A 55,521-nucleotide genomic window follows, 5' to 3' on the forward strand; every position below is an offset into this window, starting at 1 on the left:
GTGGGGCTGCCGCGCAACCCCGAGACCGGGCTCTACCACGACTCGGACCTGGGCATGGACGTGGACTACGACCCGGTCACCGGCCTGGCCACCAACCCGGTGACCGGTGAGACCTACGACCCCAAGGGTTCCTGGTAGAGAATCGCTTCAGGTAGTCAATACCTTCAGGTGGTTTGTGCACTCCTCTGCCGCGCTCAATAGTTCGGCAAGTACTGCATCAGGTAGCGTCTCTTCCCCGAGCGCGGAGTCCTGAACGAGTTTTTGCAGGTGCTCCCGTTGCTCGGGGGCCAGGGCACGCCCGGTTTCCTGGGCCAGTAGCTCGCGGGCGACGTGAGCGTCCCGGGTCGTGGCCGCTTTACCGATCAAGGCCTCGGTGACCTTCTCCTGCTTGGTGAAGCCAGCGGACAGGGCAATGACGCATGTCCCAGCCTGGACCCGGAAGTTCTCAGGACCACCCGAAGAGGCCATGTAGCAGTCCGCCATCATCGACACGGCCTGTTCGGTATTTCGGTGTGCTCGGGACAGGCAGAGCACCCTCAGCACAGAGGCGACCATGTTCTCCCATGGCTCTTGGGCTTCGGTCTGTTCGATCACGGCCAGAGCCTGATCGTGTTCTCCTGCGGCGCTGTGCGCGAGGACCGCGATCTGCCGACCGTCGAGCAGGCGGGACCCGACACCGTTGTGGCGGCGAACGTGGTCGAAGGCCTCTGGCCACCGTCCCGCCGAGGCCAGGGCGCGGGTGCCATCGCTGAGCAGCACCGTCCACAGCCAGCGGACGATCTCCTGGTGCTCGTCCTGTCCGCGGGTCAGCCCAGCGAAGTCCACCTCCAGATTCTCGGCCGTGATGGCAGCGGAAGTCCGCGCCGCTTCGAAGAGCGTCGTGAACAGACTGTGGGCTCGGTCGGCTGATCCGGCGCGGGTGTGGAGACGTCCGAGGTTGATCAGGGGCTGCAAGGCGAGCTTGGCGGTAGGGACGTCGAAGCTCTGCGAGTTGGAGAAGAAGACGCGGGCTTGGCGTAGACACAGGTCCCGTGCGAGGTCGGGCATGCCGCAGTCGCTCGCCATCAAGGCGGCCAGGTTCAATGCGGCGGCCGCGGTGTCCGCCGATCCCGAGCGGGCGCGGATCTGCTCCAGGCGCTTACTCACCGGGGGGCAGACTGGTTTGGTGCGTGGTACCAGAGGGAGGAACCGGGCGACCCGGTCAAAAGGCTGGGGGTCATGCTTTGCGTCCTTTCGTGCGGGTCGCCCGATGACCGAGAGTCAGGCAGCCGCGTGGTTCACCAGCTGATGGTGAAGCTGGTGTCGGGTTTGACCACACGCACGCCGGCCGGAAGTTCCTCGGGTGAGGTGGTGGTGGGGTGTGCGGTGACGGTCGGGTGTGCGGGCATGGTCTGGGCCCACCGCTGTAGCAACGCGGTGAGGTGTGCGGCCACGGCGCTGGCGTCGGGGCCGTGTGCGACGACACCGATTTCCTCGGTCTTCGTGGTGGTGTTGTCGAGTTCTCGCAGTACCAGGTAGGCCAGTCTGCCCCTGCCGTCGTGCAGGCAGGCGCCCGCCCACCGTGGTGTCGGGTCGATGCCGTTCTCCCGCGCTCGTGGGGTGACGGACAGGCGGCCGAAGTGGGTGTCGTGGGTGGCCAACCACAGGTCCAGGTGGGCGACCTGTCTTGTTCCGGTTGTGGTGGAGGCTCTCAATCCTGGGAAGGATGAGAGACATGCCAGCACCGAGGAAGTACCCGCCTGAGCTGCGCGAACGAGCGATCCGGATGACAGTGGAGGCTCGCAGGGACGCGGCCACACGCGACGGGGCCATCGCCCGTACCGCCGACCAGCTCGGCGTCAACCGCGAAACGCTGCGCAACTGGGTCGCCCAGGCCGAGGTCGACGCTGGCCACCGGCCCGGCACCACCACCGACCAGGCCCAGCGCCTGGCCGAGCTCGAGCGCGAGAACCGCGAACTCAAGCGGGCCAACGCGATCTTAAAGTCCGCGTCGGCTTTCTTCGCGTCAGTACCACAATGAGGACCACCCCGGCGGGGTTGGCTCGTTTTTTCGCTGCCCCGCACTGCGGTGGCCTGTCCGCGATGTGCCGCCCCGCCGGGCCTGCTTCGGGGTTCGCGGGCGTGGCCTGATAGGAGCCTGCCTGCTCGACCTGCCCGACTGAGGCGTGCCCGCCCGCGAGTCCCGTCGCTGTCGCTAGGAATCGACAGGTGGGAGGCTGACAATGGCGGTGGTCGGGATCGACGCGCACAAGGACTGGCACACACTCGTCGCGGTCGACGACGTCGGTAAGAGGCTGGCCGAGCTGACCGTCCAAGCCCGAGCCAAGGGACACCAGGAGATCCTGGCCTGGCTCGCCCAGTTCGAAGACGTCCAGGTCGCAGTCGAGGACTGTCGGCACCTGACGCGCCGACTCGAAGCAGACCTGCTGGACGCCGGGCACAAGGTCGTGCGGGTCCATACCCGTTTGATGGCCGGCATGCGCCGAGGCGGCCGTCGGCCGGGCAAGTCCGACCCGATCGATGCCGAGGCCGTGGCTCGGGTCGCCCTGCGCGAGGATGGTCTTCCCACCGCCGAGCTCCCTGGCCCGATGCGGGAGGTGAAACTGCTGTCCGATCACCGCCGCTCCCTGGTCGCCCGCCGCACCGCGCTGCAGGCCAAGGTCCGCTGGTTCCTCCACGAGATTGACCCCGACCTGCATGTCCCCTCCCGAGGTCTGCGCCGCTACCACCTCCTCGAAGAGCTGCTCGGGTTCCTCGAGCAGCGCCAGGGCGTGATCGTCGAGATCGCCCGGGATCTGCTCCAGGACATCACCTCGCTCACCCAGCGGATCAACGACATCGAACGGCGTCTGGGAAAGCTCGTGCGGGCTTCTCATTCGACCCTCGTGGAGGTGCCCGGGCTGGGTGTGCTCGGGGCCGCGACGATCATTGGTGAGACCGCCAGTGTTCGCCGGTTCACGGGCAAGGACGCCTACGCACGGTTCAACGGGACCGCTCCGATCCCAGTCTGGTCGGGCAACAAGGTGCGCGTGCGGCTCTCGCGCGGAGGCAATCGCAGGATCAACACCGCCCTGCACATGGCAGCGGTTACCCAGGTCCGCCTGGGCAAAGAAGGCTCTGCCTACTACGACAAGCTCATAGCCCGAGGGAAGACGAAGACTGAAGCGCTGCGGCTGCTGCGACGGCGGTTGTCCGACCGGGTGTTCTCCGCGATGCGCGCTGACGAACACCGTGGTACCAAGGCCGCAACAGCCAGGCCGGGCTCCGAAGCTGCTGTAGCGGGACCGACCGTCACTGAGCTTCGATCAGCAGCCTAATGGGGCCGGGTTGACATAGGAGCATCGCGGAGCTCGACCGCCCACACACCAGGTAGTGGCCTACATCGACCTGTACCGCCAGGAGTTCGGGGTCGAGCCGATCTGCCACGTGCTGCAGGTCGCCGCGGCCACCTACTACGCGGCCAAGACCCGGGCCCCGTCACTGCGCTCACGCACCGATGAGGCCACCACCGCCAAGATCCGGCAGGTGCACGCCGACAACTACGCCGTGTACGGGGTGCGCAAAGTCCACGCCGAACTGAACCGGCAGGGCCACCGGGTGGCCCGCTGCACCGTCCACCGGCTCATGCGCCGGGCCGGTTTGCGGGGCATCACCCGAGCCAAGAACCCGCGCACCACCGTCCCGGGTACGGCCCCGGGACCGGACATGCGCCCGGACCTGGTGGAACGCTCCTTCACCGCGGACGCTCCGAACCGGTTGTGGGTCGCCGACATCACCTATATCCGCACCTTCGCCGGATGGGTCTACGCGGCGTTCGTGATCGATGTGTTCTCCCGCCGCGTGGTGGGTTGGCAGGTGTCACGGTCGTTGCGCACCGACCTGGCCCTGGACGCGTTGGAGATGGCGGTGTGGAACCGGGCCCACGTCGGGCGGCGCATCGACGGCCTGGTCCACCACTCCGACCGGGGCGTGCAGTACCTCGCGGTGCGCTACACCCAGCGCCTGGCCGAGGCGGGGGCGGTGGCCTCGGTCGGCACTACCGGCGATTCTTACGACAACGCCTTGGCCGAGGCGTTCCACTCTTTGTTCAAGGCTGAGTTGGTCCGCAACCGGGGCCCGTGGAAGAACCTGGACGAGGTGGAGATCGCGGTGGCTGAGTACGTGGACTGGTTCAACCACCGCCGTCTGCACGGGGAGATCGGCCTGGTCCCGCCGGCGGAGTTCGAAGACGACTTCTACCAGCGGGGTTCTGCTTCAACACAGGGTGAAGCGTTGGTTCCGAGCCTCCAATAAAACCGGAACAAGACAGTGGCACCGGCCGTGCTGACCTTGCTCCAAGACGCCGGCTGGTTCGTCGATACCGCCCCGGGCCTGGCCCGCCGGGTCCAGGTCACCCTGGACGGCGGGCAGGTCCCCTCCATCGTCGCCGCGATGCCCCAGATGCTGCCGTGGATGCGCGCCTTCGACCAGCTTGTCTTCTCGTGCGATCCCACACCTGCGGAGGGGGACGCCAACGCGGCCGCGGGGCTTGCCCCCGGTATCGCCGATCACCTGTGGCAGGGCCCTGGCCACCACCGCGCGACGATCCACGGAACCCTTGTCGAGTGGTCCTTGGACGCTTTGGGATGGCTGGCCGCGTTCCTGGCCGAGGCCGGCGCGCAGCACGGTGTCCGAACACCGCTGATGCTCACCATCCGCGTCCAGTGATGGCTCGCCACTTGCCGGGTAGCCCCGTGGAGAAGTTGTTGGAGGACCTGGTGCGCAACCTCGGAGCACCGGCACGACGCTGCCCCACCGCAGTCGAGCACCAGCACAAAACCGGACCCGCACCCACCAGGGTGCAGGGCCGTCGTGGCGTATTGAGGTCTTGCCCGCGTCAGGCGTTGGCGGCCGCGGCGTTTAAGGACGGTGTGGACACGGCACCCCGCCGAGGGCGCACAGCGGGCCAAGGGGTAGCGGAGGTCTTTCGGCGCTCTCCGAGCCCGCTCTGGCCGCACTGGTAAGAGCAGTTACCGGAGGTCAGAACCGGGTGGACCGGCACGAACCACGTGGCGCGGGTGGACCACTCCACATGGCCGGATTGGTCCACCTCCTGACCTGCGAAAATAACAGGCCATTGCCCCTTTCCGGCTTACTTGGTTCGCCCCCCGTCTGGTCGTCGGCGGCCAGCTACTGTTCGAGGCGGATGTCGGCCTCGCGCTCGACGAAAGTCCATTCCTCGGTCGCTCGGAGCATGGCGACCAGTTCGTCGAACTCAGCCTCGTCGGCGGGAGCGAACTCGAACCACGTCAGGAAATCGAACGGCTCGCCGAGGTCCCGGCTGTGGTGGAGTCGGCGTGCCACGGCCGGCAGGTACTTCAGGCCGATGGCGATGTGGTGGGAGTGTTCCTCAACGATCTCCCGCCGCTCGTCTTGCGACAGCGCCCACCACGCCTGCGATTTCCTGATGGGGATGAGGGCGGCACGGGTGGCCTCGCGCCGCCCGAGGCGCGGCGAACGAGCCGCCAGCTCGTCGTGCTCCCGCCTCTGGACGTACCTCTCGTGACTGACCACGCCTTGCAGCGCCCAGCTCACTCCCTCAGGAGCGGCCCGCTCCCCTTCGAGGACTGCGACACGCTCGACCGTCGGAAGAGGCGCCCCCTGGACCACGGAAATACCGCGCACGCGCCAAGCGCCCTCGTGGCCTCCTGCGAACACGACCGGAAGAATTGACATGCTCCCAACAGTAAGGGGCGACCGGCCACCGACCTCCAAGCAGCAGCGGCGGGCAATGGTGGAAGCCCCTGCCCGCAGCACCTCGGCCGAACTCAGCCGGGGACGGCCGATCTGCACCCCGACGAGCGCGGCCCACCGGGCCAGCTCCGCGCACTGGGCCGTGTCCAGGTCCAACGTCATCCGCGTTCGGTCCCCGCTCATGATCAGGATGTGCCCGGGCACGGAAACCCATGGTCAGGGCCTCGCCGGAGGCGCGCCCTCGCCCTCGTCGTGGTCCTGCTCGCTTTGGTGGCGGTCGGCCGCCGACTGGGCACGGGCATCGAATCCGGAGCGGGCCGAGGAGTTGTCGGGCTTCCTGGCCGCGGCGTCCTTGTCCATCTCGGTGTGCCTGCCCGTGGCCTCTACCTACCCCGCAGACACCCCCGATGACCTGGCCATTGCCGCTTTCCGGCGTACTTGGTTCACCCCCCCATCCTGGAGCAATCCTCCTCACCCTCCGAAACTGCGGTGGGCCGCAGTTTCGAGCGCGGCGGCCGCCGACTGCGGTCCTGCGCACGTGCGCGGACGACTGCGCAACACCGCAGCTCTTCGGCGCGGTCGTCGTGGCCACCGTCCGACTGGCCGCGACAGGGCGCTGACCTGTGCAGGCGCAAAACTGCGGAGGACCGCAGTCTCACCGGCCGGGCTCGGTCCACCGGCCCATGACCGGCCACAACTCCCCCGGGTCGACCGCAGGAGTGAACCCGGACGCGGCCAGCCACGCCACCCGGCCCGCGACGCCGGGGCTTCGTCGGGGACGGCGAACACCCACTCCAGACCCGTCTCGCGGGCGGTGGCGGTGAACGCGCCCAGGAGCGCGCGCCCGACCCCGGCCCGGCGGGCGGCGGGGTCGACGACGACGGCCTGGACGTAGCCGTGCGGCGGCCGCACCGGGGCGCCGGGCCCGGGGTAAGGGGGCAGACCAAGTAAGGCCGAAAGGGGCAACGGCCCCGCTCGTCCGTGATGTGAGCCCGTGCTGGGTTGCGGTTCGGTGAAACCCCCACTCCCCTGAACGGCCCATGGGTACCGTGTCCGCGACCCCTGGCCCCCGTTCTGGAGAGGGCCGCCGGTGACCTCGATCGAGCGCACGGCCTACCCGCAGTTCAAGAAGCTGACCTCAGCGCGGACGCTGCGCGAAGACGCACCGCGCGGGTCCCTGTGTGCGTGGCGGGCGTCGGCGCGGGAATAGACCCCCCATGACCACGCACCCCCTTCGCACCCCCACGGCGGCTCTGGCCCTGACGGTCGCACTGGCCGCCTGCGGCGCACAGCAGACCCCCGCACCCGAACCCGAGACCACACAGTCGCCCTCCCCCTCTCCCACCGGCCCCTCGCAAGAGGAGCTGCAGCAGCAGGAGATCGACACCGTCTCGGCGTGCGTTCACGGCCACCTGTCCGATCGTTCCTACACGATGGCCGAGAGGGACTGGGAGGAGGCCGAGCCCGGCGTGGACGGCGACGGCCTGGCGGAGACCTTGCTGGCCTTCGGCGACAGCTACGCCTGGTCGGCCCAGCTGTTGCTGGACACGGCGCTGTCCGAGGCCCGCGAGGCGGTGGCCGACCAGACCGACAATGAGGGCCTGGTCGCCGCGCTGACCCAGTGGTGCATCGACACCGGGGTCATCGACGCCGAGGGCGAGCCGATCGACCCGCCGCCGGGGTACGAGCCCCCCGCCGACACCGAGTGAGCCTTCGTGTGGGGGGGGCGGACAAGATACGCCGGAAAGGGGCAATGGCCTGGCGTTCTCGCAGGTCAGAAGGTAGGATAATCCGGCTGTTCGGAGTGGTCTAGCGAGCCGGCGTGTTTTGTGCCGGTAGCGACCTGTTCTGACCTCCGATAACTGCTCTTGCCAGTGCGGTCAGACCGTTCCCGGGCACCGCCGGAGGGCCTTCGTTACCCCTTTGCGGCGTACTTGGTTCGCCCCCCGGGTAGGCGCCGTCGAACGTGCCCGCGAGCCACCCCAGCGGGCGGCCGCTGTCCTCGGCCGCGACCAGGAGCACGTCGCCGTCTCGGCCATACGCGTACGGCCCCCAGCTGACCGATCCGACCCCTGGCGGGTGAACACCGGCCTGTTCCGCTGGACCGGCCAGCACTGGGAACCCCTCCAGGCCGACCTGGACGACTTCGTCGCCTGGGCCCTGGAGGAGCGCGTGGTGCCCCGGCGCTTCACTCCACCCCGCAGGTACTGGGTCGGCGGCTGGACAGCGCCGCACTACCTGGCCCACGCCGCCCGTCGCACGAGGTGACAGCGGGCTTCAAGATCATTCCTTAGCGCTCAATCCATCAGCATTACCGGCGTGACCCCGTGTAGCAGCGTGGACAGGCCGGGTTCTCCACCTCGGCGGGGGCGTTCCAGGTGGGGCGGCAGTACCAGCGGCGGCACCGCCACGGTTCGGTCGCGGGGGCGTAGTCGTCGGTGGACAGCGGCGCGGTGTGCCCGCAGGCCGGGCAGGTCCATTCGTGCGGGGTGGTCTCGGCGCCGTGGGTGCGGGTCACCGCCAGATGCAGACGCATGAGGACCGGCGCGGGCTCACCCCGCTGTTCTCCTCGAACATGAACCCCTACGGCGACATCCGCCTGAACATGGGCAACCGTCTGGCCCTGGGCGGCTGAGACCGACCCCCGGAGAAAGGACGTGATGTGGTGAAGCGGTGGGGGCAGTACACCATGGCGGTGTTCGTGTGCTTCGAGAGCAGCGACGCGGCCCCTATCCAACAAACGTATTTGCGCCGAGGGCCAAGCGCTCAGGTCGCGTTCGTGTCCGGGGACTGCTCGGACATCCGGTCACGCACCTCGGTCAGGGTGGCGATCAGCTGGTCCAGGTAGGGGCGGTCCTGATTGTCATGCAGGTGCAGGGTCACTCCAGGCGCCACGTCGACCAGGGCCAGGGCCAAAAGCTCGGGGTTGTCCTCGCGCCAGAACACCTTGACGTCTTCGGTGGCGGGAGAGGAGATGGACAGCTGCTTGACGGTGACGTCGGTGGTGATCGAGGTGGTGCTCACTGGATGCTCTCCTCATGGGTCACAGAATTAGGTGTGCAGGTCGGGCCGGGCCCGAGTCCCACAGTGTGTCCGCGAGGACTCCAAAGCCAACGGCGCGGCCCCGGCCGCGGAGGCCGCACCGCGCCTTCAGCTGGGTGCGCCGCCGGCGCGCAGCTCCTCGTTGATGCGCTGGGCCTCCTCCAGCTGGTCCTCCAAGATGATGATCCGGCACGCGGACTCGATCGCGGTGCCCTCGTCTACGAGTTCGCGCGCCCGGGTGGCGATCTTGAGCTGGTAGCGGGAGTAGCGGCGGTGGCCACCCTCCGAGCGCAGGGGCTCGATCAGTTTGGCCTGGCCCAGGGCGCGCAGGAACGCCGGCGTGGCGCCGATCATCTCCGCGGCGGTGCCCACGGTATAGGCGGGGTAGTCGTCATCGTCGAACCGGTCGCCGGTCTGGGGACGGGACAAGTACGTGTCTTCTCTCTCCTGGACGCAGGTCGAGGGCCCCAGCGCCATGTCGCGCTGGGGCCCGAGAGTTCAATACCACCTACCGGCTACTGCCGGCCTTCCGCTGCCCGACGTCAAGCTGGGTCGGGATCGCGGGGATCGCGGTTGTGTGACCGTGGACCACCTTCTTCCAAACCAGGGCCCTGCGGTACCCGAGCGGAACTTCCCCTCGCTCGGGCGATCCTGATGGCATCTACTCCTCTCGATCTCACTTCGTGCACTACTTTCCGACTGCGGTCCTACCGGCTCCCGGCACCGTACAACCGTGCGCCGGTCGAGCCCTACCGCGTCCTTCGTCCTGCGCGGCATCCCCCATGTGGGCGGAACACCGGTCCTGCGTTACTGCGGGTACTGCTCAACTTCTGCGGCCCCCGGTGTGGTGAAGCACTGCGCACCGGCCGAGCCGACCTGCTGTCCTACCGGCCTCCGGTGTCTTGAAGCACGTGCACACCGTCAAGCCGACCTGCTTCCTGCTCCGGCATCCCCCATGTGGGCGGAACACCGGTCCTGCGTTACTGCGGTCCTACCGGCTCCCGGCACTGTACAACCAAGCGCGCCGGTCGAGCCGTCCTGCTGTCCTACCGGCCTCCGGTGTCTTGAAGCACGTGCACACCGTCAAGCCGACCTGCTTCCTGCTCCGGCATCCCCCATGTGGGCGGAACACCGGTCCTGCGTTACTGCGGTCCTACCGGCTCCCGGCACTGTACAACCAAGCGCGCCGGTCGAGCCGTCCTGCTTTCCACCGGCGTATCCGGTGGTCCAGCCGTGTGTCTCTGTGGCTACGACAGGAAATGTAGCAGTGCGAGAAGGCCATGTCTACTCCGACCGTTGCAAGTTTCCCAGGGTTGTGAGGGAGGGTTTTCTTCACTGGGGATGTTCAGCAGCAGGAGGGTGGGCTGCCCCAGTCGTACTCCTGCGGTTCGGTGTCCTTCTGGGCGGCCTTGACCTCACCGCCCGCGGCGGCCAGGCTCACCCCGCTCCCCGCGGGCGATCGCGTGCAGGGGCGCCGTCTACGCCTGGGTCGAGGTCGGCGGGGGCGAGCACGGGTTCCGCCCCGCCGACGACGACCGCAACCCGCGCGCGAGAGGGTCCGGGTCTGGTCACCGGTCCACGGTGAGTCCCTCCACGGCCCGCGCCTTGTCGGCCTCGGTGGGCAGGGCGTAGCGGCGGGTGGTGTTGATGTCGGCGTGCCCCATCAGCTCGGCAACCGTGACCAGGTCGACCGGCTCGCGCGCCAGCTCACCGCGGCCGCGCACCAGGTCGGTGCCGAAGGTGTGGCGCAGCACGTGCGGCCCGAACGCCTCGCCGTCATCGTCCGGGCCGATCCCCGCCGCTGCGCCCAGCGCGGTGACCGCCGCGGCGGCCGCCCGGGTCGACAGCCGGCCCTCGTCGCGGTTGCGCACCAGCGGCCCCGACGAAGGGCGGCCGAGCTCGTCCAGCAGCCGCTCCAGCGAGGAGCGCACCTCCGCGTGCAGCGGCACCGAGCGGTCCTTGCCGCCCAACCGCCCCTTGCCGCGCACCCGCACCGTGCCCTTGCGCGCCGACAGCCGGACATCGGCCACGTCCAGGGCGACGATCTCGGCCACCCGCAACCCGGCGTAGTAGGCCAGGTGGCAGATCACCCGGTCCCGCACCGAGGCCTCCCGGCCCACGGTCCGCAGGAACCGCAGCTTGGCCCGCGCCTCCAGCGCACGCGGGGCGCTGGGACGGGCCAGGTGCTCGCGGACCACGGCCGGACGTCCCGAGCCGCGCAGGGCGAAGAAGGCGTCGATGGCGGCGAGCCGGTTGTTGATGGTGGCCGCCGATAGGCGAGCGCCCGAGCGGGTGCGGAAGTTCTTCAAGCTGCGCCGGTAGTCGCGCACCGCCCAGTCCCGGGCATTCGGATCGGTGAACGGATCGCCGTCCAGGGCGCCGGCCTCATGGGCTTCGGCGAGCCAGACGAAGAAGTGCGCGGTGTTGCGCCGGTACTTGTCGCGGGTGGCTGCGCCCAGGTCGGTGGAGGCGGCCATCTTCTCCGTGAAGGCCCGGTGTTCGCCCGCCAGGTTGCCGGGCAGCGCCACGGTTCGGCGTGGCCGCCCAGTGCGTGTGTTTCCAGAAGTCGAATCGGTGGCCTGTTCATCGGCGGAGTCTGTGTTTCCAGAAGTCACCCCCGCAGTCTACTTCCAGGAATGCTCGTTTCCAGAAGTAAGACACCTGCCACGAATCCCGATTAAGTTACTCGCGGTTTACTTGGCACCTGATGACACGCTTCTTACCGACACCCCGACTTTGGACACACGACGGCCCCCGCGCAATGCAGCGTTGCGCGGGGGCCGTCGTGACTGGAACGTGACCTCGGGCGGGGTCTACCGCCAAATCCTGTAGCAATCCGCCTCGACTCCCGCCCAGGCTGGGCGTTCAAGGGCAGGGCCGGACACGAGGAAGGGCTGCTTCCCTCGATGAAGAAGCGGTCCCCGCCTCATGGAAGTGGGGACCGCGTGCTGGGTGTCAGCGTTCGTCAGCCACGGGGCTCTTGAGAATGCTCGACAGGCGGTACACCGGCTCCAGCGGCGAGGGCGTCCACCGCGACGCCCGCGCGAACTCGGGAAACCGGTCATTGATCACCGGCATGGTGAACCAATCCAGAAGCTCCCCTTCTTTTTCGTCTATTGGCCAGGTGAAGTGCGTCAAGAAGTTCTCATGGTCGCCCCTGTCGGCTTGGAAGGGTGCCGACTCGAACACTCCCTGACCGCGCACCGACCATACGATCGGCACAGCGTCGTCCTCCAGCCACTGCGGCCGGTGCGCTCTGAGGTGGTTGACATACCCGTCGAGCTGTCCCCAGGCATCGTGTGACCGTAGCCAGCCAAAGGCGAGGTGTGGACGCCTGGCCGAATCTGGTCACCCTCTGCACCAGAACCAGGTTGTGCGGCCCTGACATCTTCGTTCTGTCGACCACGAAGATGGATTCTGACACTGATCTGGTGGTTCTCTCACCAAGGGTTACGGAAGGCTGTGCGCTTGCGCTACGTGAGTTCTTCGAAGGTTGAGGAGGCGCATCTGCATCTGCTCCGTTCGCGTCACTACCCGTTACACACAAGGTCAGTGCCAGAACCGAGAGGGCTTTGCGTACGCATCGTCTGCCGCCACGTGAGCGAAATCAGGCCTTTCGGTCCTCTTGACGGGTAGAGGCGTTCGATACGGGCCGACCACGTGATGAGAACACCCACTCCGCAACCACGATTGCGGTTGCTGCTGCTGGACGGCAGCCCCGGAGCCGCAGCATTGCTCCTCCTGTCTGCTCACCGGGCACTGCCTCCCTTCGACGCGGTGCTCGTCCCCGACACCGGGTGGTACCCGGCCGCCGGATACCGAGCCCTGAACCGCCTGCGCGGTGTCGCCTCCGAGGCCGGCATGGGCTGGGAACCGGTCAAGACCGCACCGATCGCCCACCGCACCCTCAGCCCCCGCGGCTCCGTGCCGCTGCTCCCCCTGTTCACCCTCCACCCCGACGGAACCCCGGGACGGCTTCCCCAAGGGTGCGCACGCAGCACCGCGACGGCCCTGACCCAGCGCATCCGCCACCTGCTCGGATACCCCCGCACCACCCCGATCCCCGACGGCATCGTGGCCCACTGCGCCACAGGAACGGGCGCCGACCACGCTCAGCCCGGGCCTGTCGCCGGTCCCCCGTTCGTGCGCTTGCACCGGCCCCTGGTCGACATCGGCTGGAGCGAGCAGGACTGCCGAGCGCTGCTGTTCCACCACGGCCTCGACCCGAACCCGGACCTGTCCTGCACGGCATGCCCCCACCGCTCCAACCGCTCCTGGGCGAGCCTGAGGCAAACGGAGCCGGACGTGTTCGCCGACGCGGTCGCGGTGGACACCCTCATCCGGCACGGCCACCCTCAGACGGCAACGCACGGCATGCCGCCCGGCACCACCTTCTTCCTCCACCCCTCCCGGACCCCACTGGACCAGGTCGACCTGAGCGCCGACACCGATGCCGCGCCGGACGGGTGCGTGCCGTGGGCATGCCACGGCCCTGCCACCGGCGGCACAGTGGACGGAGACGGCATCCGATGACCGCGACCCTGCTGCCGAACCAGCTCGCCGCCCCTGACCCCGCTGCGGTCACGATCGGTTCCCTGTGCACCGGCTACGCCGGGCTCGACATGGGCGTGGCCGCGGCGCTGAACGGCAACGCCCGGCTGCTCTGGACAGCCGACAACGACCCCCACGTCACCCGGTTGCTCACGCACCGGCTCCCCGACACCCCCAACCTCGGAAACCTGGCAACGGTGCATTGGGCGTCGTTGGAGACTCCTCAGGTGCTCACCGCCGGGTTTCCCTGTCAGGACGTCAGTGCAGCCAGCCGCGGCGCAGGAATCGAGAAAGGAACACGCTCTGGTGTCTGGCACCACGTCATGGACGCCGTTCGCCACCTACGACCTCGCCTGCTCGTGCTGGAGAACGTGGCCGCCCTGAGCTGGAAAGGCCGAGGACTCGACCGCGTACTCGCGGACCTGGCCCGCGCGGGGTATGACGCGAGCTGGTGTTGCGTACGCGCCTCCGAAGTCGGCGCGTGCCACCGCCGCGAACGCGTCTTCGTTGTTGCCCACCCCGTGCGCCAGCGACGGCCACCGAGGCTCCTGCGGTCCGCATCAGCGCACGCGACAGAAGCGGCAGGTGCGGGTCGGCGATGTGCTGTGCCACCCGCCCCACACCCCCGCCTGCGCACGCACCCGCACCGCGTACACCACGAGCCGCACCCGCGCCCCCGAGCGTTTGCTGCCCACACCCCTGGCCAGCGACGGCACCAAAGGCAGTCCTGGGCAGAGGGATTCACGCGGGCGCCCCACACTGCCCTCCGCGGCCATCGCTACCCACACCGGCGACCCCACCCCGAAGCCGTAGCGGCGCCGTTCGCGTACGCATGGGGTGAATACGAACCCGCCATCCGACGGTGGGAGAAGGTGCTCGGCAGAGCGGCACCTCCGCCCACCGAACCCGGCACCCGGGGACAGCCCCGGCTGAGTGCCGCCCTGGTCGAGTGGATGATGGGCCTGCCCGAAGGCTGGGTCACCGACCCTGACCTCGCCCTGCCGCGCACCGCACAGCTCCAGGCGCTCGGCAACGGGGTGGTGCCGCAGCAGGCGCACGCTGCCGTGCGGCACCTGCTCACTGAGACCGCTCTCACCGACACAGAACCGGGCGGGGAGGGGTGTCGGTGAACCGGGACGCCTCCACACCAGGCGGCATGCCGCACCAGGGCAGCGGCACCGAACGGCAAGACGTAGAGCGCTACCGCGAAAGCGTTTCCCGCCAGAGGAAACGCCACTACCGTGCGGGTTGCGAGGAGCGCGGCCGACCGGGGCTGGAGGTCTTCACTCCCGCGGAGGCCGCCGCACTGCTCAAGGTCCCCGAGTCCTGGCTGCGCAAGCGCGCCTCCGCGCGCCAGGTGCCCTGCACCTTCATCGGCAAGCACCTGCGCTTCAGCTCCAGCGACCTGGAGCAGATCATCCGCGACGGCCACCGCGACCCCGTCACCCCACGCGCTCGCCGCACCATCACCTGAAGCACACCCGAGGAGGGGGAGTACGCATGGCGTACGCAGAACGCCGGGGCAGGACCTGGCGCGTGAAGTACAAGAAACCCAACGGCGTCTGGACCTCGGAGTCGGGGTTCGCTACCAAGGAAGCGGCTCTGGCCTGGGGCCGCGACCAGGAGACTGACATCCGCCGCCACACCTGGATCGACCCCGCCCAAGCCGAGGTCCGCTTCGGCGTCTTCGCCGAGGAGGTCTTCGACGTCGCCCGGCTGGCGGGCAACACCCGGGCCAAGTACCGCTCCTATCTGGACCGCCACATCCTGCCCCAGTGGGAGGACTGGCCCCTGGGCGCGGTCTTCAACGACTACCTGGAGATCGAACGCTGGGTGAGGGACCTGCACGAGGAGCTGGCCGAGCCCTCGGTGGCGTCGATCTTCGCCTACTTCTCCCGGCTGCTGGAGGTCGCGGTCAAGGCCCGCAGGATCCCCGCCAACCCCGCCCGCGGTGTCCGGGTGACCAGCGGCGAGTACGAGGCCGAACGGCAGGTGGCCACCCCTGCCCAGTTCCTGCGGGCGGCCCTGCGGCTGCACGAGACCTTCGGCCGGGCGGGGTTCGTGCTGGCGCTGATGAACGGCTACACCGGCGCCCGCTGGTCGGAGCTGGTCGCTCTGAGGCCGCACGACTACGACGAGATCAACCACGCCGTCCCGGTGCGCACACCGCTGCGCGAGGTCGGCGGGAGACTGGAGAGGGCCCCCAGCCCCAAGACCCCGGCGGGTAAGCGGTGGATCCAGCTCCCTCCGTTCCTGGACGCCCTCTACACGGAGCTGATCGAGGACTGCGCCGAGGACTACCTCTTCAGCGGGCCCCGGGGCGGTCTGCTGCGGCGGGGCAACTTCAGGGCCCGGTTCTGGCGGCCCGCGTGGGACGGCGACCCTCGCAGCGGTGAGGCCCGGTGGCGGCGGCCGCTGCTGCCGGGGTTCACGTTCAACGAGGGCCGTCACACGCACCGCACGTGGCTGGCCGAGGATGAGATCCCGGAGGTGGCGCGTGCGGCCAGGTTGGGGCACCGGGTGCCGGGGATGGCCCGGGTCTACGAGCACGTGACCCCGCAGATGAGGCGGCGTGTACTCAGCGTGCTGGAGGCCCGGTGGCGGGGGAGCGTGACGGCCCTCACGGCCCGGGAGCGCGAGTGGCTCTTCGCCGTGGCGCCGACGCTCGAAGAGCACTACCGTGGAAACAGCGAAAGCGGGCTCCGACAGGAACCCGCTTCGAAGACGATCTCCCAGATATCTCCCAGTCTGGGCTGACCGGTCTTCACTCACATGTCATATAAACCCTCTGACCTGCGGTGATGCTGGTGGGCGATACAGGATTCGAACCTGTGACCTCTACCGTGTCAAGGTAGCGCTCTAACCAACTGAGCTAACCGCCCGCGTGTAGCGATGGGGAGGTGGAGACGGGATTCGAACCCGTGTAGACGGCTTTGCAGGCCGCTGCCTCGCCTCTCGGCCACTCCACCGAGTTGCACGTAAGGCGCCGGGGCACCTCGCGTCTCCTCCGAGCGGACGACGGGATTCGAACCCGCGACCCTCACCTTGGCAAGGTGATGCTCTACCAGCTGAGCCACGTCCGCTTGCTGCCTGGCGCCTGGCCCGTGGGCCCCGCCGTGCTGCTGATAAGAACTCTAGCGGAAAGTCGGCAGACGGCAAATCGGCGCTGGGAGGGGCCGGTTCGGCGCTCCCAGCGCGGGTAGGCGGCCGTGCGGGCGGGGGCGCGCAGGGACGCTCAGCGCAGACGTTAACGTCCGCGTCATGCGCCCGGGTGGACAATGGGGGACACCGGCGTGACGAGGGGGAGACGGATATGGGCGCGGGCGGTTGCACCGGGGGACACGGCGGGCACCGGTCGTGGCCGCGGGCGCGTGAGGCCGCCCGGCTGCTGGGCGGCGGCAGGCCCACGGCCTCGCGCGAGCTTTCCCTGGAGGACGCCCTGGGCGCCGTTCTCGCCGCGGACCTGCACGCACTGACGGGTCTGCCCGCCTTCGACGCCTCGGCCATGGACGGCTTCGCGGTGTCGGGCCCGGGGCCCTGGCGGCTGGTCGGCAGGCAGCTCGCCGGAGCGGCGGAGGCGCCCGTGGGCCTGCGCCCGGGCGAGGCCGTCGAGATCGCCACCGGCGCCCGTGTGCCCAAGGACACGGAGTGCGTTCTGCCCTACGAGCTGGCCGCCGTCCGGGACGGGACGGTGGACGGGCCCGCGGAGGCGGGCCGCCACGTGCGCTGGGCGGGGGAGGAGACCGCCCCCGGTGAGACCGTGCTCGAACGGGGAGCGGTGATCGGCCCCGCCGCGCTGGGCCTGGCCGCCAGTCTGGGCCACGACACCCTGCCCGTGCTGCGTCCCCGGGTGACGGTTCTGGTCACCGGTGAGGAGATCAGCACATCGGGGCTGCCCGGCGACGGCAGCGTGCGCGACGCCATCGGTCCGGCGCTGCCCGGAGTCGTCGAGCGCGCGGGCGGCCGGATCGAGTCCCTGCGCCACCTGGGCGACGAGCGTCGGCCGCTGCTCGACGCGCTGGCGGACGCGGACGGCGACGTGGTCGCGGTGTGCGGTTCCTCGTCCCGGGGCCCGGCCGACCACCTGCGTTCGGTCCTGGAGGAGCTGGGCGCCGAGGTCGCGGTCGACGGGGTCGCCTGCCGTCCGGGCCATCCGCAACTGCTCGCGCACACCGACCGGACCGTGTTCGTGGGCCTTCCCGGCAACCCCGGGGCCGCCCTGGTCGCCGCGGCCACCCTGCTGGTCCCCCTGCTGGCCGCCATGAGCGGCCGCCCGGACCCCGGAACGGGGTTGGCCCGGGCCGTCCTGGAGGGTGCCGTCACGGCCCATCCCCGGGACACCAGGCTGGTCGCGGTGCGTCTGGACGGCGGTCGGGCGCACCCGGTCGGCCACGACCGCCCGGGCAGCCTGCGCGGAGCCGCCCTGGCCGACGCCTACGCGGTGGTGCCGCCGGGCTGGGACGGCGCCGAGGTGGAGCTGCTCCGCGTCCCCTGAGACCGCCCTCGGGGGTTTCGCCTCCCCGCCCTCATGGCCTCGCCCTCCCTGGCGTCCTGCGCGCAGGGGCGGGCGCTCGCGGTCCTTGCGGGCGGTTCCGCGCCCGTTCCTCAGCGCGGTCCGGTCCAGGGGTCCTCGCGCCTCCACGGGGAGGGGAAGCGCACCGGGACGCCCTGTTCGGCGGCGATCCGGTCGAGGACGCCCATGGTGGCGTCGAGGTCGTCACCGAGGTGGGGCAGCGCGCGCAGGGGCCTGTCGAGCGGCCGGAAGAAGTCGTCCCAGTGGACGAGGACGATCCGGCGCGCGCCCACCGCCTCGACCGTCTCCCTCCAGTAGGACCGGACGTAGTCCTCCCCGCGCAGGCCCAGCTGGCCGACGCCGAGGTAGACCACCTCGGCCGCGTACCCGTCCGGCCGGGGACAGGACCCGGACACGCGTCGGGCCCCGGAGGGCGTCGCCTCCGGGGCCCGGACCTTCGCGTGCTAGCTGCCGGACCGCTCCTGTCGCGGTGCGGCCGCGGCGTTCCCGGCCGTCGGGTCGGCGGCCACCGGCCCCGGCTTCTCCCCGGAACCCTCGACCGCCTCGACACCTCGGCTCTCCTCGGTGCCCGCGGTCTCAGCGGCAACCGTGGTCCCCGCGGTCCCGGCGGTACCCGCGGCCTCGACCGTCTCCTCCACGGCCCCCTCGGCGGGGCCCTCCACCGGCTCCACCGCCGGGTTGCCCCGACCGCGCAGCAGCACCCACGCCTGCGCGGCGGCCGACAGGACGATCACCACGGCGATGACGCTGGTCAGGTGCATGCCGTCGGTGAACGCCGTCCGCGCGGCCCCCATCAGCGCGTCTCCCGCGGCGCCGCCCACCTCGGCGGCGGCGTTCGAGGCCCCGCCCAGGGTCTCCCGGGCGGCGTCCACGGCCCCCGAGGGCACACCCTCCACGGCGGTCAGGTTCGTCCGGTAGGACGCGGTCAGCACGCTGCCCAGCAGCGCGACGCCCAGCGCCGCGCCCAGCTCGTAGGCGGTCTCGGAGATCGCCGAGGCCGCGCCCGCGCGCTGGGGCGGGGCCGCCGACATGATCGCGCCGTTGGTCAGCGTCTCGGCGAACCCCGAGCCGGTGGCGATCAGCGCGAAGCCCGCCGTCACGAGCACCACACCGGTCACCACGTTCCCCTCCGGCGCGAACACCAGGACCGCGAACCCCGTCGCGGTCACCAGCAGGGACCCGCCGACCACCGTGGCCAGGCTCAGCTGGCGCGACAGCCGCACCGCCACCAGTCCCGCCAGTACCGACAGCACCAGGCCGGGCACCAGCACGAAACCGGCCCGCATCGGCGAGATGCCCAGCACCAGCTGGAGGTACTGCGTCAGGAAGAACAGCGACGACACCAGCGAGAACACGATCATCAGGTTGGTGGCCACCGCCACGCTGAACACGCGGTACCGGAACAGGCCCACGTCGATCAGCGGGTCGTCGAGCGCCTTCTGGCGCCGGACGAACAGGTAGCCCAGGCCCAGGCCGACCAGCAGGGACACGACCGGGACGACCGCCAGGCCCTCGGTGGCCAGGTTCTTGACGCCGTACACGACGGGCAGGATCGCGGCCATGGACAGGACCACGCTCAGCGGGTCCAGGCGTCCCGCGCCGGGGTCGCGCGACTCGCGCACCAGCAGCGGGACCAGCACCAGGATCAGCGCCATCACCGGCAGGTTGATCAGGAACACCGAGCCCCAGAAGAAGTGCTCCAGGAGCCAGCCGCCCAGGATCGGGCCGAGCGCCGCACCACCGGAGAACCCCGACGCCCACAGGGCGATGGCCAGCAGGCGCTGGCGCGGGTCCAGGAAGATGTTGCGCAGCAGCGACAGGGTCGAGGGCATCAGCGAGGCGCCCGCCAGGCCGAGCAGGGCGCGGGCCGCGATGAGCACCTCGGCGCTGGGCGAGAACGCGGCGATCAGCGAGGCCGCGCCGAAGGCGGCCGAACCGATCATGAGCAGGCGCCGCCGACCGATGCGGTCGCCGAGCGAGCCCATGGTGATCAGCAGTCCGGCCAGGACGAAGCCGTAGACGTCGACGATCCACAGCAGCTGGCCGGCGTCGGGCCGCAGCTGCTCGCTGAGCGCGGGGACGGCGAATCCGAGCACGGTGGAGTCGACCGAGATCAGGATCACCGGAAGGACCAGGACGGCGAGCGCGATCCATTCGCGCGGACCCGCGAGGGCGGGCGCCGCACTGTCGCGGCCGCGCGCGCCGACGGTGCCGTTTCCGGTCTGGGCGGAACTCATCTTTCCTCGTTACGTGTCGCTCGTGTGCGCGCCGCACGGCGGTGAGGGCGCATGGGGACCGGCGGGATGCGGAGGGCGAACGGCCGGGTGGAAGGACGGGAAGTCTGGTCGACCGGGGCGTACTCCCGGGACTCTTCGACCGTCCAGACGGTACAGTACCGTCCGGCCGGTACAGTGTCAATCGTGAACGCTTCGAACACCCGCGACCGCATTCTCGACTCCCTGCAGGACATCCTCGTCGGGGAGGGTTATTCCGCGGTGACCCTGGAGGCCGTGGCCCGTGACGCCGGGGTCTCCAAGGGGGGACTGCTGTACCACTTCCCGTCCAAGGCCGCCATGCTCACCGGGCTCATCGAACGCCTGCGCGTGCTGGCCGAGGAGGAGTTCCGCGAGGCCGTGGAGGGGGAGGAGGGCGTGGTCCGCGTCTTCCTGCGCACCTCGCTGCCGCGCAGCCCCGAGGAACGGGAGCTGTACTGGGCGGTCATCGCGGCCCTGCGCGGCCAGGAGGACATGCCCGAGGAGGCCGTCCGCACGGTCCAGGGCCTCTTCAGCCGCTGGGGCGACCTGCTGCACGAGGAACTCACCGACCCGGTCCTGGCCGAGATCGTCCTGCGCGCGGGCGACGGGCTGTACATGGCGGCGATCGCCGGGCTGCCCCAGCCCGACCCGGTGCTGACGCAGCGGATGATCGACCGCCTGGTGGAGGCCTCCGACAAGGTGCGCCGCGAGCGCTGAGCGTTCGCGGGCCGACCCGGTTCAGACGCGGTACTCCAACATCTGGACCTCGGTGCCGCCCACGGGTACCCGCTCGACCGGGGTGAAACCCTGCCCCTCGTAGTAGCGCACCAGAGCGCCGTCCCCTCCCGCCCAGCAGTCCACCCGCACCAGCCCGACGCCGCGCTCGCGCGCCTGCCTGCGGACGAAGGAGAGCATCTTGCCGCCCACGTCGCGCCCGGTGTGGGTGCGCGCGACCAGCAGCAGGTGGACGTAGAGCTCGCGTTCGCGCACCCTCGGCGCGTAGCCGGGAGCCCGTTCGGTGGCGGCGAGGAACCCGGCCGTGCCGTCGCCGACCTCGGCCACCCACAGGCCCTCGGCGACCAGCTCCTTCACGCGCGCGACCCGCCGGGGATCCTGGGACCAGGGGCGATCACCCCACTGCGCGGAGCGTCCGCGTTCGACCAGCCACGCCACGGTGGCGTCGAAGGTCTCCAGCACCGCTGACAGGTCCTCTGGTCCGCCCTGGCGCAGCCTCAAGTGTCCGCCTCACATGTCGGGGAACAAACACGACCAATGCACGTTAACCGGTCGCCCGTCCGCCGGGCATCCGGGTTTTCCGGGAGAAGGGGGAAGACGTCGGCGGCGGGGAGGGAGAGACGGTTCCCGGGGCGGGGGCGTGGCACCCGAGACGGCGCTGCGGGACAATGGCGGGACCCCGCCGAGGGCGGGAAGAGGAGGTCAGGATGTGGCGCTGTTCACGTGCTTCCGATCATGGTTTACTTCCCAGTAACTTCGTTGCCGCAGCCGGTACCCGTGTTCGTGGGGTGCCCGCCCACCCCGCGAGGTGAAGTGTGCACTACCTCAAGGTGTGGGGCGCGCCGGGTCGACCGCGACAGCGCCCTCCACGAGACTGTTGCCGCCTCGCCGGGGTGTCCACGGGGTGAGAACACGCAGACGGGAAAGCGGGGGGCGCATGCACAGGCTCACCAACCAGGTAAGGCCTTACGCCTGGGGAGCGCGCACGGCCATCCCGCGGCTGCTGGGCGCAGAACCCGACGGCACGCCCCAGGCCGAACTGTGGCTGGGAGCCCACCACGGCGCCCCCAGCACGGCGCACTGCGAGGACGGTCCGCGCCTCCTGCCCGGCCTCATCGCCGAGAACCCCCGCCGTGTCCTGGGACGGCGCACCGCCGAGCGCTTCGGCGGGCGGCTGCCCTTCCTCCTCAAGGTCCTGGCCGCCGAGGCGCCCCTGTCCCTCCAGGTCCACCCCGACGCCGTCCGCGCCCGCGCCGGGTTCGAGGCCGAGGAACGCGCGGGCATCCCCCTGGACGCCCCGCACCGCAACTACCGCGATCCCCACCACAAGCCCGAACTCCTCCTCGCCCTGGAGCCCTTCGAGGCCCTGTGCGGCTTCCGCGAACCCGCCGCCGCCCACGCCGACCTGCGCGGGCTCACCTGCGAACTGGCCGTCGCGCTGCGCGGCGACCTCGCCCTGAGCGACGCCGGAACCGCCCTGCGCGGCGCACTCACCCGTCTGCTCACCCTCCCCGGGGACGAACGCGCCCGGCTCCTGGACGACTTCGTGCGCGAGTGGACGGGCTCCGGCCCGCGCGGATCCCACGGCGCCATCGTCGCCGACCTGGCCGACCGCTACCCCGGCGACCCCGGCGCGGTGGCCGCCCTGCTGCTCAACCGGGTCACGCTCTGGCCGGGCCAGGCCCTGTTCCTGCCAGCGGGCAACATGCACGCCTACCTCCAGGGCACCGCGGTCGAGGTGATGGCCAGCTCCGACAACGTGTTGCGCGCCGGGCTCACCGGCAAGCACGTGGACGCGCCCGAGCTGCTGGACGTGGTGGACTTCTCGGTGCTGCCCATCCCCTACGCCAGACCCGGGGTCTGCGAGGGGCGTCGGGAGTTCCGCACGGCCGCCCCGGAGTTCGCGCTGCACGAGATCGGCCCCGGCCGCATCACCGCCCACCTGCCGGGAGAGGGGCCGACCGTGCTGCTCGCCCTGCACGGGCAGGTGGAGCTGGTCGCCGAGGTCGGTCAGGGGATGACCCTCCAGCGCGGTGAGTCGGTGTTCGTGCAGGCCGACAGCGGGCCGATCAAGGTCGAGGGCCACGGCCACGTCATCGCCGCCACCGTCGGTGAGTCCTGAGTCCTGAGTCCCCAGGTCCGCTGAGATCCCAGACCTGAGACCTCAGACCTGAGGACCCAGACCCCCGTTCCGCGAACTGAGACCCCAGGCCCGAGAACTCAGACCTGAGGCCGGGTCAGGGCAGTGCGAGCGTGCCCCGGGCATCCGGTCGGGACGTCCGTTTTGCTCCGGGAGGTTCCCGCGCACCGATAGCCTGGGCCCCTCTGTTCACTGTGACCACACGAGGGGTACCACCATGGCGCTTGAGCGTCCCGAGATCGACTTCATCGGGGGCCCGCCCCCCGCCGAACTGGAGATCACCGACATCCAGGTCGGTGAAGGCGCCCAGGCGGGCCACGGCAGCACCGTCGAGGTGCACTACGTGGGCGTGGCCTTCTCCAGCGGCGAGGAGTTCGACGCCAGCTGGAACCGCGGCGCCCCGCTGAGCTTCCGCCTCGGCGCGCGCCAGGTCATCGCGGGCTGGGACCAGGGCGTCCTGGGCATGCGCGTGGGCGGCCGCCGCAAGCTGGTCATCCCGCCGCACCTGGCCTACGGCAAGCGCGGCGCCCCCGGTGCCATCGCGCCCGACGAGACCCTGATCTTCGTCTGCGACCTGGTCGGCGTCAGCTAGGACCTCCCCCGCGAGGGCTTCGCGCGGGAGGGGGTCGCGTGCGGGAGGGGCCCGTGCCGCGCTCCCACGTGCGGCACGGGCCCCTCGTCCCCGCCGCTAGCCCAGGGTTGCGCCCACCTTGACGTGGCCCTTGAGCAGGTCGCGGGCGATCGTGCGGCGCTGGATCTCGTCCGTGCCCTCGAAGATGCGCAGCAGCCGCACGTCGCGGTAGAAGCGCTCGATGGGCAGTTCACGGGTGTAGCCCATGCCGCCGTGGATCTGCATCACGCGGTCGACGATCTCGTTGGCCTTCACACCGCCGAAGAGCTTGGCGATGGACTGCGCGTGCCGCGAGTCCTTGCCCACCGACACCTGCCACGCGGCGTGCAGCACCAGCAGGCGCAGCGCCTCGATCTCGGTCTGGGAGTCGGCGATCATCCACTGGATGGCCTGCCGGTCGGCGATGGGCGCCCCGAAGGTCTCGCGGGTGCGGGAGTACTCGATGGCCATGTCCAGCAGGCGCTCGCAGCCGCCGAGCGCGCGGGCGGGCAGCAGGTAGCGGCCCTTGCCGATCCACTTCATGGCCAGCTCGAAGCCCCGGCCCTCCTCGCCCAGGATGTTCTCGTGCGGAACGCGCACGTCCTGGAAGACCAGGGAGGCCGGGCGGCGCTCGCCCATGGTGTCGATGGGTTCGGAGGTCCACCCCGCCTCGCGGTCGACCAGGAAGCAGGTCACGCCCCCGTCGGCGCCCCTGTCCGGGTCGGTGACCGCGAAGACCATGGCGAAGTCGGCCTCGTTGCCGCCGGTGATGAAGGTCTTCTCGCCGTTGATCACCCATGTGTCGCCGTCGCGGACCGCGCGCGTGCGGATGGCCTTGGCGTCGGAGCCCGCGCCGGGCTCGGTGATGGCGAAGCAGGATCGGCGCTCACCGGCGATGGTGGGCAGCAGGTAGCGCTCCTTCTGCTCCTCGTTGGCGTGGTAGAGGATGTTGTCGGCCTCGCCGCCGAACTTGAAGGTCAGGAAGGTCCTGCCCAGCTCGATCTCGATGATCGCGGCGGTGACCGCGTCCAGGCCCATGCCGCCGTACTCCACCGGGGTCTCCACGCCCCAGAAGTCGGACTTGCGGGCCAGCTCGCGCAGTCGGGTGCGCTCCTCGGTGTTGAGGCCGGGCGGGTGCCCCTCGCGCTCGCGGCGCAGCACCTCGTTCTCCAGCGGCATCAGCTCCCGCTCGACGAAGGTCCGCACCCAGTCGCGTACGGCGCGCTGCTCATCGCTCAGTGAGAAATCGATCACGGCCTGTCTCCCCAGTAACCTAACGGCGTTCGGTTTGAGGGTACGGTCTTCCCGGGGGTGCGTGCAAGAGGTGCCGCCGAACGGGCGGAAACGGGTGCGCCGCCCGGTTCCGGGCAGGCGCCCACACCGGGGCGCACGGGACCGGAAGGCGGGCTCTCAGGTGCGCGAACACCGCCAGGGGGCCGCATGCGGTGCGCCGACGTGCGATGATCGGGCCGGACGCCGGAGGGTCCGGTCCGTCCGCCGCAGTGGAGAAGGGGATCCCTCCGTGGCCCGACCCAAGACGCCGATCCTGAGCCGTCCGGGCATCCGCCGCGCGGCTCTCGCGCTCATCGACCGTGACGGGCTGGACGGTCTGTCCATGCGCAAGCTCGCCCAAGAGCTCGACGTGCAGGCGGCCTCCCTCTACAGCCACTACCGCACCAAGGAGGAGCTGCTCACCGAGGTCGCGGACGAGGTCACCTCCCGCATCGACGTCTCGGGCTTCGAGGGCGGGGACTGGCGCAAGGGCCTCACCGTCTGGGCGCGCTCCTACCGCGACGCCCTCGCCGAACACCCCCACCTGCTGCCGGTGGTCTCCTCCGGGCCCGGGCGCCGCGAGGAGGCGCTGCGCCGCGCCGACGCCGTGCACGGCGGCCTGGTGGGCGCCGGGTGGCCGCCCCGCTACGCCACGATGATCGGCGCCTCCACCAAGTACCTGGTCGTGGGGGCCGCCACCAACTCCTTCGCGCGGGGGTTCGACGACGACGTGCGCGTCTACCGGGACCGCTACCCGAACCTGTCCCAGGCCCACCGGCTGCCCGAGCACGCCGCCGAGATCGACGACGCGAGCTTCGAACTCGCGCTCTCGGCCTTCCTGGACGGGCTGACCGGCGTCTTCGACAGGGTCGGGAACCGGGACTGAGCGCGAGGGGCCCGGGGGTGGTCACCACCACCCCCGGGCCCCTCGGAACGCGTGCGCCTCAGCGCCGCTCGGAGGACACCCGGTCCGTGTCCTCCTCGGAGGAGGAACGCGTGTCCCCGGTTGCCGACGCGTCGCCGTCCGTGTCCTCGCCGGTCCCGGCCGACTGCTCACGCGGGTGACGGCGCTCCAGGGAGGCGCCCTCCACGTCGATGTCGGGCAGGATCCGGTCGAGCCACCTGGGCAGCCACCACGCGGCGTTCCCCGCCAGGTGCATCAGCGCGGGGATCAGCGCCATGCGCACGACGAAGGCGTCGATGAGCACGCCGAAGGCGAGCGCGAAGCCGATCGAGCTGATCATGACGCTGTGGGAGAAGACGAACCCGCCGAACACCGAGATCATGATGATCGCCGCGGCGGTGACCACCGAACGGCCTGCCCGGAAGCCCTGCACCACGGCGAGCCGTGAGGGCGAACCGTGCACGTAGGCCTCGCGCATGCCCGTGCCGATGAAGAGCATGTAGTCCATCGCCAGGCCGAACAGGATCCCGACCAGCAGGGTGGGCAGGAAGTTCAGCACCGGACCGGTGTTCTCCAGCCCGAAGAGGCCGCCCAGCCAACCCCACTGGTAGACGGCCACCACGCCGCCCAGCGAGGCGAAGAAGGACAGGATGAACCCGAGCGTGGCCACGACCGGCACGAAGACCGACCGGAACACCAGCAGCAGGATCACCAGGGACAGGCCCACGACCACCGCGAGGTAGGTCGGCAGCGCGTCGCTCAGCGTCTCGGAGATGTCGATGTTGCCGCTGGCCATGCCCGCGACCCCCAGCGGACCGGTGCCCTCGATCGGCTCCATGTCGCGGAGGGTGTGCACGAGCTCCTCGGTGGAGGCGCTGGCCGGGCCCTCGACGGGCACGACCTGGAAGATGGCCAGGGTGTGGTCCTCGGAGATGCCGACGGGGGCCACCGCCGCCACGTCGTCGTGGGAGTAGATCTCCTCGGCGACCAGCGCCTGCTCCTCCTCGGCGTTGCGCTCCGCGGCCTCCTCGTTGGGTCCCCCGGTCAGCTCGGCCACGACCAGGAGCGTGCCGTTCTGCCCCGCGCCGAAGTTCTCCTCCACGGCGGTGAAGGCCTGGTACTGGGTGGAGTCGGTGGGCTCGGAGGAGCCGTCGGGCATGCCCAGGCGCAGGTCGAGGGCGGGCAGGGCGACCACGCCCAGGGCGATCACGGCGACGGCGGCCTGCGCCAGCGCGCGGCCGGTCGACATCGGCCTGGTCCGCTCCGCCTCATGCGCGCCCCGCTCGTCGGAGGAGGCGCTCTCGGCGAGGCGGGCGCGCTCGCGGCGCGACAGGATGCGCGCGCCCACCAGCGACAGCAGCGCCGGAACGAGCGTGATCGCGATGAACACGGCGATGGCGATGGAGACGGCGGCCACGCTGCCCATCAGGCCCAGGAACCCGATCCCGGTCAGGTTCAGGCCCAGCAGTGCGATGAGCACGGTCGTGCCCGCGAAGACCACGGCGTTGCCCGCGGTCCCGTTGGCCAGGCCGATGGACGCATCGACGCCGATGCCCTGCTTGAGCTGGCGGCGGTGCCGGTTGATGATGAACAGCGCGTAGTCGATACCGACGGCCAGTCCGAGCATCAGGCCCAGGATCGGTGTCACCGAGGCCATCTCCAGCACACCGGACAGCGACATCGCGATCAGGGTGGCCACACCGACGCCGACGAGCGCCGTCAGGATCGGCAGACCCGCGCCCACCAGGGTGCCCAGCATGATCACCAGGACCACACCGGCCACGATCACGCCGACTACCTCGGCGGCGCTGACCAGGGTGGGCATGGTCATGGACATGTCGTTGCCGAAGTCGACGGTGGTGCCCGGCACGGGGTCGCCCTCGAAGACCTCCATGACGGCGTCGCGGGTCTCCGGAGTGATCTCCGTCTGGCTGTCGCTGAAGGTGATGCGGACCAGGGCGGTGTCGCCGTCCTCGGAGACCGAGCGGATCTCCGAGGCCATCTCCAGAGTGGCCTCGCCGCGTTCGAGCTCCTCCAGGCCCGCCTCCAGCTCCTCGCGGTTCTGGTCGATCACGACCTGTTCGGCGTCGAGCCCGGGCCCGACCTGGTCGAGCATCCCGGCGGCCTCGGCCTGTTCGCGGCCCGCGTCGAGCTCCGCCTGACCGGCTTCGAGCTCCTCGAGGCCGCTCTCCAGCTCGTCGCGGCCCTCCTCCAGCTCCTGCTGCTGGGCGGCGCGCTGCGCCTCCGTGGCGAACGGGTCCATCGCGCCCTCCACGCCGGAGACCTCGGCGGCCTGCTCGGCGCGGTCGGCTATCGCGTCCCGCTGCTCCTGGGTGAAGTCCGAGCCGTCCTCGGTCTGGTAGACGACGGTGCCCGCGCCCCCGCCCATCCCGGAGAACTCCTGTGACAGGAGCTGTTCCACCTCGTCGGTGGGTGTCCCGGGGATGGAGAAGCTGTCCTCCAGTTCGCCCGAGAAGAGGAGGAAGGCGGTGCCGGAGGCCACCAGGAGGGCCAGCCAGACCGCGATGACGGTTCGGGCGCGACGTGCGCACGCACGCCCGATTCTGTAGAGAAATTCAGCCATGGTTCCTGCAAACGGAGTGGGTGGAAGGGAGCGCGTGTGCGCTCAGGAGGTGTGGGGACCGGCGTTCCCGTAGCCGTCACGGGTCACGGCGAGCATGCGGTCCAGCAGGTCGGACCAGACCCGGCGGGAGTCGTCGCTGTCGACCCCTCCGGTGGTCTGCTCCCAGCGCTGGACCGTGATCGTGCCGCCGCTGATGACCGCGCCGCACATGAGGTCGACCACGAGCGGGTCGGCACGCGGGTGGCGGCGCGTCATGATGGCGGCCAGACGCACGCTCACGTCGTTGATGGCCCGCTCGAACAGCGCCGCCTGGCTCGGGGCGGGTTCGTGCCCCTTCTGCCGCAGGAAGCGCTTGAGCCGGGTGACCGGGGTGACCAGGTCGGTCTGGCGTATCGCCGCCGCGAACTCGTCGAACATGCTCCCCGGCTGGTCCCCGGCGGCGGCGGGGAGGTTGGCCTCGATGCTGTCGACGATCGCGTCCAGCATCTCGCCGAACACCTCCAGGACGATGTCGTCCAGGGACCTGAAGTGGTTGAACACGGTCCTGCGGGAGACGTCAGCCCGTTCGGAGAGCTGGTCGACGGTGAAGCCGGTGTCCCCGCGTTCGGTCATCAGCGCGGCGGCCGCGTCCACGATGGCGCGGCGGTGGCGCGACTTCAGTGCCTCACGCCGATCGCGTGAGGGCGGTTCGTGCTGATTGTCCACGTTTCTACGTTACGGAGGTGCTTGCACCAAGTGCAACGAAGCACTGAGTGCACCCAGTCACATCCGGGACGGGGGCCTCCGTCGGCCGTGGGGGCCGGGAGCTGGGCGGGCGTCCTCGGATTTCGAGGAAGGAGGCGCCGCCTCGTGGGACGGCCGGTTCCGCCGGGGAGAACGCCGGTTCCACCGGGGAGGGGCCGGGTCCTGTAGAAGGAGACCGGACCTACCGGGGAGAAGGCGGCCCCGCCGGGGAAGGGGCCAGGGGCGCGGGCCGCACGCGAGAAGGCGGCCGCGCGTCCCCCGTCCCGGGTCGCGCGGCCGCCGGTCCCTCAGGAGCCCGTGGGCTTGGTCTCCGCGTTGCCCCGGATCGCCGAGCGCTCCAGGCGGTCCAGCCAGCCGCTCCCTTCCGGCACGGTCTGGAGCGCGATCGTCCGGCCGTACCGGATCCGGGTGAAGGTCTCCGGGAGCCGCGCCTCCAGCCTCCGGTAGGCGATCCGGCCCAGCAGAGCACCGCCCCGACGTGGTGCTGATGGACGTGCGCATGCCCGGGACGGACGGGATCGCGGCGACCGAGGCGCTGCGCGGCGACGGGAACGGGCCCCAGGTCCTGGTGCTCACCACCTTCGACGCCGACGCCACCGTGGTGCGGGCGTTGCGCGCGGGCGCCGCCGGATACCTGCTCAAGCACACCGCTCCGGAGCGCATCGTGGAGGCGGTGCGCCGCGCGGCGGCGGGCGAGCCGGTGCTCTCGCCCGGCGTGGCCCGCGCGCTCATGGACCGGGTGGCCGGAACCGACCCGGTGGAGCGCACCGAGGCGCCCTCACGCCGCGAGCGCGCCCGGGAGCGGTTGGCGCTGCTCACCGAGCGCGAGCGCGAGGTGGCCGAGGCGGTGACCGCCGGGCTGTCCAACGCCGAGATCGCCGAGCGGCTGTACATGTCCATGGGCACGGTGAAGGCGCACGTGTCCAGCGCGCTGACCAAGCTGGACCTGTCCGGGCGGGTGCAGCTGGCGCTGCTCACCCACGACGCGCGAACCCCCGACTGAGGTCCCGGCGTGTTCGGCGGCCGCGCACCTCGTGGCGTCCGCCACCGTGGTACGGATGAACCCTTGGGGCAGTGGTGTTGGCAGTGGTGTTGGCCAGCAGAACGACGAGGGAGACGATTCCATGCCGCTTGAGGGCGAGTACGAGCCGAGTCCGACGGAGTGGGTGCGCAACCAGGTCGAGCAGATCGAGCGCTCCGGCGGGAGGGAGGGGATGACTCTGCGCGGAATGCCCGTCATCCTGCTCACCACGCGCGGAGCCAAGAGCGGCAAGTTGCGCAAGACGCCGCTGATGCGGGTGGAGCACGAGGGGCGCTACGCCGCCGTCGCCTCGCTCGGGGGCGCGCCCAAGCACCCCGTCTGGTACTTCAACGTCCTCGCCGACCCCCGCGTGGAACTGCGGGACGGCACGGTGAACCAGGACATGAGGGCCCGCGAGGTCACGGGCGAGGAGAAGGCGGTCTGGTGGGAGCGCGCGGTGGCGGCGTTCCCGGACTACGCCGACTACCAGAAAAAGACCGACCGGGAGATCCCGGTCTTCGTGCTGGAGCCCGTCGCCGACCAGTGATGTGTTCCGAGGGTGGGCCGGTCGGGGGAGGCGTCCTGGCCGACCCGCCCGTGGTGCTGAGGTCAAATTTCCTGGCTCCGTAGGTGGCTGCGTTTTTTGCAGGTGGTGGCCGGGGTTTTCCACAGGCGGTGGTTGGGGGTGGTCGTGGGTGGCGTGGTGATGGTTTCCTGGAAATAGGGGGGATCCCACCCACGTGCGTTTCGGCATGCCCTCAACCGGCCGACAGTAGGAAAAGAATCCCTCAACCGGCCACCAGCAGGAAAAGAACAAGGAATTGAGGGGTAGGGAGGGGCCGCCAACAGGGCCCCTCCCTACGCTATTCCTGCTGGGGGTTGTTGGCGGCAACGAAAGCGCACCTGCTGCCGCGCAAGGGCGCGGGGAGGCGGAGAAACGGTCAGCGTCCGGTGGGGGCGGGGGTGTCCAACGAACAGCGGCACCAAAGGCGGGAGCCACTGGCGGAGGGCGACCAACGCCCAGCGTTCGGGGTGGTTGGGCTCTGCTGCGTCGGCACCAACGGCAAGCGGACCCTCCGGCCTTGGGTGGCGTCCCTGGCTCCTGTGGTCGAGGCGGGCGACGGTGGCACCAACAGCGAGCGACCATTCTGGTTGCGCCTTTTTGGGCGCCTTTCGGATCGCCGTAATTGTGGCTTTCCAATCAGGGGCGGATTCTAGGGAAGATGGCCAAAAGGCGGGGAATTCAAGGCTGTGAATAGTGGAACAATGGCGACTGTTGGCTTATAATAAGAGGTATGGAGATGATGCTTGCAGCGCCCGACGCGGCCCCCGGGGAATGCTCCCCGGTCGTGGCCGCGCTGGCCGGTGCGCGCGAGATCATCGACCAGGCATGGAGCGGGGAACTGCCGCCGGGGGCGGACGAGAGTGCGGCTGAGGAAGTCGCCGCCCTGTGGGCGCAGCTGGAAAAGGTCCGCTACCAGGCGTTGGCGCGGATGGCGGGTTTGTATGCACGGGGTGAGGTGGCCCGCTACAGCGGCTACACCACCCTGGACAAGTGGCTGGTTCACCACGGCAAGATGCCCACCGCCCAAGCCAAGGACCTGGCCCGCCTAGCCCAGCACGTGCACGAGGAGACGCTGCCCACCACCACTCAAGCGGTGGCTGAGGGCAGGGTGGTCTTGGGTGAGGCGGTCGCGATCGCCAAGGCCACCGATAAAGCCGTCCAGACCCGCGACGCCCAGCATTTCCCCGACGAGCAGGGGTACCGCCAAGGATTTGAGTCCGCTCTGGTGGCCGCCAAGCAGGAGCGGCCCGCGTTGTCGGTCAACCAGATCCAGGCGGTGGCCCGCCAGGTCGCCTACCGTATGGACCCGCACCGCCTGGACCGCGACCACGCAGCCGCTCACGCCGCACGCGGCCTGACGGTTCATGACACGTTTCAGGGCAGCTACCAGCTGCAGGCCTGGGGAGGCAGTGGGGACGCGTTGATCGTGCGCGCGGCCATCGACACCTTCACCACCCCACCGAGTGAGGACGACACCCGCACCCGGTCCCAGCGCGAGCATGACGCGCTCATCGCGGCACTGCGCTTTGCCACCACCCACACCGGATGCGACAACGCCCCTGCCCCGCTCGCGCAGATCCGCCTCCTGGTGCCCGTGGAGACCTACCTGAACGCCGAAGGCCAGGAGGTTCCGGCCTTGGACGAGCGCGGCCGCGTCATTCCGGCCGGGGTGGTCCACGAACTCGCGGGGGACGCCGAGGTGGTGCGGATGCTCACCGCACCGCCCACCGGCCAGGTCCTGGATGTGGGCCACAGCCGACGGTTGGCCTCAGCCCGACAGCGCACCGCCGCCTTCCACGGACACACCACGTGTGCGCACCCGGGCGGATGCGAGGTGCCGGTCTCGTTCTGCCAGGCCGACCACGTCACCTCGTTCTCCCGAGGAGGGCGCACGGTGGTAGCGAACCTGCAACCGTTGTGCGGGCCGCACAACCGGGCCAAGTACCAACGCGAACTGCGCACACACCAACACCGAGGACGAGGACGGGGCCATCCGTCCGACGGGGACCCGGACCCACCGCCCCGGGAATGACCCCCGGCCGTGCCGAGCCCTGGCATGCCCGCGCCCGACACGCAGCCCGGGCCCAACGCCCACCGTCGTCGCTGCCACCGTCGCCCACCCCCACCACCGGGGGTCGGTAGCGCTGCCCGAGGCCGGAGGGTCCGCTCGCCTTTGGTGCCGACGCAGCAGAGGCCCACCACCCCCGAACGCCCACCGTTGAACGCCCTCCCAAGCCACCACGCGGCAGCCGGTGCCGCCACCTCCGGCCACCACCCACAGCCAGAGTGTTGAGCGGGGACCCCGGACACCCGCTGCCTTTGGTGCCGACGCCGCCACCGCCACCATCCACAACCAGAGCGTTGAACGGGAACCCCGAACACCCGCTGCCTTCGCTGCTAACGCAGCACACCCTCACCACTACCGAACCCCGGGCGTTGGCCGCGACCCGGACCACTTCGCGGTAGCTACCGACGCAGGAGCGAGTAACCATCTCCGAACCCCTGCCGTTCACCGCCCTCCCGCGCCCCCGACTGCCCCCGCCCGCCCTCCCGCGCCCCCGACTGCCCCCGCCCGCCCTCCCGCGCCCCCGACTGCCCCCGCCCGCCCTCCCGCGCCCCACGCCCCCGACTGCCCCCGTTCGGCCCCGGGCCCTCCCCTCAGAGATCTGGGTCGGCCGTCGGCCCCGCTGAGGTCCTACCTCCTGCGGTGTGTTCTGCCAGTGGCCTCCTGCGGTGTGTCCTGCCTGTGGAACTACGTGGGAACCGGAAAAATAACAAAAGTCACGGAAAATGAAAAAGGAAACAGTTGGTCTTTTCGGGTGTGTGGAATGTCCCGTGTCGCATCGAAAAACCGATCGAGTCCAGCTTCTTGCGTCCGGTTCCGACCTTGGCCCCGCAGCGCCCGGACCCCGTTGGTAGCGTTGTGGTCCGGGTCCCGGCCGGGACGGTGAAAGTGCTCGACGAGGAGGGCGGCCCCCGTGGCGAAAGAACGCGTGATCTGGGCGAAGAAGCTTCCCGAGGTCTACAGCAAACTGGACGAGATCGACAAGGTCATCTCCGGGCACCTGGACGGCAGCCTGCTGGAACTGGTCAAGCTGCGCGCCTCGGTGCTCAACGGATGCTCCTTCTGCATCGACCTGCACACCCAGCGCGCCCTGGAGGCGGGGGAGTCCCAGCAGCGGCTCTTCCTGGTGTCCGCCTGGTACGAGGCCGGTGAGATCTTCACCGACGCCGAGCGGGCCGCCCTGGCGCTCACCGACGAGATCACCCGCCTGGGCGAGCACGGGGTGTCCGACGAGGCCTACGACGGCGCCGCCGAGCACTTCGACGACCAGGAGCTGTCCGCGCTCATCGCCGGAATCGCGATGATGAACCTCTACAACCGGCTGGCCGTCACCAGTCACCTGCACCCGCGCAAGCGCTGAGCCCGGCCCCGCTCCGGGGGAGGGATCCCCGTCCCCCGGAGCGGGGCACCCGTTTCTTGGGTAGGGATGAGTGCGCCCGACCCCCGTCGGCCGCGCACGGAGGTCCCGGACCCAGGAGCGCCCATGCCCCCCACCGGACGAACCCTTCCGAGCCTGCTCGCCCGCAACGCCGCCGACCACCCGGACGCGCCCGCCCTGTCCTGGCGCGCGCCGGAGGGCGGCGACTGGACCACCCTGACCTGGTCGCGGGTGCGCGACCGCGTCGCCGCGCTCGCCGAGGGCTACGCGGCCCTGGGAGTCGAGCCCGGCGACCACGTCCTGCTGATGATGGGCAACCGTCCCGAGCACTGGCTGTCCGACCTCGCGCTCGTCCACGCGGGCGCGGTCCCCACCACCGTCTACAGCACCGCCGCTTCGGAGCAGGTCGCCCACATCGCCCGGCACAGCCGCGCCCGCCTCGCCGTGGTCGAGGACTCCGGGACCGCCGCCGCGTGGGAGGGCCTGCTCGCCGACCCCGGGGTCCCCCTCGCCGCGCTGGTCGTCGTGGACGGCGCCGACCCCGACCGCGGCCACACCGACTACGCCCCTCTCGCGGACACCTCCGTCGGCACGGCCTCCGACCGCTGGCGCGACCTCACCCCCGACGACCTGCTCACCGTCGTCTACACCTCCGGGACCACCGGGGACCCCAAGGGCGTGGCGATCACCCACCGCGACATGCTCGCCAACGCCACCGCCCTGGACGCGGCCGTGGCCCTCCCCGAGCACCCCGACCACGTGTGCTACCTGCCCCTGGCCCACATCGCCGAACGCATGCTCGGCCTCTACCTGCCGGTCTTTCGCGCCTCCCACGTGTGGATGTGCGGGAGCCTCCAGGATCTGCCCGGGGTCCTGCGGCACGTGCGCCCGCCCCAGTTCTTCGGCGTCCCGCGCGTGTGGGAGAAGTTCGCCTCCGCCCTGCGCGCCGGGCTCGCCCGGATGCCCGAGGAGAAGCGTGCCGCGGTGGACGCGGCCACGGCCGTGGCCGCCGAGCACGTCGCCCACCGCGAGCGCGGCGAGCGGGTGCCCGCCGAACTCGGGGAACGCTTCGAGCGGGCCCGGGCCGAGGTCCTGCTGCCCCTTCTGGCCGGGGTCGGCCTGGACCGGGTGAGCTGGGCCTCCAGCGCCTCCGCGCCGATGCCGCTGGACGTGGTGCGGTTCTGGGCCGGGTTCGGGGTCGTGGTCATGGACGCCTGGGGCCTCACCGAGTCCGTGGGCGTGGCCACCGTCAACAGCCCCGCCACCGGGTTCCGGCTGGGCTCGGTCGGCCGCCCCATCGAAAGCGTGCGGGTGCGTGTGGCCGAGGACGGCGAGGTGTGGCTGCGCGGGGAGTCGGTCTTCGGCGGCTACCTCCAGCCGGACGGGTCGGTGCGCCCGGCCACCGACGCCGGGGGGTGGTTCGCCACCGGCGACGTCGGCCGCCTCGACGAGGACGGCTACCTGTGGATCACCGACCGCAAGAAGGAGCTCATCGTCACCTCCCAGGGCAAGAACGTCGCGCCCGCGCCGCTGGAGAACGCCCTCAAGGAGCACCCGATCGTCGGCCAGGCCTACGTGCACGGCGACCGCAGGCCCTACCTGGTGGCGCTGCTGGTGCCCGACCGCGAGACGCTTCCGGTGTGGGCCGCGGCCCGGGGCGTCGACACCGGTGGAGACTGGGAGGCGCTGGTCGCCCACCCCGAGGTGGCGGCGGAGGCCGAACGCGCGGTCGCGGCGGCCAACGCCCGGTTCAGCCGTGCGGAAGGGGTCAGGCGCCACCGGTTGCTTCCGGGCGAGTGGGGCCCGGACACCGGTGAGCTGACCCCCTCGCTCAAACTCCGGCGCCGGATCGTCCGGGAGCGCTACGCCGACGCCCTGGCGGAGCTGTACGGCGACTGATCCCGGGCCCTCCCGCCTGGCTGGAACAGGTTCGTGGTCCGCGCGGCCGCGGACGCGCGGCCGCCGGACCGGGCATGGTGGCCGGCCAGGGCCCATGACCCGTGTCCGGGCACGGGCGCGCGAAACCGCCCCCGTCCTGGGGAACGGGGGCGGCCCGGGAGGGGCTCTCTAGTAGTTCTGCCCGGTGGTCTGCTGCGGTCCCGCGTTCTGCGGCGATCCGGTGGTCCCCTCCGGCGACTGCGCGGGCCTGGGCGCCGCGTGGGCGGCGTTGTACCCGCTCTGGTAGGCGCCCTCGTGCTGCTCGGTGCGCCTGGACTCGCGCTCGCGGTCCGGCCAGCCAGCGGTCAGGCCGTAGATCACCAGTAGGTCCACGGCGATGGCCACCATCGACCACAGCGGCATCGCCATGATGAAACCCAGTTGGGCGATGGCGTTCACCGAGGCGAGGATCAGGGCGAAGCCCCGGGCCCACGTGCTGCGGGACAGCACGGCCAGGCCGGCGACGATCAGCACCGCCCCCCACAGGCCGAGCAGGACGCCCCAGGAGGTGTACCCCAGCAGGAGTACCTCCGTGCTCGCCGCGGCGTAGAACTGGGGGGTCAGGAGCGCCACCAGCCCCTGGATGACGTTGACCGCCCCGAGGACGATCAGCAGTGTCGCGACGAAGAACTGCCAGCCGTTGGCTGCCTGCGTTCGCATGTCCGGATCCTTCCCGGCCGTCCCCGCTGGCCTCTGCGCGGTCCGGGACGTGGGAACGGCCGCTCGGGTGTCCCTCTTGCGGATGCGCGATCCGCGCGCCTTATCTTCATCATCCGACCCTGGAGGTCAGCGACACCCCACCCGTTCCTACGGATCGGGTAAAGCTCACGGGGACGCCGTTCCGGGCACGGAAGTACGTAATTACGGAAAAGCATGTAAGGTGGAGGTGTGGTGGACAGGACGACGGAGGAGCGGCTGGCCGAGCTGGAGGCGCGGGTCAGTGCGCTGGAGGCGGCCGGCGAACACGGAACCGGGGCGCCCGGGGCACAGGCGCTCGGGGAGGCGTTCTTCGCGCTCAACGCCCTGCGGGAGCACGTCACCGGACACGGCGGCGTGGTCTTCGCCGGGATCGTCCGCGACGGAGAGGGGGAGGAGAGCGCGCTGGAGTGGCAGCAGGGGCTGCCGGTCGAGCGTCTGGAGGAGCCCGACTGGGACCGCCACGCCGCCAGCCTCGACGCCCTGGGCAACCCCGTCCGGCTCCAGCTGCTGCACGCGGTCTGGAGGGGCACAGGGACCGTCGCCGCCCTGGCCGAGCGCTCCGACTTCGGCACGACCGGCCAGATCTACCACCACGTCAACCTGCTCGTCGCCGCCGGGTGGCTCACCACCGTCCGGCGCGGCCACTACGTCATTCCACCGGAACGCGTCGTCCCCCTGCTCGCCATCCTCACGGCGGCGGGAGGAGCGCCCCAGTAAGGAGGGCTCCGTGAGAGCCAGAAGGGGACCCGTCGCGGTCGCCTGTGCGGTGGCCGTCCTGGTCGTCGTACTCGGGATCGCCGTACGGCCGCACACGCCCACCCTGTCCGCCGAGGAGTCCGGGGACCCCGGGCTCCTCGACCGGGCGCGCCCGCTGCTGTCCGAGGGCGTGCGCGACCGCGTCAGCGTGATCGAGGTCGACGGCGGCCGGGTGAGCTTCGCCCACTTCGGCGCGGACGAGGGCACCGACTACGAGATCGGCTCGGTCAGCAAGGCCATGACCGGGATGCTGCTGGCCGACGCCATCGAACGCGGTGAGGTCGCCGCGGACACCCGGCTCGGGGAACTGGTCGACCTGGACGGTGCTCCGGCCGCCGACGTCACCCTGGCCGAGCTCTCCAGCCACCGCTCCGGTCTGCCCCGGCTCTCCACCCGCGTGCTCGACGTGGTGGTCTCGACGGCGGCCTCCTACCTGGGAAACGACCCCTATCCCTACGACCACGACACCCTGGTCGCGCAGGTGGCCGCGGCGGAGCTCTCCGACCGCGGCGAGTCCCACTACTCCAACATGGGCACCGCGATCCTGGGCCAGGCCCTGGCCAACGCCGCCGGGACCGACTACGCCACCCTCCTGCGCGAGCGGCTGCTCGACCCCCTGGGGATGGACGACACGACCCTGCCCGACTCCGGGGAGGACCTGCCCGAGGACGCGACCATGGGTTACACCGACAGGGGGCGCGCGGCCGACCCCTGGCTGGCCCGCGCCTACGCGCCCATGGGCGGCGTGCGCTCCACCCCCGCCGACATGGCGCGCTTCGCCGGGGCGCTGCTGGAGGGCACCGCGCCGGGCACGGCGGCCCTGGAACCGCGCTGGGACGACGGCAACGGCGGCCGGATCGGGTTCGCCTGGATCACGCAGGAGCACGGCGGCACCGAGGTCACCTGGCACAACGGCGGCACCGGGGGCTTCTCCTCCATGGTCGCCCTGGACCGTGAGGGCGGGCGGGCGGTGCTGGCCTTCGGCAACACGACCACCGGACTGGAAGCCCCCGTCCTGGAGCTGCTGACGGGGGAGGAGGTCCGATGAGCGTGATGGATGTGCTGCCCTACGCCGGGGCCGTGTTCCTCAACGGACTCTGCGTCCTGAGCGCGGCGGACGTCCTCCTGCGGGTCCGCGGCCGGGGCAGGTTCCGCTTCGCGGACCGCTGGGACGTGCTGAACCGGACGGCCAACACGCTCTTCTTCCTGGTGCTCTCGCTGCTGCTGACCACGTGGGCGCTCTTCCCCGTGGCGGTGTGGTACCTGGACGTGGCCCTGGGCGCGGGGGCCGTCGCGGGCGCGGTGCTGCGCTGGCCCGGCCTGCCCGCGCGCGACGACGACGCGGGCGCTGCCTCCCGGCGCTACTCCGCGATCGGCACGCTGGCCCTCCTGGCGGGGGTCGTCGCGGTCTTCCTCCTTTTCGCCTGACCCGAGCAGCCGTGCGAAAAGTGTGCAATGTAGGGGTATGTCAGAATTAAGAAGAGCTGAAAAAGCAGGATGCCGCACTTTTCCGCCGCCTGACCGGGGTTCCTCGCGAGAAAGCCCACGTGCCTTTCGCCCGTGGTCTACGGTGATTTCCGTCCGCCCTCGAATTCCCCGAGGGAAAACCGGGTGGACCTCCCCTGCCCGGAGACCGGGCGACGGGGCCGGGCACAGCCCCGCCCCCTTCGCACGATTGCCCCGCGAGGAACCCGCCCATGCCACTACACCCGTCCGACCGACAACGGCGGCCCCCGCGCCCCGGACAACAGGCCCTGGTCGCCCTGTTCACCGTGACCGCGCTGGCGGCCCCCGCCTGGTCCTGGGCGGTCATCACGGCCCACCCCGACGCCCGCCAGAGCGTGGCCCTGGCCGTCGGCGTGGCCGGAGCCGTCCTGTGCGCCGCCGTCACCGCGGCGGCGCACCAGGCCGCGGCGGCCCGCGCCGCGCGCGAGCACGGCACCCGGGTCGACGCCACCGCCCAGGCCCTCGAACGCGAGGCCGAGCACCTGGTCGACCAGCTCCTGCCCGCCCTCGCCGAGGGACTGCGCACGGGTCGCACCGCGCGCGAGGTCCTCGCCGAGCACCCCCAGCCCCGCCACGTCGCGCTGCACCGGCTCACCCACGCCGTCACCGCCGAACTCGACACCGCGCGCGCCCGCGCAGCCGACGCCCTCGCCCGGCGCACCGCGCTGGAGGAGCAGATCGCCGACCTCGACCGCGCCGGGCTGCCCCTCATGGTCGCCCGCGTCCGCGAGGACCGCGTCGACGCCGCCGAAACCCTCCGGGAGGAACTGCCCCCCGTCCACGACGCCCTCGCCCGCCTGCGCGAGCACACGCTGGAGGAGCTGCTGGCCGCCGCCCGCCGCTCCGCCTCGGCTATGGAGACCGCCTCCGCGTCCGGCGCCCGCATCCAGGCCCACCTGACCTCCCTGCTGGCCAAGCTCCGCGAGCTCCAGGACCGCTACGGCGACAGTCCCGGCATCTTCGGCGACCTCCTGGACATCGACCACGGCGTCTCCCGCACCGGCCGCCTCGCCGACGGCCTCGTCGTCCTGGCCGGGGGTCGGTCGGGCCGCCGCTGGACCCGGCCCATCGTCATGGAGAGCATCCTGCGCGGAGCCATGGGCCGCATCAGCGCCTACCGCCGCGTGCGCCTGCACAACACCAGCACCGCCTCCATCGCCGGGCACGCAGCCGAGGGCGTCATGCAGGCCCTGGCCGAACTCATGGACAACGCCGCCAACTTCTCCGCCCACGGCACCGAGGTGCACGTCTACGTCCAGGAGGAGGACACCGGCCTGTCCGTCACCGTCGAGGACAGCGGACTGGGCATGCGCGTGCGCGAGCGCAGGCTCGCCGAGAGCCTGGTCACCGAGCCCCGCGACCTGTCCACGCTGCGCGGCACCCGCACGGGCCTGGCGGTCGTGGGCCGCCTCGTCGACAAGCACGCGCTCAGCGTCAGCTTCCGGCCCTCCGCGCGCGGCGGCATCGGCGTCGTTGTCCTCATCCCGCCGCACCTGGTCACCGACTCCCAGCCCGCTCCCGGCGGCCCGCGCGGGACCGAGCACCACTCCCGGCGCTCCGCGGCGCCCGGGCCCGCGCACACCGCGGGAACCGGCCCCGGGTCCGACACGGCGGCGGGCCCCGGCATCGCCACCGCTCCCGCCCGCGCCGCCTCCGGGCTGCCCCGGCGGCGGCGCGGCCAGACCCTCGCCGCGGCGCTGCGGGAGGAACCCGACCAGCTCTCCGCGGGTCCGGCCGCGCCCGGACCCGGCGGCGACCCCGGCACGAGGTTCGCGTCCTTCCGCAACGCCCGCCAGCCCCAACGAGCCGAAGAGTAGAGAAGAGAAACGGAGGGAGGGGCACGCGACCGGACCCGCGCGCGGCTGCCCCGCGACCCCGATGAACACCATGGACACCAGTCTCGACTGGCTTCTGGAGAACCTGCGCCACCGGACACCGGGCATCCGCCACGTGCTCGTGCTGTCCAGGGACGGACTCAGGATGTGCCACACCCGTGAGCTGCACACCGACCGAGCCGACCAGCTCGCCGCCATCGCCGCGGGCATCCAGAGCCTGTCCCTGAGCGCCTCCGCGGAGTTCGGCGACCGCGGCGGCGCGGGCCAGGCCATGGCCGAGTTCGGCGGAGGCGTCCTGCTCATCATCCGAGCCGGAGAGGGCGCCCATCTGGCGGTGATCGCCTCCGGGGACGCCGACGTCGGCGTGGTCGGCCACAGCATGAACGAGCTCGTCGAACGGATCGGCGGCTTCCTGACGGCCGCCCCGCGCTGGGGCGAGCGGGCCCGAGCGGGCGCCGAGCGGTCGTGACCCACCACGACGCCCTCAGCGGCGAGGCCCCCGACCGCCTGTACACCGTGACCGGCGGGCGCTCCGACGCGGACACCCGCGTGTTCGACTCGGTCACCCTCGTCGTCGCCGAGTGCGACCCCGTGCCCGGCATGCAGTCCGAGCACGCCGCGATCCTGCGCCTGTGCGCGTACCCGACCGCCGTGGTGGAGCTGTCCGCGGAGCTCGGGCTCCCCGTCAGCGTCGTACGGATCCTCCTGCTGGACCTGCTGGACACGGGGCGGGTGACGGCCCGCCACCCGGAGGCCTTCACCCGGCAGGAGGCCGGACACGACCCCGAGACCCTGAAGCAGGTGCTCCTTGCCCTCCAACGCCTCTGAACGGCTGGCCGAGCCGAGCCGGGCCCCGCTCGCCGCGACGGCCGACAACGCACTCAAGATCGTCATCGTCGGCGGCTTCGGCGTCGGCAAGACCACCCTGGTCGGCTCCGTCAGCGAGATGCGCCCGGTGAGCACCGAGGAGGTCATGACCCAGGCCAGCGTCGGAGTCGACGACCTCGGCGCCGTCCGCGACAAGCGCACCACCACCGCGGCCTTCGACTTCGGGCGCATCACCGTCGACGAGCGGCGCGTGCTCTACCTCTTCGGCGCCCCCGGCCAGAAGCGGTTCTGGTTCCTGTGGAACCAGCTGTTCGAGGGCAGCCTGGGCGCGGTCGTCCTCGTCGACACCGACCGCATCCAGGACTCCTGGTACGCCGTGGACCGGCTCGAACACCACCGCACCCCCTTCGTCGTCGCGGTGAACCGCTTCGGCCCCGGGCCCGCCCTGCCCGAGGTGCGCCGCGCCCTGGACGTGTCCGAGCGGGTCCCCATGGTGGACTGCGACGCCCGCAGCCGCGAGTCCAGCCGCGACGTCCTGGTCACCCTCGTCCAGCACGTGTCCGGGCCCGTGGCCGGCTACCCGTCCGCACCGACGACCGGCTCCGCACCCGGACCGGCACCGGCACCGGCATCCGCGTTCGCACCCGGCCCCGCGCCCGGAGCGGCACCGGCATCCGGCCCCGCATCCGCACCGACCCAGGAGGAGACGACGTGAACCCCACCCCGGCTCCGGAGGCCGCGGCACCGGCCAGCAGCGGCCCGCCGCCGCCCTCTCCGGACCACGCGGGGGCCGCCCGCTTCTACGGCCCCGACATCGCCCGCGACCCCGCCGGACTCTACGAGGAGCTGCGCGGGCGCTACGGCCCGGTCGCGCCCGTGCTGCTCGACGGGGACGTCCCCGCGTGGTTCGTCATGGGCTACCGGGAGCTGCACCACGTCACCAGCAGGCCCGAGTGGTTCGCCCGCGACTGCCGCCGCTGGAACCAGTGGGACCGCGTCGGCCACGACTGGCCGCTCATGCCCTACGTGATGTGGACGCCCTCGGTCATGTTCGCCGAGGGGGCCGAGCACCAGCGGCGCGCCGGCGCGATCGGCGACGCCCTGGACGCCGTGGACCGCACCGACCTCAGGGCCCTGTGCCAGCAGGCCGCCGACGGCCTCGTCGACGCCTTCTGCGCCGAGGGCGAGGCCGACCTGGTCGCCCAGTACGCCCACCACATCCCCGCGATGGTGGTCGCCCGCCTCTACGGCCTGCCGGAGGCGGAGGTCCCGGCGCTGGTGCGCGACGTCGTGCTCTCGCTCGACGTGACCGCCGACGCGGGCGGTGCCCACCAGCGCCTGCACGCACGTCTGGACGCCCTGGTCGCCGACCGCCGCGCCGCGCCGCGAGACGACGTCCCCTCGCGGCTGCTGCTGCACCCGGCGGGCCTGAGCGACGCGGAGGTGGTCATCGACCTGCTGGTGGTCCTCGCCGCGGCCCAGGCGCCCACCGGCAACTGGATCGGCAACACCCTGCGCCTGATGCTCACCGACGACCAGTTCTCGCTCACCCTCCAGGGTGGGCGCAGCAGCGCGGGGGAGGCCCTCAACGAGGTCCTGTGGAAGAACACCCCCACGCAGAACTTCATCGGCCGGTGGGCCGTGCAGACCTGCGAGCTGGGCGGTCGCGGCATCCGCCGGGGCGACATGCTGGTGCTGGGGCTGTCGGCGGCCAACGCCGACCCCCGCCTGTACGCGGGGCTCCCCGATATCTACGGCAGCAACCGCGCGCAGATGTCCTTCGGCCACGGCGAGCACGGGTGCCCCTTCCCGGCGCCGGAGATCGCGGAGATGATCGCCCGCACGGCGGTGGAAAGCCTGCTGGACCGGCTGCCGGATGTGCGGCTGGCGGTGCCCCCGGACCGGCTGGAGTGGCGGCCGTCGCTGTGGATGCGCGGACTCTTCGAGCTCCCGGCGCGCTTCACGCCCCGGCGCTGGGGGTGACCGGAAATGTTGCTGGCGTGACGCAAGAGGACCTGGCCAGCGATGATCTTGTACTCATAGCGAGGTTGGGCGGTCGAGACTCGCTACAAGTACAAGATCGCGGCGGACGAGGCGCGCCCGTCCGCCCCCTCCGCCGTGACCGGTCAGGGGGCGGACCCACGGGTTCCGCGGCGCCGGGTCAGCCCGGGGGCGGGACCGGCGTGAACCGCAGCGGCAGTCGGGTCAGCCCACGGGTGAAGACCCCGGTCTCCTCCAGGGCGGCGCCCTCGGCCAGGCGGACGTCGGGCATGGCGTCCAGCAGCTGGTTGGTCGCCACCCGCACCTCCGCCTCGGCCAGCAGGGCACCCACGCAGAAGTGGCGTCCCAGGGCGAAGGCCAGGTGCTCGGCCGCGGCGGAGAAGGAGGTGGTGTCCCCGAGTTCGGGCCGGTGGATGTCGAAGGAGTCGGGATCGGTGAAGCGGTCGCCGTCGCGGTTGGCCGAGCCGATCAGGCAGATGACGGTCGACCCGGCGGGCACGGTCGCGCCGCCCAGTTCCACGTCGTGTGCGGGCTGGCGCATGATCATCTGCACGGGCGGGGTGTAGCGCAGCGTCTCGGCGAACGCGCGCGGGACCAGGCTCCGGTCCTCGCGTACCCGCGCCAGCTGCTCGGGGTGGGTGACCAGGTTGGCGAACATGCTGGACACGGCCTTGTCGGTGGTCTCCCCGCCCGCGGCGAGCAGCAGGCTGCAGAAGGCCTTGACGTCCTCGTCGCTCATCCGGGTGCCGTCGACCTCGGCGGTGCACAGGGTGGACAGCAGGTCCTCGCCCGGGTCCGCCCGCCGCTCGCGGATGATCGGCAGCATGTACGCGGCGAACTCCTCGCGGGTGCGCAGCCCCTCCTCGGCCACCCGCGGGTCCTGCGACAGGTTGCCCAGGAAGGCGATGATCGAGGTGTACCAGCGGTGGAACCGGTCGTGGTCGGCCCGTTCCAGGCCGAGCATGTCCGCGATGACGTTGACGGGGAAGCGGGTGGCGAACTGCGCGACCAGGTCCACCTCGCCCGTGTGCCGGAAGGCGTCGACCAGTTCGCGGCTGTTGCGCTCGATGACGGGCCAGAACCGCTCCCGCAGTTCGCTGCCGCGGAAGGCCGGGGCCACCAGTGCGCGGCGCACCGCGTGCTCGCGCCCGTCCAGTTGCAGGATGGTGCGCCCGTGCACCGGTTCCAGCTGCCAGTCGTAGTTGCGGGTGGTGAAGGCCTCGTCCCGGAAGGCGCGTCTGACGTCCTCGTACCGGGAGACGACGTAGCTCTGGGTGGCCTCGTGCCAGAACAGGGGGGCCCGCTCGCGCATGGCGCGGTAGGCGGGATAGGGGTTGGCGAAGAATTCCGGGGAAAGGATGTCCGGAACCTCGGGAGCCACGGTCATGACCGATTCTCCTCACCGCTGGGGGTAGACACGAGCCTCCACCGTAGGTTTCCCATCCCACCCAAGTCCAGAGGAAACATGGTTTTACGGATATGGAATGTTAAGAGGCTTACGGGCGGAATTCCTTTTATGGGAGATATCGGCCGGTTGCATCGTCCACACGCTTGACATTGACACTGTGACAAGGTCTTGGCTGGGACCCGGAGGTGGTTCCCATCAACACGTCACACACGAACCCACTGGACACGCAGCTGGTCAACGCCTTGGCCGCCAGCGCCTCGTCGGTGCGCATCAAGGCCGTCCTCGGGGTCGGCACCCGCCCCGACCCCGCTCTGGTCGACGTCCTCGTGGCGCGGTGCGCGGTCGAACCCGACTTCTTCGTGCGCGACATGCTCACGTGGGCGTTGACCCGCCTGCCCTCGGACATCACCGTGCCCAGACTGCGCGCGCAGCTGCGTTCGGAGAACGCTCAGGCCCGGAGCCAGGCCCTGCATACACTGTCCAAGATCGGGGACGCCAGCGCATGGCCCGCGATTACGCGGTCCCTGCTGCGCGACTCCGACGACGAGGTCGCCCGGAGCGCATGGCGTGCCGCCGTCGTCCTCGTGCCTGACGGGCAGGAGAAGGATCTGGCCGAGGAACTGGCCACGCAGCTCGGCCGCGGCGACCGGGAAGTGCAGCTCAGTCTGAGCCGCGCCCTCGTCGCGCTCGGAGAAGTGGTCGAGCCGGTGCTTCGGGCGGCGATGGGAGGCGATGACCCGAGCGTCTACGCGCACGCGAGCGCCACGGAGCGGCTTCTGCGCGACCCCGACGCCGGTTTCGAACTCGCCGTCGACGAGGCGAAACGATGCATCGCGCTTGGCGGAGGACGGGGGGCTGGAACAACGTGCTGATCGGTGAGGTGGCGCGCCGCTCGGGCGTGAGCACCAGGATGCTCAGACACTACGACGCCCTCGGGCTGGTGCGGCCGACCGGCCGTACCGTGGGCGGCTATCGCGAATACGCCGACGAGGACATCCGGCGGATCTTCCACGTGGAGAGCCTGCGGACCCTGGGCCTGTCGCTGCGCCAGGCAGGACGCGTTCTGGAGGATCCCGGCTTCACACCGTCCGCGCTCATCGGCGACCTCATCCGGGAGACCGAAGGGCGGCTGAGCCGGGAGCAGGAGCTGCTGAAGAGGCTCCACGCGGTCGACGCGTCGGAACCCTCCGGCTGGGAGGAGGTCCTGCGCATCGTCGAACTCCTGCACGGGCTCGGCTCGCCGAACGCCGCACGGCGACAGCAGGCCGTGTTGGCCCCGACCGCGGACGTACCCGCCCAGCTGCTGGCCGAGACGGTTCTGGCCGAATCCGATCCGAACGTCGCCGGGGCCCTGCGGTGGGCACTCGCACGGGCGGACCACGACGTCGTGGCGAGCCTGGCACCAGGCCTGGGATCGGAGAACGTCGACGTCCGTCGGCGCGCGGTGCTGGCGCTCACCGAGATCCCCGGTGGCGAGGCGGCCGCGGTGCTCGCAGACGCGCTCGGAGATCCCGACACGACGGTCCGCAGACACGCCGCTCTGGCTCTGGGAGCGCGTGGGAGGCCAGAAGCGGTGCCAACGCTCGTCGGCATGGTGGTCGACGGCGCGAACGACGTCGAGGCGGCCGAGGTCCTGGGGGCGTTGGCACGGGACCCGGAAAGGACGGTCCGGATCAGGAACGCGCTGGTTGACGGGCTCGCCGCCTTTCGCGGGGATTCCGCGGTGCGGATGCGGCTGGTCCAGGCACTCGTCGAGATGCCGGGGGCCGTTGCACTGGACGTTCTACGGCGACTGGCCCACGACGACGACCGGGCCGTGGCCCGTACCGCGTCGTCCTTCGCGAGGATGCTCGAAGAACAGGCGCACGACGGTCCCCGGGGCACCGCGGATCCGTAGACCGTGACACGGGGAAGCAGACTCCGGGCCAGGGCACGGGGCCGTCCGCGTGCGCGAGGGCGCCCCGCACCCGGACCCGCGCCCCGGACCCGCACCCCGGGGGTGGTCCGAGAGGCGGCCGGGGCGGGGAGCGGGCCGTCGCTCAGACGAAGGCGTCCTCCCCGGTCAGCTCGGCGGAGAACGCCCACAGGCGCTCGGCCTGCGCGGGGTCGGCCGCGTGGTCGCGCACGCCCTCCACACCGGTCTCGGTTCCGGCGGGCACGGCGACGTCGCAGTCCTCGCAGTACACCCCGCCCATCCCGGCCAGCCGCGGCGAGGTGGCCGCCCACACCTGGGTGGCCGCGCCCTGCTCCGGCGTCTTGAACCCGGGGTCGGCCAGCTCACCGTTCTCGTCGACCCATCCCGCGTCGACCATCTCCCGCCGTGTCATGTGCCGCTGCAACGGGGTGAGGATCGCGCCCGGGTGCAGGGAGAAGGCCCGCACGCCGAAGGGTTTCCCCAGCCGGTCCAGGTGGAGGGCGAACAGCGCGTTGGCGGTCTTGGACTGCCCGTAGGCCAGCCACCGGTCGTAGCCCCGGGCGAACCACGGGTCCTCCCAGCGGACCGGTGAGGCCTGGTGCCCGCTTGAGGACACCGACACCACCCGCGCCCCGCCCTCGGCCAGGGCGGGCCAGAGCCGGTTGACCAGGGTGAAGTGCCCCAGGTGGTTGGTGGCGAACTGGTACTCCCAGCCGGGTCCGGCGACGGCCCGCGGGCAGGCCATCACCCCGGCGTTGTTGACGAGGACGTCGATCGCGCGTCCGGTCCTGAGGAAGCGTTCGGCGAAGGCGCGCACGTCGTCCTGGTCGGACAGCTCCAGGCCGTCGACCTCCACGCCCTCGACGCCGTCCAGGGCTTCGGCCGCCGCCTCGGGCCGCCGCGCGGGCACGACGACGCGGGCGCCCGCCCCCGCCAGGGCCCGGGTCGTCTCCAGCCCGATGCCCGAGTACCCGCCGGTGACGACGGCCAGCCGTCCGGTCAGGTCGATTCCGTCCAGGACCTCGCGCGCGGTGCTGCGCCCGCCGAAGCCCGAGCCGATCCTTCGCTGTGGTGTGGTCATGGCCCTGACCCTAGGTACTGGAGCGCGCTCCACTTCAAGCGGTACAGGTGGGAGGGGTGCCCGCCGGGGACACCGGGAGCACCGCCGCCCCCCCGGGACGGACGTGCCAGCCGCGCCCGGGGACACGTTCGGTCCGTACCGCCGGGGACCGGGAGGCCCCGGCCCCGCTGGGATAGCGTGACCGTGACCCCCACCCCTCAGCAACGAGGAGCGCGTACGCCATGAACGTGGAACACAGGGACGTCGAGGTCAACGGGATCCGGCTGCACGTCGCCGAACAGGGCAGCGGACCGCTCGTCCTGCTCCTGCACGGCTTCCCCGAGAGCTGGTACGCCTGGCGCCACCAGTTCGCCCCGCTGGCCGAGGCCGGGTACCGCGTGGTCGCCCCCGACCAGCGCGGTTACGCCCGCAGCGACCGGCCCGAGGCCGTGGACGCCTACACCCTGCCCCACCTGGTCGGCGACGTCGTCGCCCTCGTCTCCGCGCTGGGGGAGGAGGACGCGGTCGTGGTCGGCCACGACTGGGGGGCGCCCGTGGCCTGGAGCACCGCCATGATGCGCCCCGACCTGGTCCGCGGCGTGGCGGGCCTGAGCGTTCCGCCGTTCCCGCCCGCCATGATGCCCCCGCCCTCGGCGGCCCGCGCCGTCTACGGCGAGAACTTCTACCAGGTCTACTTCCAGGAGCCCGGCGTCGCCGACGCCGAACTGGCGGCCGACCCCGCCTCGACCCTGCGCCGCATCCTGGTCAGCGCCTCGGGCGACGCCCCCTTCGACGAGCCCCAGCTGTGGTTCGCCGCGGAGGGCGGAACCCTGCTGGACACGCTGCCCGAGCCGGAGGAGCTGCCCTCCTGGCTCACCGAGGAGGACCTGGCCGCCTTCACGGCCGACTACTCCGACCCGCAGGCCTTCACCGGTCCGCTCAACTGGTACCGCAACAACGAACTCAACCAGGGGCTCATGTCGCCCTTCCAGGGGCGCGTCATCGACGTGCCCGCCCTGTACGTGGGCGGGGACATGGACCTGGTCAGGGCCATGCGCGGCATCCCCGAGCTCCTGGAGGGCCTGTCGCTGGTCGCGCCGAGGCTGCACGCCAGCGTCACCCTGCCCGGCTGCGGCCACTGGACCCAGCAGGAGCGGCCCGAGGAGGTCAACGCGGCCCTGCTGGACTTCCTCGCCGCCGTCCACAAGGGCTGAGGCGCGCCCCCGGGCGCGGGGCGCGGGTGCGGCCGGTGCTCCTGCCCGGGAGGTGTGCGCACGACCCCGTGCGCGCGGGGTCCGGAGGAGAACCGGGCCCCGCGCACCGGGGTCCGCGGGGCCCGGTGCGCCCCTCAGGCGCGTACCGCCTCGACGATGCTGGTCTCGTTGCTGGGCAGGATGCGGGTCAGCCTCAGCCCGGTCTGGCGGAAGAGGTCGGCGAACTGGGTCCTGGTGCGCTGCTTGCCGTCGCAGTGGGCGAGCATGCTCAGGTCCATGAACTTGGCGGTCCGGGCAGGGCCGGGGGAGTCGGGCATCACCACCTCCGCGAGCAGGACGCGTCCGTCGCCGTTCATCGCCTCGCGACAGTGGGAGAGGATCCGCGCGGCGTCGTGGTCGTCCCAGTTGTGGATGACGTTCGACAACAGGTAGGCGTCGCCGCCCTCGGGAACGGAGGAGAGGAAGTCCCCGCCGACGACGCGGCACCGCTCACGGACGCCCTCCAGCACCGGTCCGGCGTGGGCGACCACCTCGGGCCGGTCGAAGAGCACGCCGCGCAGGCCGGGATGGGCCGACAGCACGATGGCCAGCAGCCTGCCCCGGCCCCCGCCGACGTCCACGAGGGTGCCGTGCGCACCGAAGTCGTAGCTGTCCGCCACGCCCCGGGTGAGCTGGGCCGAGATGTCGGTCATGCCCTGGTCGAAGACGGCCGCGCTCTCGGGGCGCTCGCTCATGTAGGCCCAGGCCGACCGGCCGTGCACCTCCTCGAACACCGAGCGCCCGGTCCGCACCGCCTGGGCCAGGTGGGCCATGGTGGAGCGCTCGGCCTGGCTGCCGACCCACCGGGCGTAGCCGCGCATGGAGTCGGCCGCGTCGCTGCGCAGGGCGCGGCCGAGTTCGGTCAGGGCGAAGTGCCGCGGCGGCCCCTCCTCGACCAGGTCGAGGTCGGTGCAGGCGCGCAGCAGGCGGTGGAGGGCCTCGGTGTCGGCACCGACCCTCCCGGCGATCTCGTCGACGGACAGGGGCTCGAAGGACATGGCGTCGGGGACGCCGAGTTCGGCCGCCGCGCTGACGGCGGCCGCCACCCAGCTGGCGGTGATGAGCTCGAACAGTTTCGTGGCGGAAGGACTCAGGGGTGCGGGGGCGGACATCGCGGTCCTTTCGGGTGGTTCCCCTCCCAAGGGCGCGGAGAGGGGCGGCCAGATGCGCCGGTGCGGCATCCATGGAGCCGTATAACAGGGTAAACTACGGAGCGTGCTCAGAAAATCGCATAGTGTGGACAAAGGTTCGAGTGGGGCGGACGCGAACCGACAGTCCCCTCAGCGGTCATCACAGGTCCTACAGACACTGACCACCCGCCGTGCCGTGCGCGCCTTCACCGACCGGCCGGTGGACGACTCCCTCCTGGAACCCATGCTGGACGCCATGCTCGCGGCCCCCTCGGCGTCCAACAAGCAGGCGTGGGCCTTCGTCGCCGTCCGCGAGCGGCGCACACTGAGGCTGCTGCGCGCCTTCTCCCCCGGCATCATCGAACTCCCGCCGCTGGTCGTGGCGGCCTGCTTCGACCGCTCGCGTGCGGTGGGGGGTTCAAGGGACTCCTGGGACGAGGGCATGCTCTGCGTCGCGATGGCGGTGGAGAACCTCCTCCTGGCGGCCCACTGCCTGGGGCTGGGCGGGTGCCCGTCCGGAAGCTTTCGCGCGGGCCCCGTCCGCAGGCTCCTGGGCCTGCCAGACCACCTGGAACCGCTGCTCCTGGTTCCGGTCGGGCACCCCGCCCGACCACTCGCCCCCGCACCCCGACGAGACCGGACCGAGGTGGTCAGCCATGAGCGCTGGGGAGGCTGACGTCCGACGTGTCGGCGAGGAGCTCCTCCTGCTCGCCGCCTACCTGCTCAGCAGCGGCCGCGGCCTGCTGGACGAACCGCGCCAGTACGGCACGTTCCGCTGCCTGGACGCCGCCCGGCGCGTCCTGGCCCTCGCGGCCGGAACCGGCCCCCACCACCCGGACCTCGACCTCCTGCGCGGTCGGATGGACGACGTCATGTGCGGGGCGATGGACGACCACGAACTGGACACCCTGCTCGACCAGCTGTGCGAGCGGCTGGCAGCCGTCCTGGAGGATCCCGATGTCATCTCCGACTGAGCCGCGGCCGTCCGACGCGCCCGCGGACGGCTTCGACGTCCTGCCCTTCGCCGGTTCCTGCCGTCGCGTGTTCGCGCGGGGGGAGCACGCGCTCATCGGGGTCAGCGCGGGCAACAGCTACTTCAGCCAACAGCGGCTCGCACGGCTCCTGCACTGGGCGCAGCGGCACTTCGCCGAGGTCGACGTGCTCTACGCCGACCTGCACCTGGACACCATGTACATGGCGTCCGGCAGCAGCGGGGAGCACGCCTCGTCGCGGGCCAACAGGGCGCTCAAGGACGTGCGGCGCCGCATCCGGCGCGCCGTGGAGACGGTCGCCCCGGTCGCGGGGAACGTGCGCGTGCTCGCCCTGTCACAGTGCACGGAACTGCCCGGCTACCGGGAGGTCGAGTACCGCCTCGACCGGGAGCACGCCACCGACCCCAGAGTCCGCCGCGCGTGCGAGGAGCACGTACGGCACCTCCTCGGAGCCCAGCCGGACCCGGACGGGGCCAGGCTGCGCGCCGGACTGGCCTACCTGCGCGCCGAACTGCCCTTCCTGCTCAGCACCCCGAAGGTGCTGGGAGTGCCGTCCTCGGTGTGCTGCTACCACGACCTGCTGCCGATCCTGTCCAGGCTGCGCGGCGTCACCTCCTGCTTCCACCCGGAGCAGGGCCACGTCATCGTCCGTCCGGTCGGTTGGTGTCTGCCCTCCCCGGAGGCGGTGGTGTCCTTGTGACCGCTGCGCCGTGGTGTTGCGCCCGGGGTGCTCCCGTGGGGAGCGCTTCCGGGTGAGATGACCCCGGGCGGAGCGGTCCTGCGCGGGGCGGTTCCGGGCGGGGCGCCCCGCCCGGCCGCCCTTGCCCGGACCGCGCCTTCTGCCGGGAGCGCGCGGGGCGGGGCCGACTAGGGTCTGTTTTTTGAACCGGCCTCAGCTTGTGGGGGGTTGGTTCGGGCGCCTACGGGGTTCTGGAGGTGGTGGAGGCGGGTTCGTGAGGAACGAGCGAACCCGCCGTAGGCGCCGAAGGTTCCCGTGCTTCGGGCGCCCGGACACGGGTCGAAGCGAAGCGGAGGTCCCAAAAAACACTGTCTAGGCGCGGCGGACGTCCATGACCGACACCTCGTCCTCGACCCGGTGCACCGCGCCAGCGGCAGGTCCGTGCGCTCCGCGCACGCGGCCGTATCGTCCATGGCACTCACAGCCAGGCCTCCCACAGGGACGTCGCGGTCAGGGAGGGCGCGGCACCCCGTGAGGGGAGCGGCGCCAACGCAACCATGAACACTCAGAGTATTCGTCGTGGTACTGAGGGTTGAAGGTGTGGGGAGTTGCTGGAGACACAAGGGTGAGAACCGCCGCGCCGTGAAGGGTGGTGGCGCGGCGGCCGGGAAAACGGAAGGCCCGGGGTCAGGGGGTCCGGGCTCCGTCGGCGGCGTAGGCCTCCACCAGAGCGGTCAGCACCTGGGAGCAGCCCGCGTCGACCGTGAGCGCGGCGACGTCGTCGGCGCGGGTGGCGCCCCGGTTGAGGATCACCACCGGCTTGCCCTGCTCGACGGCGCGCTTGACGTAGCGCCGACCCGAGAAGACGGTCAGCGACGAACCCGCCACCAGCAGCGCCCGCGCGCCGTCCACCATCGCGTAGCCCTCCAGCACGCGCGCCTTGGGCACGTTCTCGCCGAAGTAGACGATGTCGGGCTTGAGCACGCCGCCGCAGCCCTCGCAGTCGGCGACCCGGAACCCCTCGGTGGAGGCCAGGACCGCGTCGGCGTCGGGGGCGACCTCCACGTCGGGGACCCCGTCGGCGAAGTCGGGGTTGAGCGCGCTCAGGCGTTCGGCCAGGCTCTCGCGGGAGACCACGGCCGAGCAGGCCAGGCAGACGACGCGGTCGTAGCGGCCGTGCAGGTCGATCACCCGCCTGCTGCCCGCGGCCCCGTGCAGGGTGTCCACGTTCTGGGTGATGACGCCCGCCAGGGCGCCGCCCGCCTCCATGGCGGCCAGCGCGCGGTGGCCGTCGTTGGGGCGGGTCCGGTGCACGTGGCGCCAGCCCACGTGGTTGCGGGCCCAGTAGTGGCGGCGGAACGCGGCGTCGCCGACGAACTGCTGGTAGGTCATGGGCTTGCGCGGCGGGGAGTCCGGGCCGCGGTAGTCGGGGATGCCCGAGTCCGTGGACAGGCCCGCGCCGGTCAGCGCGACCACCGGGCCCGAGCCGAGGACCTCGCGCATCCGGGCCGCCAGGAGGGCCGGGTCGTCGAGCGTGTTCCTCACGCCTTCGAGGGTACGCGGCGGCCAGGTGTGGGCGCCGCCACCCCGCGGGGGCCGAGGCCTCCCGCGGGACGGGGCGCTGGTGAGGTGACCGGCAAGGCTCGCCGGTCGGCCCCGGTCACCGTGACCTTGTGCCTGGAGCGGGCTTCCGGCGGCGGTGCTCAGGTGAAGGCGGTGACGCCCCTGTACTCGCCCCGGCTGGCTTGGCCGACGACCTCGTACTCGAGGAGCAGCAGTCCGTTCGGCGTGGCCTCGTGGTGCACCAGACGGAGATCGAGGGGTGCGCCGTGGTCCGTCAGCAGACGCCGACCGGTTCGGATGACGGTGGGTGCGACCACCAGGCGGAGCACGTCGACCAGGCCCGCCGACAGCAGCGAGTCGCCGAGCCGGGCGCTGCCGTGGACCTGGAGTTCCCGTCCCGGCTGGGACCTGAGTTCGCTGACCGTCCGGACCGGGTCGCCCCTGAGGACGGTCGTGGGGTTCCAGGTTCCCTCGGTGAGCGTGTTGGTCACGACGTACTTCGGCAGGGTGTTCATCCGTTCGGTGAACGGGTCCGCCGGGTCGGTGATCCGCGGCCAGTCGTGGGCGAACGCTTCATAGGTCCGCCGTCCGAGCAACAGGCCGTCGGCGAGGTCGAGCCAGTCCGAGGCGCGCTGGACGAACGTCGCGTCCATGTGGGGAACGAGCCACCCGCCGCGTGTGAAACCGCCGCTGGTGTCCTCCTCCGGGGAACCGGGCCCCTGGCTGACCCCGTCGAGCGTGACGAACTCGGTGAGAGCGATCCTCATCGCGGGGCCGTGCCTTCGGCGAGCGCGGCCAACTGGTCGGCGACCGACCCCCAGCCCTCGGCGAAGCCGAGCTTCTCGTGACGGGCGCGGGCCTCCGGGTCACCGTGCCGGACGAGGATCCGGTAGTCCGTGCCCTCCGGGTGGTCGTCCAGTGTGATCGTGGCGGTCATCGCGACCGGAGCGGGGGTCGCGGGGCGCCATGTGCCGTCGATCGCGTTGGTGAACACGATCCGCTTGAGCTCGTCGACGACGAGGAAGCACGCGTCCGTGTGCGGGACGAACCCGGAGCCGTCGTCGCTCAGCCGGGTCACGAAAGCCCCTCCGGGCCGCGGCTCCAGGCGGTCCACACGGCAGAGGGACGGGGCCGGGACCCACCACTGCTCAAGCCGGGACGGGTCGGTCCAGGCGTTCCACACGGTCGCGCGCGGGGCGCGGATGACCCGCTCCAGGGCGAGGTCGAGGTCGGGGTTCACTGCCTTCTCTCCTTTGTCTCGGTGACGAACCGTTCGAGGCGGTCGGTGCGCTCCTCCCAGGTCCGGTGCTGCTCGGAGAGCCAGTCGTCGACGAGGGCGAGCCGTTCGCGGTTGAGCACACAGGTGCGCACCCGGCCGGACTTGACCGTGCGGATGAGCCCGTTCGATTCGAGCGTCCGCACGTGCTTCATGAACGAGGGGAGGGTCATCGGGAACTCGCGGGCGAGGTCGCCGACGCTCGTGGGACCGCGGCCGAGGCGCCGGACGACGGCGCGCCGGGTCGGGTCGGCGAGGGTGAGGAACACCCCGTCGAGCTCCGCCGAATACTGTGCCATGCGGCTAAGTGTGACAGCTCATGATGGTTAGCTCAAGGGTTAAGTGTTGAGCCGTGCGGACGGCCGCGAACCTTCGCCGTCCGTTACGGGGGCTCCCCTGCGGGGCGGTCCCGCAGGGGAGCCCGCCCCCGTGTGGGCGCCGCCGCCCGCCGGGGTCAGGCGGCGCGCTCCAGCTTCTCCACCGCGCGGGTCAGGACCTCCTCGAACTCCTCCTCCATCAGGGTGTCCCTCTCCCTGTCCACCTGGGCCC

Annotated in this window: 56 protein-coding genes, 3 tRNA genes, 5 pseudogenes and 1 other annotated feature (1 of these 65 only partly in view); of the genes and pseudogenes, 36 read left to right on the top strand and 28 right to left on the bottom strand. The window is 71.4% G+C overall.

The window, feature by feature from the left end; all coding sequences use genetic code 11:
• Positions 1-138 (top strand): annotated as a pseudogene (locus FYW99_RS26885) (undecaprenyl-diphosphate phosphatase); the annotation flags it as partial.
• A 9-nt stretch (positions 139-147) separates the two neighbouring features.
• Here the strand turns inward: FYW99_RS26885 and FYW99_RS26890 are convergent.
• Both FYW99_RS26890 and FYW99_RS26895 read right to left on the bottom strand, forming a co-directional pair.
• On the bottom strand, positions 148-1,146 hold the full coding sequence (locus FYW99_RS26890) for a hypothetical protein (protein WP_150254820.1): 999 nt from the start codon (positions 1,144-1,146) through the stop codon (positions 148-150).
• 131 nt (positions 1,147-1,277) lie between these two features.
• On the bottom strand, positions 1,278-1,694 hold the full coding sequence (locus FYW99_RS26895) for a class I SAM-dependent methyltransferase (RefSeq protein WP_150254821.1): 417 nt from the start codon (positions 1,692-1,694) through the stop codon (positions 1,278-1,280).
• A 20-nt stretch (positions 1,695-1,714) separates the two neighbouring features.
• Between FYW99_RS26895 and FYW99_RS26900 the strand changes: the two are divergent.
• The 4 genes and pseudogenes from FYW99_RS26900 to FYW99_RS26915 all read left to right on the top strand — a co-directional run.
• Positions 1,715-2,002, top strand: a pseudogene (locus tag FYW99_RS26900) (transposase); the annotation flags it as partial.
• A 220-nt stretch (positions 2,003-2,222) separates the two neighbouring features.
• Positions 2,223-3,317, top strand: a complete 1,095-nt coding sequence (locus FYW99_RS26905; protein WP_150254823.1) for an IS110 family RNA-guided transposase — start codon at positions 2,223-2,225, stop codon at positions 3,315-3,317.
• Positions 3,318-3,337: 20 nt separating this feature from the next.
• Positions 3,338-3,444 (top strand) — a sequence feature (AL1L pseudoknot).
• Positions 3,373-4,293 carry an IS3 family transposase gene (locus tag FYW99_RS26910; RefSeq protein WP_150254824.1) on the top strand — a complete coding sequence of 307 codons (921 nt, stop codon included), beginning with the start codon at positions 3,373-3,375 and terminating at the stop codon, positions 4,291-4,293. Its footprint overlaps the feature before it by 72 nt.
• Before the next feature lie 36 nt (positions 4,294-4,329).
• A complete protein-coding gene (locus FYW99_RS26915) occupies positions 4,330-4,707 on the top strand; it encodes a hypothetical protein (protein ID WP_150254825.1) in 378 nt (125 codons plus the stop codon).
• A 462-nt stretch (positions 4,708-5,169) separates the two neighbouring features.
• Here FYW99_RS26915 and FYW99_RS26920 read toward each other — a convergent pair whose 3' ends face one another.
• From FYW99_RS26920 to FYW99_RS33115, 3 genes are all read right to left on the bottom strand, one after another.
• A complete protein-coding gene (locus FYW99_RS26920) occupies positions 5,170-5,715 on the bottom strand; it encodes a chlorite dismutase family protein (RefSeq protein WP_150254826.1) in 546 nt (181 codons plus the stop codon).
• A 234-nt stretch (positions 5,716-5,949) separates the two neighbouring features.
• Positions 5,950-6,093 (bottom strand): hypothetical protein, encoded by a 144-nt coding sequence (locus FYW99_RS31985; protein WP_190394825.1) that lies wholly within the window; start codon positions 6,091-6,093, stop codon positions 5,950-5,952.
• A 111-nt stretch (positions 6,094-6,204) separates the two neighbouring features.
• A complete protein-coding gene (locus FYW99_RS33115; RefSeq protein WP_150254827.1) occupies positions 6,205-6,843 on the bottom strand; it encodes a GNAT family N-acetyltransferase in 639 nt (212 codons plus the stop codon).
• A gap of 107 nt (positions 6,844-6,950) precedes the next feature.
• Here FYW99_RS33115 and FYW99_RS26930 point away from each other — a divergent pair, with 107 nt between their 5' ends.
• Complete coding sequence (locus FYW99_RS26930) at positions 6,951-7,442, top strand: hypothetical protein (protein WP_150254828.1); 492 nt, start codon at positions 6,951-6,953, stop codon at positions 7,440-7,442.
• 370 nt (positions 7,443-7,812) lie between these two features.
• Positions 7,813-8,001: a hypothetical protein gene (locus FYW99_RS26935; protein WP_150254829.1), complete on the top strand. Its 189-nt coding sequence runs from the start codon at positions 7,813-7,815 to the stop codon at positions 7,999-8,001.
• A 43-nt stretch (positions 8,002-8,044) separates the two neighbouring features.
• Here FYW99_RS26935 and FYW99_RS26940 read toward each other — a convergent pair whose 3' ends face one another.
• From FYW99_RS26940 to FYW99_RS26960, 5 genes are all read right to left on the bottom strand, one after another.
• Positions 8,045-8,251, bottom strand: coding sequence for a hypothetical protein (locus FYW99_RS26940; RefSeq protein WP_150254830.1), 207 nt, complete (start codon positions 8,249-8,251; stop codon positions 8,045-8,047).
• Positions 8,252-8,499: 248 nt separating this feature from the next.
• Positions 8,500-8,757 (bottom strand): hypothetical protein, encoded by a 258-nt coding sequence (locus FYW99_RS26945; protein ID WP_150254831.1) that lies wholly within the window; start codon positions 8,755-8,757, stop codon positions 8,500-8,502.
• 126 nt (positions 8,758-8,883) lie between these two features.
• Positions 8,884-9,204 (bottom strand): MerR family transcriptional regulator, encoded by a 321-nt coding sequence (locus FYW99_RS26950; RefSeq protein ID WP_150254832.1) that lies wholly within the window; start codon positions 9,202-9,204, stop codon positions 8,884-8,886.
• Positions 9,205-10,343: 1,139 nt separating this feature from the next.
• Positions 10,344-11,303, bottom strand: coding sequence for a tyrosine-type recombinase/integrase (locus FYW99_RS26955; RefSeq protein ID WP_150254833.1), 960 nt, complete (start codon positions 11,301-11,303; stop codon positions 10,344-10,346).
• Between the two features lie 427 nt (positions 11,304-11,730).
• Positions 11,731-11,997 (bottom strand): hypothetical protein, encoded by a 267-nt coding sequence (locus FYW99_RS26960; RefSeq protein WP_150254834.1) that lies wholly within the window; start codon positions 11,995-11,997, stop codon positions 11,731-11,733.
• Between the two features lie 441 nt (positions 11,998-12,438).
• Between FYW99_RS26960 and FYW99_RS26965 the strand changes: the two genes are divergently transcribed.
• The 5 genes and pseudogenes from FYW99_RS26965 (at position 12,439) to FYW99_RS26980 (ending at position 16,083) form a co-directional block, all read left to right on the top strand.
• Complete coding sequence (locus FYW99_RS26965) at positions 12,439-13,308, top strand: hypothetical protein (RefSeq protein WP_223839623.1); 870 nt, start codon at positions 12,439-12,441, stop codon at positions 13,306-13,308.
• Positions 13,305-13,847: pseudogene (locus FYW99_RS32565) on the top strand (DNA cytosine methyltransferase); the annotation flags it as partial. The gene FYW99_RS26965 and the pseudogene FYW99_RS32565, both read left to right, overlap by 4 nt.
• 351 nt (positions 13,848-14,198) lie before the next feature.
• Positions 14,199-14,456, top strand: a complete 258-nt coding sequence (locus FYW99_RS32570; RefSeq protein WP_223839669.1) for a hypothetical protein — start codon at positions 14,199-14,201, stop codon at positions 14,454-14,456.
• Positions 14,453-14,800 carry a helix-turn-helix domain-containing protein gene (locus FYW99_RS26975; protein ID WP_223839645.1) on the top strand — a complete coding sequence of 116 codons (348 nt, stop codon included), beginning with the start codon at positions 14,453-14,455 and terminating at the stop codon, positions 14,798-14,800. Before FYW99_RS32570 ends, FYW99_RS26975 begins: the two co-directional genes overlap by 4 nt.
• A 26-nt stretch (positions 14,801-14,826) precedes the next feature.
• Positions 14,827-16,083: a tyrosine-type recombinase/integrase gene (locus tag FYW99_RS26980; protein WP_223839647.1), complete on the top strand. Its 1,257-nt coding sequence runs from the start codon at positions 14,827-14,829 to the stop codon at positions 16,081-16,083.
• Between the two features lie 48 nt (positions 16,084-16,131).
• Here the strand turns inward: FYW99_RS26980 and FYW99_RS26985 are convergent.
• From FYW99_RS26985 to FYW99_RS26995, 3 genes are all read right to left on the bottom strand, one after another.
• Positions 16,132-16,208, bottom strand: a tRNA-Val gene (locus tag FYW99_RS26985).
• Positions 16,209-16,224: 16 nt separating this feature from the next.
• Positions 16,225-16,295 (bottom strand) — tRNA-Cys (locus tag FYW99_RS26990).
• Positions 16,296-16,336: 41 nt separating this feature from the next.
• A tRNA-Gly gene (locus FYW99_RS26995) sits at positions 16,337-16,409 on the bottom strand.
• Positions 16,410-16,639: 230 nt separating this feature from the next.
• Here FYW99_RS26995 and FYW99_RS27000 point away from each other — a divergent pair.
• Positions 16,640-17,821: a molybdopterin molybdotransferase MoeA gene (locus FYW99_RS27000; RefSeq protein WP_150254836.1), complete on the top strand. Its 1,182-nt coding sequence runs from the start codon at positions 16,640-16,642 to the stop codon at positions 17,819-17,821.
• A 110-nt stretch (positions 17,822-17,931) separates the two neighbouring features.
• Here the strand turns inward: FYW99_RS27000 and FYW99_RS27005 are convergent, their stop codons facing one another.
• Both FYW99_RS27005 and FYW99_RS27010 read right to left on the bottom strand, forming a co-directional pair.
• A complete protein-coding gene (locus tag FYW99_RS27005) occupies positions 17,932-18,255 on the bottom strand; it encodes a hypothetical protein (RefSeq protein ID WP_223839649.1) in 324 nt (107 codons plus the stop codon).
• A 48-nt stretch (positions 18,256-18,303) separates the two neighbouring features.
• Entirely contained in the window at positions 18,304-20,097 is a 1,794-nt protein-coding gene (locus tag FYW99_RS27010) for an MFS transporter (RefSeq protein WP_150254837.1), read from the bottom strand.
• Between the two features lie 183 nt (positions 20,098-20,280).
• Between FYW99_RS27010 and FYW99_RS27015 the strand changes: the two genes are divergently transcribed.
• Positions 20,281-20,832 (top strand): TetR/AcrR family transcriptional regulator, encoded by a 552-nt coding sequence (locus FYW99_RS27015; RefSeq protein ID WP_017566663.1) that lies wholly within the window; start codon positions 20,281-20,283, stop codon positions 20,830-20,832.
• A 21-nt stretch (positions 20,833-20,853) separates the two neighbouring features.
• On the opposite strand, the gene FYW99_RS27020 is transcribed toward FYW99_RS27015, so the two are convergent.
• Entirely contained in the window at positions 20,854-21,351 is a 498-nt protein-coding gene (locus FYW99_RS27020) for a GNAT family N-acetyltransferase (RefSeq protein ID WP_150254838.1), read from the bottom strand.
• 436 nt (positions 21,352-21,787) lie between these two features.
• Between FYW99_RS27020 and manA the strand changes: the two genes are divergently transcribed.
• Positions 21,788-22,972, top strand: coding sequence for a mannose-6-phosphate isomerase, class I (manA, locus tag FYW99_RS27025; protein ID WP_150254839.1), 1,185 nt, complete (start codon positions 21,788-21,790; stop codon positions 22,970-22,972).
• 235 nt (positions 22,973-23,207) lie between these two features.
• The gene (locus FYW99_RS27030; protein ID WP_150254840.1) at positions 23,208-23,582 is read left to right on the top strand and encodes an FKBP-type peptidyl-prolyl cis-trans isomerase; all 375 of its coding nucleotides are present in this window, start codon (positions 23,208-23,210) and stop codon (positions 23,580-23,582) included.
• 96 nt (positions 23,583-23,678) lie between these two features.
• On the opposite strand, the gene FYW99_RS27035 is transcribed toward FYW99_RS27030, so the two are convergent.
• A complete protein-coding gene (locus FYW99_RS27035; RefSeq protein WP_150254841.1) occupies positions 23,679-24,854 on the bottom strand; it encodes an acyl-CoA dehydrogenase family protein in 1,176 nt (391 codons plus the stop codon).
• A gap of 268 nt (positions 24,855-25,122) precedes the next feature.
• On the opposite strand from FYW99_RS27035, the gene FYW99_RS27040 reads away from it, so the two are divergent.
• The gene (locus FYW99_RS27040; RefSeq protein ID WP_150254842.1) at positions 25,123-25,758 is read left to right on the top strand and encodes a TetR/AcrR family transcriptional regulator; all 636 of its coding nucleotides are present in this window, start codon (positions 25,123-25,125) and stop codon (positions 25,756-25,758) included.
• Between the two features lie 58 nt (positions 25,759-25,816).
• Here the strand turns inward: FYW99_RS27040 and FYW99_RS27045 are convergent, their stop codons facing one another.
• Entirely contained in the window at positions 25,817-28,360 is a 2,544-nt protein-coding gene (locus FYW99_RS27045) for an MMPL family transporter (protein WP_150254843.1), read from the bottom strand.
• 42 nt (positions 28,361-28,402) lie between these two features.
• Positions 28,403-29,065, bottom strand: a complete 663-nt coding sequence (locus tag FYW99_RS27050; RefSeq protein ID WP_150254844.1) for a TetR/AcrR family transcriptional regulator — start codon at positions 29,063-29,065, stop codon at positions 28,403-28,405.
• Positions 29,066-29,561: 496 nt separating this feature from the next.
• Here FYW99_RS27050 and FYW99_RS27055 point away from each other — a divergent pair.
• From FYW99_RS27055 to FYW99_RS27085, 5 genes and pseudogenes are all read left to right on the top strand, one after another.
• Positions 29,562-30,107: pseudogene (locus tag FYW99_RS27055) on the top strand (response regulator); the annotation flags it as partial.
• 121 nt (positions 30,108-30,228) lie between these two features.
• Positions 30,229-30,672, top strand: coding sequence for a nitroreductase family deazaflavin-dependent oxidoreductase (locus FYW99_RS27060; protein WP_150254845.1), 444 nt, complete (start codon positions 30,229-30,231; stop codon positions 30,670-30,672).
• Positions 30,673-31,429: 757 nt separating this feature from the next.
• Positions 31,430-32,722, top strand: coding sequence for an HNH endonuclease signature motif containing protein (locus FYW99_RS27070; protein ID WP_150254915.1), 1,293 nt, complete (start codon positions 31,430-31,432; stop codon positions 32,720-32,722).
• 946 nt (positions 32,723-33,668) lie between these two features.
• Positions 33,669-34,115, top strand: coding sequence for a carboxymuconolactone decarboxylase family protein (locus tag FYW99_RS27080; protein ID WP_150254847.1), 447 nt, complete (start codon positions 33,669-33,671; stop codon positions 34,113-34,115).
• Between the two features lie 123 nt (positions 34,116-34,238).
• Entirely contained in the window at positions 34,239-36,032 is a 1,794-nt protein-coding gene (locus FYW99_RS27085; RefSeq protein WP_150254848.1) for an AMP-dependent synthetase/ligase, read from the top strand.
• A 168-nt stretch (positions 36,033-36,200) separates the two neighbouring features.
• Here FYW99_RS27085 and FYW99_RS27090 read toward each other — a convergent pair.
• Positions 36,201-36,821: pseudogene (locus FYW99_RS27090) on the bottom strand (DUF7144 family membrane protein); the annotation flags it as partial.
• Positions 36,822-36,962: 141 nt separating this feature from the next.
• On the opposite strand from FYW99_RS27090, the gene FYW99_RS27095 reads away from it, so the two are divergent.
• The 8 genes from FYW99_RS27095 (at position 36,963) to FYW99_RS27130 (ending at position 43,678) form a co-directional block, all read left to right on the top strand.
• Positions 36,963-37,487, top strand: a complete 525-nt coding sequence (locus FYW99_RS27095; RefSeq protein ID WP_150254850.1) for an ArsR/SmtB family transcription factor — start codon at positions 36,963-36,965, stop codon at positions 37,485-37,487.
• 10 nt (positions 37,488-37,497) lie between these two features.
• Positions 37,498-38,574, top strand: a complete 1,077-nt coding sequence (locus FYW99_RS27100) for a serine hydrolase domain-containing protein (RefSeq protein ID WP_150254851.1) — start codon at positions 37,498-37,500, stop codon at positions 38,572-38,574.
• Entirely contained in the window at positions 38,571-38,954 is a 384-nt protein-coding gene (locus tag FYW99_RS27105; protein ID WP_150254852.1) for a hypothetical protein, read from the top strand. The genes FYW99_RS27100 and FYW99_RS27105 overlap by 4 nt, the downstream gene beginning before the upstream one ends.
• A 269-nt stretch (positions 38,955-39,223) precedes the next feature.
• Positions 39,224-40,849: a sensor histidine kinase gene (locus FYW99_RS27110; RefSeq protein ID WP_223839651.1), complete on the top strand. Its 1,626-nt coding sequence runs from the start codon at positions 39,224-39,226 to the stop codon at positions 40,847-40,849.
• Positions 40,850-40,910: 61 nt separating this feature from the next.
• A complete protein-coding gene (locus FYW99_RS27115; RefSeq protein WP_150254853.1) occupies positions 40,911-41,336 on the top strand; it encodes a roadblock/LC7 domain-containing protein in 426 nt (141 codons plus the stop codon).
• Positions 41,333-41,695 carry a DUF742 domain-containing protein gene (locus tag FYW99_RS27120; RefSeq protein WP_150254854.1) on the top strand — a complete coding sequence of 121 codons (363 nt, stop codon included), beginning with the start codon at positions 41,333-41,335 and terminating at the stop codon, positions 41,693-41,695. The genes FYW99_RS27115 and FYW99_RS27120 overlap by 4 nt, the downstream gene beginning before the upstream one ends.
• Positions 41,676-42,410 (top strand): GTP-binding protein, encoded by a 735-nt coding sequence (locus tag FYW99_RS27125; protein WP_150254855.1) that lies wholly within the window; start codon positions 41,676-41,678, stop codon positions 42,408-42,410. Before FYW99_RS27120 ends, FYW99_RS27125 begins: the two co-directional genes overlap by 20 nt.
• Positions 42,407-43,678 carry a cytochrome P450 gene (locus tag FYW99_RS27130; RefSeq protein WP_150254856.1) on the top strand — a complete coding sequence of 424 codons (1,272 nt, stop codon included), beginning with the start codon at positions 42,407-42,409 and terminating at the stop codon, positions 43,676-43,678. Before FYW99_RS27125 ends, FYW99_RS27130 begins: the two co-directional genes overlap by 4 nt.
• A gap of 178 nt (positions 43,679-43,856) precedes the next feature.
• Here FYW99_RS27130 and FYW99_RS27135 read toward each other — a convergent pair whose 3' ends face one another.
• Positions 43,857-45,083, bottom strand: a complete 1,227-nt coding sequence (locus FYW99_RS27135; RefSeq protein WP_150254857.1) for a cytochrome P450 — start codon at positions 45,081-45,083, stop codon at positions 43,857-43,859.
• 206 nt (positions 45,084-45,289) lie between these two features.
• On the opposite strand from FYW99_RS27135, the gene FYW99_RS27140 reads away from it, so the two are divergent.
• Together FYW99_RS27140 and FYW99_RS27145 are read left to right on the top strand one after the other, a co-directional pair.
• The gene (locus FYW99_RS27140; RefSeq protein ID WP_150254858.1) at positions 45,290-45,976 is read left to right on the top strand and encodes a HEAT repeat domain-containing protein; all 687 of its coding nucleotides are present in this window, start codon (positions 45,290-45,292) and stop codon (positions 45,974-45,976) included.
• On the top strand, positions 45,970-47,001 hold the full coding sequence (locus tag FYW99_RS27145) for a HEAT repeat domain-containing protein (RefSeq protein ID WP_150254859.1): 1,032 nt from the start codon (positions 45,970-45,972) through the stop codon (positions 46,999-47,001). The genes FYW99_RS27140 and FYW99_RS27145 overlap by 7 nt, the downstream gene beginning before the upstream one ends.
• Positions 47,002-47,143: 142 nt before the next feature.
• Here the strand turns inward: FYW99_RS27145 and FYW99_RS27150 are convergent, their stop codons facing one another.
• Positions 47,144-48,100, bottom strand: a complete 957-nt coding sequence (locus tag FYW99_RS27150; protein ID WP_150254860.1) for an SDR family NAD(P)-dependent oxidoreductase — start codon at positions 48,098-48,100, stop codon at positions 47,144-47,146.
• A 221-nt stretch (positions 48,101-48,321) separates the two neighbouring features.
• Here FYW99_RS27150 and FYW99_RS27155 point away from each other — a divergent pair, with 221 nt between their 5' ends.
• Positions 48,322-49,293: an alpha/beta fold hydrolase gene (locus tag FYW99_RS27155; protein ID WP_150254861.1), complete on the top strand. Its 972-nt coding sequence runs from the start codon at positions 48,322-48,324 to the stop codon at positions 49,291-49,293.
• 134 nt (positions 49,294-49,427) lie between these two features.
• On the opposite strand, the gene FYW99_RS27160 is transcribed toward FYW99_RS27155, so the two are convergent.
• Positions 49,428-50,444 (bottom strand): methyltransferase, encoded by a 1,017-nt coding sequence (locus tag FYW99_RS27160; protein ID WP_150254862.1) that lies wholly within the window; start codon positions 50,442-50,444, stop codon positions 49,428-49,430.
• A gap of 196 nt (positions 50,445-50,640) precedes the next feature.
• On the opposite strand from FYW99_RS27160, the gene FYW99_RS27165 reads away from it, so the two are divergent.
• Genes FYW99_RS27165 through FYW99_RS27175 form a run of 3 tightly spaced genes read left to right on the top strand, consistent with a single transcriptional unit; the run spans position 50,641 to position 52,154 of the window.
• Positions 50,641-51,138, top strand: a complete 498-nt coding sequence (locus FYW99_RS27165; protein ID WP_263364096.1) for a nitroreductase family protein — start codon at positions 50,641-50,643, stop codon at positions 51,136-51,138.
• On the top strand, positions 51,119-51,436 hold the full coding sequence (locus tag FYW99_RS27170) for a DUF6092 family protein (protein WP_150254864.1): 318 nt from the start codon (positions 51,119-51,121) through the stop codon (positions 51,434-51,436). The genes FYW99_RS27165 and FYW99_RS27170 overlap by 20 nt, the downstream gene beginning before the upstream one ends.
• Positions 51,420-52,154: a tRNA-dependent cyclodipeptide synthase gene (locus FYW99_RS27175; protein ID WP_150254865.1), complete on the top strand. Its 735-nt coding sequence runs from the start codon at positions 51,420-51,422 to the stop codon at positions 52,152-52,154. The genes FYW99_RS27170 and FYW99_RS27175 overlap by 17 nt, the downstream gene beginning before the upstream one ends.
• Positions 52,155-52,820: 666 nt before the next feature.
• Here the strand turns inward: FYW99_RS27175 and FYW99_RS27180 are convergent.
• From FYW99_RS27180 to FYW99_RS27200, 5 genes are all read right to left on the bottom strand, one after another.
• Positions 52,821-53,678 carry an NAD-dependent protein deacetylase gene (locus FYW99_RS27180; protein ID WP_223839654.1) on the bottom strand — a complete coding sequence of 286 codons (858 nt, stop codon included), beginning with the start codon at positions 53,676-53,678 and terminating at the stop codon, positions 52,821-52,823.
• 158 nt (positions 53,679-53,836) lie between these two features.
• Positions 53,837-54,463 (bottom strand): dihydrofolate reductase family protein, encoded by a 627-nt coding sequence (locus FYW99_RS27185; RefSeq protein ID WP_150254866.1) that lies wholly within the window; start codon positions 54,461-54,463, stop codon positions 53,837-53,839.
• Positions 54,460-54,936 carry an SRPBCC domain-containing protein gene (locus FYW99_RS27190; protein ID WP_150254867.1) on the bottom strand — a complete coding sequence of 159 codons (477 nt, stop codon included), beginning with the start codon at positions 54,934-54,936 and terminating at the stop codon, positions 54,460-54,462. Before FYW99_RS27190 ends, FYW99_RS27185 begins: the two co-directional genes overlap by 4 nt.
• Positions 54,933-55,271, bottom strand: coding sequence for an ArsR/SmtB family transcription factor (locus FYW99_RS27195; RefSeq protein WP_150254868.1), 339 nt, complete (start codon positions 55,269-55,271; stop codon positions 54,933-54,935). Before FYW99_RS27195 ends, FYW99_RS27190 begins: the two co-directional genes overlap by 4 nt.
• A gap of 155 nt (positions 55,272-55,426) precedes the next feature.
• Positions 55,427-55,521, bottom strand: partial view of a hypothetical protein gene (locus FYW99_RS27200; RefSeq protein ID WP_150254869.1) — the 3' portion only. 691 nt of this gene lie beyond the right edge of the window; 95 of the gene's 786 nt are visible here — the last part of the coding sequence; its start codon lies beyond the right edge, outside the window — the gene reads right to left on this strand; the stop codon is at positions 55,427-55,429.

It is taken from the genome of Nocardiopsis deserti (assembly GCF_008638355.1).
Lineage (GTDB): Bacteria > Actinomycetota > Actinomycetes > Streptosporangiales > Streptosporangiaceae > Nocardiopsis > Nocardiopsis alborubida.

Excerpts from the sequence above, each read along its gene's own strand:
- FYW99_RS26905 (WP_150254823.1), top strand. The coding sequence starts at position 2,223 with ATGGCGGTGGTCGGGATCGACGCGCACAAGGACTGGCACACACTCGTC.
- FYW99_RS26920 (WP_150254826.1), bottom strand. The coding sequence starts at position 5,715 with ATGTCAATTCTTCCGGTCGTGTTCGCAGGAGGCCACGAGGGCGCTTGG.
- FYW99_RS31985 (WP_190394825.1), bottom strand. The coding sequence starts at position 6,093 with ATGGACAAGGACGCCGCGGCCAGGAAGCCCGACAACTCCTCGGCCCGC.
- FYW99_RS26930 (WP_150254828.1), top strand. The coding sequence starts at position 6,951 with ATGACCACGCACCCCCTTCGCACCCCCACGGCGGCTCTGGCCCTGACG.
- FYW99_RS26965 (WP_223839623.1), top strand. The coding sequence starts at position 12,439 with ATGAGAACACCCACTCCGCAACCACGATTGCGGTTGCTGCTGCTGGAC.
- FYW99_RS26980 (WP_223839647.1), top strand. The coding sequence starts at position 14,827 with ATGGCGTACGCAGAACGCCGGGGCAGGACCTGGCGCGTGAAGTACAAG.
- FYW99_RS27000 (WP_150254836.1), top strand. The coding sequence starts at position 16,640 with ATGGGCGCGGGCGGTTGCACCGGGGGACACGGCGGGCACCGGTCGTGG.
- FYW99_RS27010 (WP_150254837.1), bottom strand. The coding sequence starts at position 20,097 with ATGAGTTCCGCCCAGACCGGAAACGGCACCGTCGGCGCGCGCGGCCGC.
- manA (WP_150254839.1), top strand. The coding sequence starts at position 21,788 with ATGCACAGGCTCACCAACCAGGTAAGGCCTTACGCCTGGGGAGCGCGC.
- FYW99_RS27030 (WP_150254840.1), top strand. The coding sequence starts at position 23,208 with ATGGCGCTTGAGCGTCCCGAGATCGACTTCATCGGGGGCCCGCCCCCC.
- FYW99_RS27045 (WP_150254843.1), bottom strand. The coding sequence starts at position 28,360 with ATGGCTGAATTTCTCTACAGAATCGGGCGTGCGTGCGCACGTCGCGCC.
- FYW99_RS27060 (WP_150254845.1), top strand. The coding sequence starts at position 30,229 with ATGCCGCTTGAGGGCGAGTACGAGCCGAGTCCGACGGAGTGGGTGCGC.
- FYW99_RS27070 (WP_150254915.1), top strand. The coding sequence starts at position 31,430 with ATGCTTGCAGCGCCCGACGCGGCCCCCGGGGAATGCTCCCCGGTCGTG.
- FYW99_RS27085 (WP_150254848.1), top strand. The coding sequence starts at position 34,239 with ATGCCCCCCACCGGACGAACCCTTCCGAGCCTGCTCGCCCGCAACGCC.
- FYW99_RS27105 (WP_150254852.1), top strand. The coding sequence starts at position 38,571 with ATGAGCGTGATGGATGTGCTGCCCTACGCCGGGGCCGTGTTCCTCAAC.
- FYW99_RS27110 (WP_223839651.1), top strand. The coding sequence starts at position 39,224 with ATGCCACTACACCCGTCCGACCGACAACGGCGGCCCCCGCGCCCCGGA.
- FYW99_RS27115 (WP_150254853.1), top strand. The coding sequence starts at position 40,911 with ATGAACACCATGGACACCAGTCTCGACTGGCTTCTGGAGAACCTGCGC.
- FYW99_RS27135 (WP_150254857.1), bottom strand. The coding sequence starts at position 45,083 with ATGACCGTGGCTCCCGAGGTTCCGGACATCCTTTCCCCGGAATTCTTC.
- FYW99_RS27150 (WP_150254860.1), bottom strand. The coding sequence starts at position 48,100 with ATGACCACACCACAGCGAAGGATCGGCTCGGGCTTCGGCGGGCGCAGC.
- FYW99_RS27155 (WP_150254861.1), top strand. The coding sequence starts at position 48,322 with ATGAACGTGGAACACAGGGACGTCGAGGTCAACGGGATCCGGCTGCAC.
- FYW99_RS27160 (WP_150254862.1), bottom strand. The coding sequence starts at position 50,444 with ATGTCCGCCCCCGCACCCCTGAGTCCTTCCGCCACGAAACTGTTCGAG.
- FYW99_RS27170 (WP_150254864.1), top strand. The coding sequence starts at position 51,119 with ATGAGCGCTGGGGAGGCTGACGTCCGACGTGTCGGCGAGGAGCTCCTC.
- FYW99_RS27175 (WP_150254865.1), top strand. The coding sequence starts at position 51,420 with ATGTCATCTCCGACTGAGCCGCGGCCGTCCGACGCGCCCGCGGACGGC.
- FYW99_RS27185 (WP_150254866.1), bottom strand. The coding sequence starts at position 54,463 with ATGAGGATCGCTCTCACCGAGTTCGTCACGCTCGACGGGGTCAGCCAG.
- FYW99_RS27195 (WP_150254868.1), bottom strand. The coding sequence starts at position 55,271 with ATGGCACAGTATTCGGCGGAGCTCGACGGGGTGTTCCTCACCCTCGCC.